General features: G+C 45.2%; 53 protein-coding genes, 1 tRNA gene and 1 other RNA gene (1 of these 55 running past the window's edge). 14 read left to right on the top strand and 41 right to left on the bottom strand.

The genetic code is table 11. The annotated features are described in order from the left end of the window. From B2U56_RS00275 to B2U56_RS00225, 11 genes are all read right to left on the bottom strand, one after another. Positions 1-858, bottom strand: the 5' portion of a protein-coding gene (locus B2U56_RS00275) for a type I restriction-modification system subunit M (protein WP_286677220.1). It extends 624 nt beyond the left edge of the window; the window shows 858 of its 1,482 coding nt (coding positions 1-858); it begins with the start codon at positions 856-858; the stop codon falls past the left edge of the window. Between the two features lie 13 nt (positions 859-871). Next, positions 872-2,461: a restriction endonuclease subunit S gene (locus B2U56_RS00270; RefSeq protein WP_286951437.1), complete on the bottom strand. Its 1,590-nt coding sequence runs from the start codon at positions 2,459-2,461 to the stop codon at positions 872-874. 225 nt (positions 2,462-2,686) lie between these two features. Beyond that, positions 2,687-2,773: transfer RNA gene (locus B2U56_RS00265), tRNA-Leu, on the bottom strand. A gap of 175 nt (positions 2,774-2,948) precedes the next feature. Next, complete coding sequence (citF, locus tag B2U56_RS00260) at positions 2,949-4,514, bottom strand: citrate lyase subunit alpha (RefSeq protein WP_286951435.1); 1,566 nt, start codon at positions 4,512-4,514, stop codon at positions 2,949-2,951. Then, positions 4,511-5,398 carry an HpcH/HpaI aldolase/citrate lyase family protein gene (locus tag B2U56_RS00255; RefSeq protein ID WP_286951433.1) on the bottom strand — a complete coding sequence of 296 codons (888 nt, stop codon included), beginning with the start codon at positions 5,396-5,398 and terminating at the stop codon, positions 4,511-4,513. The genes citF and B2U56_RS00255 overlap by 4 nt, the downstream gene beginning before the upstream one ends. A 7-nt stretch (positions 5,399-5,405) precedes the next feature. Continuing rightward, on the bottom strand, positions 5,406-5,672 hold the full coding sequence (locus tag B2U56_RS00250; protein WP_273015585.1) for a citrate lyase ACP: 267 nt from the start codon (positions 5,670-5,672) through the stop codon (positions 5,406-5,408). Between the two features lie 65 nt (positions 5,673-5,737). After that, positions 5,738-7,666 (bottom strand): TRAP transporter permease, encoded by a 1,929-nt coding sequence (locus tag B2U56_RS00245; RefSeq protein ID WP_286951430.1) that lies wholly within the window; start codon positions 7,664-7,666, stop codon positions 5,738-5,740. Between the two features lie 83 nt (positions 7,667-7,749). After that, positions 7,750-8,700 (bottom strand): TAXI family TRAP transporter solute-binding subunit, encoded by a 951-nt coding sequence (locus tag B2U56_RS00240; RefSeq protein ID WP_286951427.1) that lies wholly within the window; start codon positions 8,698-8,700, stop codon positions 7,750-7,752. A 63-nt stretch (positions 8,701-8,763) separates the two neighbouring features. Then, positions 8,764-9,660 (bottom strand): NAD(P)-dependent oxidoreductase, encoded by an 897-nt coding sequence (locus B2U56_RS00235; RefSeq protein ID WP_286951424.1) that lies wholly within the window; start codon positions 9,658-9,660, stop codon positions 8,764-8,766. Between the two features lie 15 nt (positions 9,661-9,675). Next, positions 9,676-10,374, bottom strand: a complete 699-nt coding sequence (locus B2U56_RS00230; protein WP_286951422.1) for an RraA family protein — start codon at positions 10,372-10,374, stop codon at positions 9,676-9,678. 15 nt (positions 10,375-10,389) lie between these two features. After that, positions 10,390-11,277, bottom strand: a complete 888-nt coding sequence (locus B2U56_RS00225; RefSeq protein WP_013047847.1) for an isocitrate lyase/PEP mutase family protein — start codon at positions 11,275-11,277, stop codon at positions 10,390-10,392. A gap of 319 nt (positions 11,278-11,596) precedes the next feature. Between B2U56_RS00225 and B2U56_RS00220 the strand changes: the two genes are divergently transcribed. The 3 genes from B2U56_RS00220 (at position 11,597) to B2U56_RS00210 (ending at position 13,776) form a co-directional block, all read left to right on the top strand. Further along, on the top strand, positions 11,597-12,400 hold the full coding sequence (locus B2U56_RS00220) for an IclR family transcriptional regulator (RefSeq protein WP_286951420.1): 804 nt from the start codon (positions 11,597-11,599) through the stop codon (positions 12,398-12,400). 57 nt (positions 12,401-12,457) lie between these two features. Continuing rightward, complete coding sequence (locus tag B2U56_RS00215; RefSeq protein WP_286951419.1) at positions 12,458-12,991, top strand: cob(I)yrinic acid a,c-diamide adenosyltransferase; 534 nt, start codon at positions 12,458-12,460, stop codon at positions 12,989-12,991. Positions 12,992-13,083: 92 nt separating this feature from the next. Then, on the top strand, positions 13,084-13,776 hold the full coding sequence (locus B2U56_RS00210; RefSeq protein WP_286951417.1) for a GntR family transcriptional regulator: 693 nt from the start codon (positions 13,084-13,086) through the stop codon (positions 13,774-13,776). Between the two features lie 42 nt (positions 13,777-13,818). On the opposite strand, the gene B2U56_RS00205 is transcribed toward B2U56_RS00210, so the two are convergent. The 6 genes from B2U56_RS00205 to B2U56_RS00180 all read right to left on the bottom strand — a co-directional run bounded on the left by B2U56_RS00205 (position 13,819) and on the right by B2U56_RS00180 (position 18,732). Beyond that, positions 13,819-15,093 (bottom strand): replication-associated recombination protein A, encoded by a 1,275-nt coding sequence (locus B2U56_RS00205; protein ID WP_286951415.1) that lies wholly within the window; start codon positions 15,091-15,093, stop codon positions 13,819-13,821. Continuing rightward, positions 15,090-16,067 (bottom strand): HAD family hydrolase, encoded by a 978-nt coding sequence (locus B2U56_RS00200; RefSeq protein ID WP_286951413.1) that lies wholly within the window; start codon positions 16,065-16,067, stop codon positions 15,090-15,092. The genes B2U56_RS00205 and B2U56_RS00200 overlap by 4 nt, the downstream gene beginning before the upstream one ends. Positions 16,068-16,136: 69 nt before the next feature. Further along, positions 16,137-16,313: non-coding RNA, 6S RNA (ssrS, locus tag B2U56_RS00195), on the bottom strand. A 74-nt stretch (positions 16,314-16,387) separates the two neighbouring features. Further along, a complete protein-coding gene (locus tag B2U56_RS00190; protein WP_286951412.1) occupies positions 16,388-17,203 on the bottom strand; it encodes a formate/nitrite transporter family protein in 816 nt (271 codons plus the stop codon). Between the two features lie 27 nt (positions 17,204-17,230). After that, positions 17,231-17,788, bottom strand: a complete 558-nt coding sequence (locus B2U56_RS00185; protein WP_286951410.1) for an ATP-binding protein — start codon at positions 17,786-17,788, stop codon at positions 17,231-17,233. A 20-nt stretch (positions 17,789-17,808) separates the two neighbouring features. Beyond that, positions 17,809-18,732 carry a hypothetical protein gene (locus tag B2U56_RS00180; protein ID WP_286951408.1) on the bottom strand — a complete coding sequence of 308 codons (924 nt, stop codon included), beginning with the start codon at positions 18,730-18,732 and terminating at the stop codon, positions 17,809-17,811. A 140-nt stretch (positions 18,733-18,872) separates the two neighbouring features. On the opposite strand from B2U56_RS00180, the gene B2U56_RS00175 reads away from it, so the two are divergent. Further along, positions 18,873-19,589, top strand: a complete 717-nt coding sequence (locus B2U56_RS00175; RefSeq protein WP_286951407.1) for a lipid-binding SYLF domain-containing protein — start codon at positions 18,873-18,875, stop codon at positions 19,587-19,589. A gap of 61 nt (positions 19,590-19,650) precedes the next feature. Here B2U56_RS00175 and B2U56_RS00170 read toward each other — a convergent pair whose 3' ends face one another. Together B2U56_RS00170 and ychF are read right to left on the bottom strand one after the other, a co-directional pair. After that, a complete protein-coding gene (locus B2U56_RS00170) occupies positions 19,651-20,091 on the bottom strand; it encodes a hypothetical protein (RefSeq protein ID WP_286951405.1) in 441 nt (146 codons plus the stop codon). Between the two features lie 71 nt (positions 20,092-20,162). Continuing rightward, positions 20,163-21,254, bottom strand: a complete 1,092-nt coding sequence (gene ychF / locus B2U56_RS00165) for a redox-regulated ATPase YchF (RefSeq protein WP_286951403.1) — start codon at positions 21,252-21,254, stop codon at positions 20,163-20,165. A 112-nt stretch (positions 21,255-21,366) separates the two neighbouring features. On the opposite strand from ychF, the gene B2U56_RS00160 reads away from it, so the two are divergent. Both B2U56_RS00160 and B2U56_RS00155 read left to right on the top strand, forming a co-directional pair. After that, the gene (locus B2U56_RS00160) at positions 21,367-22,869 is read left to right on the top strand and encodes a mucoidy inhibitor MuiA family protein (protein ID WP_286951402.1); all 1,503 of its coding nucleotides are present in this window, start codon (positions 21,367-21,369) and stop codon (positions 22,867-22,869) included. A 26-nt stretch (positions 22,870-22,895) separates the two neighbouring features. Beyond that, complete coding sequence (locus tag B2U56_RS00155) at positions 22,896-23,708, top strand: MBL fold metallo-hydrolase (RefSeq protein WP_286951400.1); 813 nt, start codon at positions 22,896-22,898, stop codon at positions 23,706-23,708. A 56-nt stretch (positions 23,709-23,764) separates the two neighbouring features. Here B2U56_RS00155 and B2U56_RS00150 read toward each other — a convergent pair whose 3' ends face one another. From B2U56_RS00150 to B2U56_RS00140, 3 genes are all read right to left on the bottom strand, one after another. Continuing rightward, complete coding sequence (locus tag B2U56_RS00150) at positions 23,765-24,601, bottom strand: Mrp/NBP35 family ATP-binding protein (protein WP_286951398.1); 837 nt, start codon at positions 24,599-24,601, stop codon at positions 23,765-23,767. Between the two features lie 266 nt (positions 24,602-24,867). Next, entirely contained in the window at positions 24,868-25,701 is an 834-nt protein-coding gene (locus B2U56_RS00145; protein WP_286951396.1) for a LacI family DNA-binding transcriptional regulator, read from the bottom strand. A gap of 36 nt (positions 25,702-25,737) precedes the next feature. After that, positions 25,738-27,381, bottom strand: coding sequence for an AAA family ATPase (locus tag B2U56_RS00140; RefSeq protein WP_286951395.1), 1,644 nt, complete (start codon positions 27,379-27,381; stop codon positions 25,738-25,740). Positions 27,382-27,502: 121 nt separating this feature from the next. On the opposite strand from B2U56_RS00140, the gene B2U56_RS00135 reads away from it, so the two are divergent. Continuing rightward, positions 27,503-28,243 (top strand): FadR/GntR family transcriptional regulator, encoded by a 741-nt coding sequence (locus tag B2U56_RS00135; protein WP_286951394.1) that lies wholly within the window; start codon positions 27,503-27,505, stop codon positions 28,241-28,243. Then, positions 28,221-29,417, top strand: coding sequence for a YibE/F family protein (locus B2U56_RS00130; protein ID WP_286951391.1), 1,197 nt, complete (start codon positions 28,221-28,223; stop codon positions 29,415-29,417). Before B2U56_RS00135 ends, B2U56_RS00130 begins: the two co-directional genes overlap by 23 nt. A 9-nt stretch (positions 29,418-29,426) precedes the next feature. On the opposite strand, the gene B2U56_RS00125 is transcribed toward B2U56_RS00130, so the two are convergent. Then, the gene (locus B2U56_RS00125; protein WP_286951390.1) at positions 29,427-30,356 is read right to left on the bottom strand and encodes an AEC family transporter; all 930 of its coding nucleotides are present in this window, start codon (positions 30,354-30,356) and stop codon (positions 29,427-29,429) included. 112 nt (positions 30,357-30,468) lie between these two features. On the opposite strand from B2U56_RS00125, the gene B2U56_RS00120 reads away from it, so the two are divergent. Beyond that, positions 30,469-31,854: a phosphomannomutase/phosphoglucomutase gene (locus B2U56_RS00120; protein WP_286951388.1), complete on the top strand. Its 1,386-nt coding sequence runs from the start codon at positions 30,469-30,471 to the stop codon at positions 31,852-31,854. Between the two features lie 34 nt (positions 31,855-31,888). Here B2U56_RS00120 and B2U56_RS00115 read toward each other — a convergent pair whose 3' ends face one another. Next, a complete protein-coding gene (locus B2U56_RS00115) occupies positions 31,889-32,776 on the bottom strand; it encodes an MBL fold metallo-hydrolase (protein ID WP_286951387.1) in 888 nt (295 codons plus the stop codon). A 472-nt stretch (positions 32,777-33,248) separates the two neighbouring features. On the opposite strand from B2U56_RS00115, the gene B2U56_RS00110 reads away from it, so the two are divergent. Then, positions 33,249-34,025: an amino acid ABC transporter ATP-binding protein gene (locus B2U56_RS00110; RefSeq protein ID WP_286951699.1), complete on the top strand. Its 777-nt coding sequence runs from the start codon at positions 33,249-33,251 to the stop codon at positions 34,023-34,025. Between the two features lies 1 nt (position 34,026). Next, complete coding sequence (locus B2U56_RS00105; RefSeq protein WP_286951386.1) at positions 34,027-34,680, top strand: amino acid ABC transporter permease; 654 nt, start codon at positions 34,027-34,029, stop codon at positions 34,678-34,680. A gap of 43 nt (positions 34,681-34,723) precedes the next feature. Here the strand turns inward: B2U56_RS00105 and B2U56_RS00100 are convergent, their stop codons facing one another. From B2U56_RS00100 to B2U56_RS00060, 9 genes are all read right to left on the bottom strand, one after another. After that, on the bottom strand, positions 34,724-35,644 hold the full coding sequence (locus B2U56_RS00100) for a hypothetical protein (RefSeq protein WP_286951385.1): 921 nt from the start codon (positions 35,642-35,644) through the stop codon (positions 34,724-34,726). Positions 35,645-35,693: 49 nt separating this feature from the next. Continuing rightward, complete coding sequence (locus B2U56_RS00095; RefSeq protein WP_286951384.1) at positions 35,694-36,488, bottom strand: lysophospholipid acyltransferase family protein; 795 nt, start codon at positions 36,486-36,488, stop codon at positions 35,694-35,696. A 209-nt stretch (positions 36,489-36,697) separates the two neighbouring features. Further along, positions 36,698-37,981 (bottom strand): tyrosine--tRNA ligase, encoded by a 1,284-nt coding sequence (gene tyrS / locus B2U56_RS00090; protein WP_286951383.1) that lies wholly within the window; start codon positions 37,979-37,981, stop codon positions 36,698-36,700. Between the two features lie 38 nt (positions 37,982-38,019). After that, a complete protein-coding gene (locus B2U56_RS00085) occupies positions 38,020-39,501 on the bottom strand; it encodes a hypothetical protein (RefSeq protein WP_286951382.1) in 1,482 nt (493 codons plus the stop codon). A gap of 83 nt (positions 39,502-39,584) precedes the next feature. Further along, positions 39,585-41,195, bottom strand: a complete 1,611-nt coding sequence (locus B2U56_RS00080) for an MBL fold metallo-hydrolase RNA specificity domain-containing protein (protein WP_286951381.1) — start codon at positions 41,193-41,195, stop codon at positions 39,585-39,587. Further along, the gene (locus B2U56_RS00075; protein WP_286951380.1) at positions 41,192-42,604 is read right to left on the bottom strand and encodes a sensor histidine kinase; all 1,413 of its coding nucleotides are present in this window, start codon (positions 42,602-42,604) and stop codon (positions 41,192-41,194) included. The genes B2U56_RS00080 and B2U56_RS00075 overlap by 4 nt, the downstream gene beginning before the upstream one ends. Then, on the bottom strand, positions 42,601-43,236 hold the full coding sequence (locus B2U56_RS00070) for a response regulator transcription factor (RefSeq protein ID WP_286951379.1): 636 nt from the start codon (positions 43,234-43,236) through the stop codon (positions 42,601-42,603). The genes B2U56_RS00075 and B2U56_RS00070 overlap by 4 nt, the downstream gene beginning before the upstream one ends. 91 nt (positions 43,237-43,327) lie before the next feature. Continuing rightward, positions 43,328-43,903 (bottom strand): HDIG domain-containing metalloprotein, encoded by a 576-nt coding sequence (locus B2U56_RS00065; RefSeq protein ID WP_286951378.1) that lies wholly within the window; start codon positions 43,901-43,903, stop codon positions 43,328-43,330. 22 nt (positions 43,904-43,925) lie between these two features. Continuing rightward, positions 43,926-44,432: a deoxycytidylate deaminase gene (locus B2U56_RS00060; RefSeq protein WP_286951377.1), complete on the bottom strand. Its 507-nt coding sequence runs from the start codon at positions 44,430-44,432 to the stop codon at positions 43,926-43,928. 128 nt (positions 44,433-44,560) lie between these two features. Here B2U56_RS00060 and B2U56_RS00055 point away from each other — a divergent pair, with 128 nt between their 5' ends. Next, entirely contained in the window at positions 44,561-45,847 is a 1,287-nt protein-coding gene (locus tag B2U56_RS00055; RefSeq protein WP_286951376.1) for an MFS transporter, read from the top strand. Between the two features lie 24 nt (positions 45,848-45,871). Continuing rightward, entirely contained in the window at positions 45,872-46,894 is a 1,023-nt protein-coding gene (locus B2U56_RS00050) for an asparaginase (RefSeq protein WP_286951375.1), read from the top strand. Here the strand turns inward: B2U56_RS00050 and B2U56_RS00045 are convergent. The 8 genes from B2U56_RS00045 to B2U56_RS00010 form a co-directional block, all read right to left on the bottom strand. Beyond that, a complete protein-coding gene (locus B2U56_RS00045) occupies positions 46,875-47,744 on the bottom strand; it encodes a TIGR02757 family protein (RefSeq protein WP_286951374.1) in 870 nt (289 codons plus the stop codon). The two genes, B2U56_RS00050 and B2U56_RS00045, sit on opposite strands and share 20 nt — an antisense overlap. Beyond that, a complete protein-coding gene (locus B2U56_RS00040; RefSeq protein ID WP_286951373.1) occupies positions 47,725-48,933 on the bottom strand; it encodes an FprA family A-type flavoprotein in 1,209 nt (402 codons plus the stop codon). Before B2U56_RS00040 ends, B2U56_RS00045 begins: the two co-directional genes overlap by 20 nt. Positions 48,934-48,974: 41 nt before the next feature. Then, positions 48,975-49,499, bottom strand: coding sequence for a flavin reductase family protein (locus tag B2U56_RS00035; RefSeq protein ID WP_013047810.1), 525 nt, complete (start codon positions 49,497-49,499; stop codon positions 48,975-48,977). Positions 49,500-49,596: 97 nt separating this feature from the next. Further along, positions 49,597-50,115, bottom strand: coding sequence for a ferritin (locus tag B2U56_RS00030; RefSeq protein WP_013047809.1), 519 nt, complete (start codon positions 50,113-50,115; stop codon positions 49,597-49,599). 3 nt (positions 50,116-50,118) lie between these two features. After that, positions 50,119-50,484, bottom strand: a complete 366-nt coding sequence (locus tag B2U56_RS00025) for a desulfoferrodoxin (RefSeq protein ID WP_013047808.1) — start codon at positions 50,482-50,484, stop codon at positions 50,119-50,121. Between the two features lie 183 nt (positions 50,485-50,667). Continuing rightward, entirely contained in the window at positions 50,668-53,712 is a 3,045-nt protein-coding gene (locus tag B2U56_RS00020) for an efflux RND transporter permease subunit (RefSeq protein ID WP_286951372.1), read from the bottom strand. A gap of 9 nt (positions 53,713-53,721) precedes the next feature. Beyond that, positions 53,722-54,903, bottom strand: coding sequence for an efflux RND transporter periplasmic adaptor subunit (locus B2U56_RS00015; protein ID WP_286951371.1), 1,182 nt, complete (start codon positions 54,901-54,903; stop codon positions 53,722-53,724). A 429-nt stretch (positions 54,904-55,332) separates the two neighbouring features. Next, positions 55,333-56,703: a uracil-xanthine permease family protein gene (locus tag B2U56_RS00010; protein ID WP_286951370.1), complete on the bottom strand. Its 1,371-nt coding sequence runs from the start codon at positions 56,701-56,703 to the stop codon at positions 55,333-55,335. Positions 56,704-56,822: 119 nt separating this feature from the next. On the opposite strand from B2U56_RS00010, the gene B2U56_RS00005 reads away from it, so the two are divergent. Continuing rightward, positions 56,823-57,611 (top strand): SIR2 family NAD-dependent protein deacylase, encoded by a 789-nt coding sequence (locus B2U56_RS00005; protein WP_286951368.1) that lies wholly within the window; start codon positions 56,823-56,825, stop codon positions 57,609-57,611. Positions 57,612-57,671: the final 60 nt, after the last annotated feature.

Genomic DNA, 57,671 nt, shown 5'->3' with positions numbered 1-57,671 from the left:
TTTCCAACGGGCATCATCTGGAATTAAGGTGTAATCGCTAACATTAAAAGGAGGATTAGCCAAGATATAATCGGCTCTTATATTTTTATGCAGATCATTTCCAAATGTATCTGCGTCTCGCGCTCCAAGATTTCCATCAATTCCCCTGATAGCCAGATTCATTTTGCAAAGTCTCCAGGTCGTAGCCGTATATTCTTGACCGAAGATGTGGATATCATCTTTTCGCCCCTGGTGCTCTTCAACAAAACGGGATGACTGCACAAACATGCCGCCAGAACCGCAACAAGGGTCATAAACTCTTCCTTTATACGGTTCAATCATGCCAACTAGAAGTTTTACGATGCTAGGCGGCGTATAAAATTCACCTTCGCTGGAACCGAATTTCCCTAAGAAATACTCATATACCCTGCCTAGAATATCTTGAGCTTTGGCTTCTTTGTTTCCGAGGTTGAAGGAAAACAAATCAATGAGCTCTCCTAATTTTGCTTTATCAAGCTCAGGCCTCGCGTAATTTTTGGGAAGGACTCCTTTTAGGTTTCTATTTTCTCGTTCAATAGTTATCATGGCATCATCTATAATTTGTCCAATGGTGCTCTGTTTCGCATTCTTTTTAATAAAATCCCACCTGGCGCTGGGTGGAACATAAAAAATGTTTTCTGCTACGTAGGCATCTCTGTCTTCTTCGAAACCTTCTTCTTCTGCTACCAGTTCGTTGTATTTTTCTTCAAAACTATCAGAGATATATTTCAAAAAGATAAGACCAAGAACAACATCCTTATAATCTGAAGGCTGAATATTGCCTCGCAGTTTATCTGCCATTTCCCATAATTTATCTTCAAATTCCAAGTTCACAGACATGGCTCTGATCCTCCTATAGCAAGTTGTTGTAAATGTTCATTTTTATATTCGACCAACGGGATTCCGCAAGGTTCATAGCTTCTTTATATGTTTTAAACTCTTGACAATACGTCTCAATCATTTTTTGTTGCTCGTATATCGGAAGAAACGGAATTTCCATCTCCATAATATCAGCATAATTAATATTCATGAGGATTGTTCCTCGCTGGAAACTTTGAATCATGGCCTGACCAACTGGGCTTTCTAAAAAGATTTTTATAAACTCGCCCTTTACTTTTTCCTTGGGACGAATTACGACCAAGTTTGCAGAAGCAATAATTGTTTTATCTTGAGCTTCAAACACAGCAGATTTAATAGATGTTCCTCGACAAGAAAGAACAACGTCACCAGAACTAAGTTCATAACGTTTTATCTTGTGTTCTTCCTCATCGATAGTATCTAAATCGTGATAATCTATCTCACCATCTTTAATATTAGAAATGTTAAGCACAGCTACGTTGCCAGGACCTAGGTCTTTTTTTAATATAGACTTTCCTCTGAAGACTTCAGCTACATTTTTGAGTTTTACTTTTGGGAGATCAGAATCTCTAAAGCATCGGATGTTTTCATTGTCGTTTGCTAAAAGAAGCTCTATTCGCCAATCTTTATGAGATAAAAAATCTTTGATTGATATCGTCTGTTTATCTCTGATATTAACTTTCTCTTCTTGAAGTTCGAAAGTTCCAATATTGACTTGTTCTTTAGGTAAGGAAGTTACAGAGAATAGATATGTTTTTATAGCTGTCGCCGGGCGAAATGTTCCTTCTGGAAGAAGATACATGTTTTCCACATAAAAATTCTCTGTTATATACGACCGTAGCTTTTCATAACCAAGACTGGCAAAAGTTATTTTTGCAGGAACAATAATATCTAAAGTGCTATTCTCATCAAGATGATTCAACATGTTCTCGAAAGCAATACCGTCACTATCTCTTGTCAAGAAGGTTTGGCTCGTTCCTTCTGGCCTATTGCTAAAAATTGGCAATGAATAGACATAATCGTATTTTTCATTTTCTAGGCATGGCATATAAATAGACTCGAATCGGATTTTTACATGTTCGTATTCTCCGAAGGCCAACTGTAAAAGAATGTGCATTGGCTTAAGATGCGTTGTTAATGTGATTTTTATGTTTGGAAAGCGTTTTATCAAATCCCCTAGCCCTGACAGATGCTTTTCAGCTTCTGTAATAAGCACTTTTTGGGGGCAGAGCCGCTGTATTCTTTCACTTATATATTCAGTAAGATATTGGGGGGAAATAACGGTGCCGATGCGATCATTTTTGTATATTTCAATAGTGAAATCGATAAGGTCTATGTCTTTTAAGGCTTCAAAAATTTCTAAAAAATCATCTCTATCAGTAGGGAAGAACCCCAAGTGATCTTCTGTCGTTTTTTTCATAAGCTGAAATAAGACTTCTCTGTCTCTTTGTATGTTAGCTGTTTTATCAAAATTCTCTTTGAGTTTCTTTTGGGTCATTTTTACCCGAAGCATTTCATTAAGCAACTGCTCTCTTGAAGATAGCTGCCTCTGGAATAAGACGTTTAAGGCATTATCTATTCTCATCTCTAGGAAGGAGCTCCTTTCTGCTCTATTTTAATAATGAAATTATAGCCCCAATAACATGGTATGTAAATACTAAAATATTAATATTGGAAATGTTAAATTTTATATTGCACTTTATTTTATAAATGCAAATAAAGTAATGTGGGATTTGTGAAACTTCAAAATAAAAAATCCCCTTTCGTTCTGCTTTTGCAGAATCGAAAGGGGAAAATGTCTTTTCTATTATGGTGCCGGAGGGGAGACTCGAACTCCCACAGACCCGAGGCCCGGCGGATTTTGAGTCCGCTGCGTCTACCATTCCGCCACTCCGGCAACGCCAATATTTCTATCATATATGAAGGGTGATGTCCAGTAGGATATTTCAATTCCGTCTTTTTAAATGGATGGCAAAAGTAGTTAAAAATACCCTTGGTCCAGTACGTTAAAGAAGGATAACTGCAGAGTAGTTCTTTTGTAGAGCCAAGCTCTGCCGTTATCCTTTCTCTTTTTAACGCTTCATTCCATATACAACGTCAAGAATCGATCCGTCGCGATATTCTACTACCGCAGCGACTCGAGATTCGTCAAACTCAACAGGATCCATCACCCCGGTAAGAGCTTCTGTATCCTGGCGGAGTTTCTCAATATCCACCACATTCAAGCCACTATCCAAAGCCTGTTTTAGAAGATCTTCCCTGCGGGGGTTTATACAAATGCCACGCTCGGTGACAATTGCGTCCACACTGGCTCCTGGAGTACAGATAGTCTGTACACTCTTCTTTATGGATGGCAATCCTCGACGGAAGCTCGGCAACACGACTACCGTCAGCTTTGCACCCCCTGCTGCATCTGGGTGGCCACCCATTCCGCTGCGAAGATATCCATCATGGCCTGTGAGAAGATTGACATTAAAGTCAACGTCCACATCAAGAGCTCCCAGCACGGCCACATCAAGCTGATGGGTCATGCACCCGGCATTTAATGGGTTTGCATACCAGGAAGCGTCGATTTCGTAGTGTGTGGGGTTCCTCAACATGGATGCGCCCATGGCTGGATCGAAGCTCTGAACGTCAAAAAGGGCCTGGAATCTACCCTCTTCCAGAAGGTAAACCATATCAGCAGTGATACCGCCGAGAGCAAAGCTTCCAGTAATATCTTTTCGCTGCATATACTCACGTACATACTGGGTCACTGCCATGGAGATTCCGCCACCACCTGCCTGGTAAGAGAATCCAGGACAGATAGCGCCAGACGCAGCCATGAGCTCATAAGCGTGATATGCCAGTGCCAACTGCGTTGGGCTTTTGGTAATACGTACCGAACCTGTAGCCAGTTTCTGGGGATCGCCAATGGAATCCAGTACCACCACTTGATGAACAAGATACTGAGGGATGGAGATCCGCGGCCTCAGTGGGTATTCAACAAGGTTGTCTGTAACGGCGATAACATGTCGAGAGAAACGAGCGTCCTGCATACCGTAGCCAAGGGAGCCGAAAGCCGATGGGCCGCTCATGCCGGTCATATTGCCGGACATATCGCAGGCCGAAGCTCCTATGAAAGCTACATCAACAGCAATGGATCCTTCTTCTACGGCTCTTGCCCGCCCTCCATGGGTGCGGATAATAACTGGCGGAAGCTTTTCGTTCTCAGTCTGGAAATAGTCGCCTACGGCACCACGAATTGGAGCATAGATCTGGCGAATAAGGCCAGAACGGATGTAATCCACTACGAAATTATGGCATTCCAACAGGGCAGAACTCATCAATACGAGGTTTTTAAAGCCCATGCAGTTAAGCTCTTCAAGAACCTGAGCAACCACTCTGTCACCATTGCGGAGGTGATGATGGAAGCTGATGGTCATGCCATCGCAGAGGCCAGAACGCTCAATAGCCGTGCGCAGGTCTGGGGCAATTTTATTTGTGCCCATTGGAACCACATCGCGCTTGACCTCCATAATGGTGTTAAAAGCTGGAGATGGGGCAACACCTGTTACTCCTTCGAAGGGACGAACTGAACCAATACCTGGAAGCTCATCGGGAACAAGGCGCCCTGCCGCATTTTTCACCATGGTCATGGTAACACCTCCTCAGAGTTACAAGGAATGCCTGCCTGGGCCAGAACATTCATGGCCTGCCGAATCACTGGGCCGTCAACCATCTTCCCGTTGACGCTAAAAGCTCCTCTGCCCTCTGTTCTGGCAATTTTCGCCGCAGCGATGACGTCCTGAGCATGAGATAGAATGTCTTCGGGAGGGCAGAATCCCTGATTGATGATCCGGACCTGTGAAGGATGGATCGCTGACTTGCCTGAGAAGCCCATAGTTGCGGCTTTGCGGGTATTGGCCAACAATCCTTCTCCATCGTTTATATCTGTATAAACTGAGTCAAAACAGTCAATCTTCGCTGCTTTGGCAGCCAGGATCATATGACCGTTTGCATAAGCCAGTTCATCTCCTGAGGATGTTTTGCGAATTCCCATGTCTGCTGTCAAGTCCTGCCCACCAAGGCCGACACCTTTTACCCGTTTACAACTTCTTACCAGCTTCGCTACATTTTCTACAGCCTGGGCCGATTCTAGTAGAATATGAAGCTCTATTCCGCCTTCTGGAAGTCCGTTTGCCTTCTCTAATTCTGTGATACGGTTATCCACCATACGAATATTCTCCACTGACTCTGCTTTTGGCAAACGAATCACGTCTGGCCCTGCCGGAACAATTTCTTCTAAATCCAGCTCCCACCAAGGAGTGGACACATCATTGATCCTGACCACCTTTTCAACACCATCGAAAGGAAGACAGCGCAACGCATAGGCCACCAAGCGTCTAGCCTCATCCTTATGTACTGGAGCAACCGCATCCTCCAGGTCAAGGATCACACAATCGGCACCGAGAGATGGGCAGCTTTGCAGCATTGCAGGATTATTTCCTGGTATATAAAGCAATGAACGGCGAAGTTTCACTATTTTTTCACGCCCTTTCCTTCAAGGCCCGCTCAAGGGCCACCTCAACCCGCGCACGGATCACAAAGGGCAAGGCTCCAAAATCCCCTACTATCAAACGGACTTTGGGCGAACCATAACGATCCAGAGTCTCTTGAATCATCGAGTCTGTACGAGTGGCAAAAAGCTGGCTATTTCTACCTTGATACTTCCATTCCATTGTTTCAGCTGGCTCAACTGTGACAAAGCAGTCGCTCTTTCCATCGGAACCAGCCTGTGCAGTATGCACAATCATTTTTTAACCCCCTTATATTGTATAAAGGTCTCCTCTACAAGAGGGAAGCCCGAACATTACCATCATTAAGCGAGATCTGGCACCTCTTTCGCTCGCTTTTTCGTGACCAAATAAAGAACAGCAAGTACTGCCAGGCCACAGAGGTCGGTGACCGTACCAGGATAAAGCAATCCCAAGGCTCCTGCAAAAGCGAGGAGCCGCTCATACCAACGAAAGCGCGCCATCATATAGTTCTCTGTGGCTGAAGCCAGCAGAAATACGCCAACGACAGCAGAGAGCATGGCCTGTATCGTCACGTACCAGCTTGTAACGTTAGTCAGCAGGATCTCAGGAGCCATAACAAAGATAAAGGGAACGATAAACCCGGACAAGGCCAGCTTAACAGCAGCGAAAGCTGTCTTGTTAGGATCAGATCCTGCTATGCCGGCAGCGGTATAAGCCCCTACGCAGACTGGTGGAGTCACCGACGAGAGCACTGCGTAGAAGAATACGAACATATGTGCGTCCAAAGGCCTCACTCCGAGCAAGACCATAGCGGGAGCGGCCACTGCACTGGCCATGACGTAACTAGCAGTTGTAGGCATCCCCATGCCAAGAAGCATGGCAATGATCATGGTCACCACAAGGGTTATTATCAGGTGTCCCTGAGTCATGGCCAGGATTGCGTCACCGACGCGCAGAGCCACACCTGTGGCACCCATCATACCTATGACTACTCCAACGATAATACAAGCCATGGCTACAGAAAGGGCTCCTCTGGAGCCGCTATCAAGAGTTTCTACCAGGGTCCTCACGTTCAGCCGATCGGATTTCTTTACGAAACTAAGGAGAACGCAGCTGAAAATGCCCCAGCACCCTGAATAGAGGGGATTATAGCCTTTAACAAGGAAGTAGACTATAACAAAGAGGGGAATTGCCTTGTAGCCGCTGGTCAGAAGAACTTTGCCAACCTTAGGCAGCCTATCTTTCGGGAGACCTTCAAGACCTAATTTGGAAGCCTCGAAGCTAAGAGAACACCAAATTCCCCAGAAGTAAAGAAGTGCCGGTACGATCGCTGCTGTCAATACTGTAGTGTAGGGTATGCAAAGGGTATCGGCAATAATGAACGCCGCAGCTCCCATAACAGGGGGCATTATCTGGCCGCCTGTGGAAGCGGCGGCTTCCACAGCTGCTGCAAAGTGAGGCTTATATCCGATCTCTTTCATTAGAGGAATCGTAAAAGCACCTGTTGTAGCCACATTAGCAGATGTACTGCCGCTAATGGTTCCCATAAGAGCACTGGACACTACAGCGATCTTAGCTGGGCCGCCTTTGAGATGTCCTGTCAGAGCCATGGAGACGTCATTGAAGAATTCCGATGCCTTAGTTGACGTCAAAAAGGCCCCGAACAAGACGAACAGGTATATGTAAGTAGCAGATACCCCTGTCACAAGGCCGAATAATCCATCTGTAGTGAGATAGAGCTCTTCAATGATACGCGGAACGGAGAGCCCAAAGTGCTGTATAGGGCCAGGCATTGAGCGTCCAAAATAGGCAAAAAGGAGGAAAAGGAAACAGAAGCCAGGAAGAGCATTACCTAAAACGCGCCGGCCTGCCTCAAAAACGAGTACAGTAAAAATTCCACCGAGTACTAGTTCGTAATCATAAATCATTCCTGCACGAATAGCGATATTTTCGTATGCAAAAAAGACGTAGAGAGCACAGCCAGCAGCGGCCAGTGCTAATATCCAGTCCACAAGAGGCACTCGATCTCGTGGTGAATCTTTAGTACCAGGATAGAGCAGAAAGATCATAGTCATTACAAAAGCCACGTGAAAACTGCGCTGTTTCATCGTAGGCAACAATCCAAAAAAGGCCGTATAAAGCTGAAAAATAGCTAGAGTTACTGCCAAAATCATAACAAGCTTGCCCGAAAATCCTGTCAGGGATCGTCGCTTACCAACTTTCTCTGGAGCGGAACCATTCGAGGAAACTGAGGAGACTGGAGAACCCACAACAACACCCCCAATTTGAGATCGTTTAGTAATGTGAAAAGAAGGGGGCAATTTCGCCCCCTAATACTTTATAAAAACTTAGACTACTTAACCAAACCGGCTTCTTTGTAGTATTTCATGGCTCCGGGGTGAACTTCCATAGAGCAGCCATTGAGAGCATTTTCAAGGCTGAAGTTTGCAAAGTAGTTAGGAAGCCGATCTTTTAAGAACTGAGAGTTCTCGTACATCATCTTAACGGTCTTATAGATAACTTCGTCACTCATGTCAGCGTAGGTTACCAGGGCTCCCACAGCAGCAATTGTAGGCAGATCCTTATCAAATCCCTTATAGGTGCCTGCTGGAATTACAGAAGAGGCAAAGAATGGGCACTGTTTCAGAATTGCTTGACGCTGTTCTTCATCGATAGAAAGAAGTCGTACATTCTTGGTGAGCATTTCTGTAATCTGAGCATTTGGATAGGTAGTAAGCCAGATGTGACCATTAACAGTACCTGTCTGAAGGGCCTCTACAACCTCGGAACGGCCGTAGCGATCGATGGTGATGTCCTCATCCTTTATGCCATAAGCACCGAGGACAATACGGCAGTTTGTATCAATACCGTTGCCAATTGGGCCGTAGTCTATCTTCTTCCCTTTGAGATCTGCAATATTCTCTATCCCATTGCCGCTTACTAGGATATGGGCGGGCATGGGATAGATCGCCGTCACAAAACGAAGCTGCTTCAGGGGACGCCCCTCAAAGCCACCTGTTCCGTTCCAGGCTTCATCAACTGTTGCAGACTGGGCAAGGCCAAATTCCATGTCTTTTTTGGCAAGAGCCATCAAGTTCTTCGCAGAACCACCAGTAACAGCTGTGTAGTTGATGCCATTCTTCTCCTGGTTTCCCAGTTGAGCAATCGTGTTGCCTATGAGATAGAATCCACCGCCAACACTGCTGGTCCCGATTCTGGCAAATTCCGCGGCGCAGGAAACACCTGCAACTGCAAATACTAGAGTTGCTGCGATTAAAGCACTGATCATACCTTTGCGAAACATGTCCATACCTCCTCGTTATTCTTTATATATAGAAACAGTACAGATTTCCAGAGATAAGCCTGACTAGCGGTAATTTTTTCTATCCCACACAGAGCAAGCTTCTTCTATTGTTTTCGGTGCTACCCCTGCAAGTTCGTCCTTCAGTCCCATTGCTGCAGAGAGCTCCAGTCTTTCTTTCGTTGCTGCAGCCATAACAGGTTTCAATCCGACGGTTTCCATTAATGCAATGGATTCCGCCACTTCGTGGACCCTGCGTTCTGCATGAATCATATCGGCACCAAGCATTCGAGAAATTGTTTTTTCGAAAGGAAGCTGATCCACCGTAGCGGATATTGATTTAAGAACAACATCTTCCAGATCGCTCCTATGGGCCAGGAGAAAAGTTTCAACTAGAAGTGCGCCCAGTCCTTTCATGAAAACGCTGCGGACCAGCTTTATCCGTGTTCCATCTCCTGCTGGCCCCTTTACTACATCGATCTTCATTCCCAGCGGAACCATCTTCTCCTGCCACAGACTCGCACCACAGCCTGAGGCTATCATAGGCACCTTATGCCTGTTGATTGTAAGAGGACCCATCATAGCCGAATCTGCAAAGTAAATGCTCCTGGCCTGAAATTCCTTTTCCCAGTGCTCTTTTTCAGCCGGCGCAGCTGTGGTCACGTCAACATACAGAGATCCCGCCGACATATGGGAAAGGGCAGACTTGGCAGCATGGCCTGCATATGGAGCCTGAACAGCACTGACGATCACATTACACGACCTGAACAACTCTTCTGGCGTATCACAAAGAATAACATTGGCTTCATTGGCCCGTTTACGAAGGTTTTCCTCGTAGGGTGTCCCGCTTCCCAGCACAACATCGTAGGCACATATACCTGACAGTCCTTCGTCCCGGAGTCCTGAAGAGATGCAAAAGGAAACTTCTCCAAATCCTACAAAACCCAAAGATAATTCAGCCACAGTCCTTACCTCCACTTAGGGAAGCCATATACCGTCTATGGTCTCGCAGCCTTTTTGGTCGAGAGTTTTTTCAACCCAGCTACGATCACCTGTGCCATCAGCCAGTCGGGGACCCTTAACCTCTTCGTTTGAAAGCAGGCGACGGCCTCCTTCAAGACATTGTCGGGCCAGGCCCTTGGGAACAACTATGACCCCATCGGCATCGCCAACGATGATATCCCCGGGGCAGACAAAGATGCCGCCACAGGAAATTCCCACATTAACTTCTCCCGGGCCATCCTTATAAGGACCGCCGGGCGTAGAGCCTGTAGCATAGACCGGTACCCCCAGGCTATACAGAGCTTCAACATCACGAACCGGGCCTTCCATAACTATTCCAGCCACCTTTTTATGGCGGGCATAAAGAGCCATCATCTCCCCCATGAGAGCATGGCTTCGATCCCCTTCATTCGAGAGGACAATTACATCTCCCTCTTCTGCCATGTTCAAAGCCTTATGGAACATAAGGTTGTCCCCGCCACGAGCACGCACTGTCAGAGCCACACCCACCATATTGCATTCCGTTGGTGCGGTCATGATACGAATATAGGAAGCCATGGCAGCGGAACGATTCATTCCGTCTGCAATGTTCGCTGCAGGAATATGTTTAAACTTCTCCACCAGGTCTTTCGGGGGAAGGTCTCGCTGGGTAAAGACTCGAAAACCGATACTCATATCAGGATTTTTCAACTAATCAACAAATTTAGGAAGATATTCTTTTTCCTGTTCGCGGAATCCGGGAACTCCTACGATATTCTTAAATTCGTCAAAGGAGAAGAGTACTTCCTTTCGATCAGGAGCAATATCGTCTTTAATAGCTTCAAGGTAGTTCTGAACTCCCTTCGCCGCAGCAAAAACCGATCCTACCGGCACGCTGATACGAGCCACTCCGAGCTCTTTCATCTGATTTACGGGAAGAAGGGGAGTTTTACCACCTTCGATGCTATCGAAGAAGTTAATGCTCACCAGGGCGTCGATTTCTTTAACGGCACGCTCAATTTCTTCGATAGTGCGAGGAGCCTCTACAAAAATCATGTCTGCGCCGGCCTCAGCGTAAGCATTGCCGCGGCGAATGGCTTCGTCAATGCCAGAAACAGCAATAGAGTCTGTACGGGCATTGATCACGAAGTCGGGATCAAGTTCATCTCGAACTTTGGCGCAGGCTTTGATTTTTAAAACCATTTCATCACAAGGTACAATAGTCTTTCCTTCAATATGGCCACATCGTTTGGGAAACATCTGATCTTCTATGTTCATACTGGCACAACCAGCTTTGATGAGCTTTTCGGTAACATACATGGCATTGATCGCATTACCAAAGCCAGTGTCTGCATCAGCCATTACAGGAATATTCACTGCGTCAACTATATTGCGGGTGAAATTTCGCATTTCCTCAAAAGAAAGAAAAGCCATATCAGGCAAACCAAGAAGCGTGGCCGCCAAACCAAAACCACTTACCTGCAACGCCTTAAAACCAACCTTTTCAATGAGCTTTGCGGAAAGGACATCATGAGCGCCCGGAACTACAAGGGCCTCTCTCTTCTCAAGCAATTGACGCAAAATAGTAGATTTTTTCACGAAGGCTCCTCCTTAGATTATTTTATATTGTGGAAGTGGCTTCCATATTATAAAACAAATTAAAATAAAGCAAGTGCAAACAAGTAAGAAATATCATGTTTAATACATGGTTAAACAAAGTGTAGAAATTCATCCCTTCTTCACCGCTTGCGATAGGGAGCGAAAAACTCTACTTTCTGATAGAGTATGAAGAAAGGATAAAATTGCAGATAATTGCTGAAAATATATTTCTTATGACTCTACTCTAATGCTATCTACCAGAGAGAAGAGAGCAACACCCGATCGTATAAAGGGATTTAACACAGAAGGGAGAATGGCAATGAGACCCCAAAAAACAAAAGGAGCCTCATCAATTCGTAAGTGTCTCGCCGTCTTAGACTCTTTTACCTGGGACAATCCCCATCGGACACTGACTGAAATAGCGGAAGAGATCAACGCACCACTGCCGACGGCTTCCCGTATCACTGCAGTGCTTTGTGAGGAGGGTTTTCTAGATAAATGTGAGGGAAACCTATACCAGCTTGGCTGGAAATGTTATCGTATGGGTGCAATTTTCAAGGCCAGCGATCCTACAAAAAATATAGCTCTTCCACATATGCGGAAATTGAGGGATACATTCAACGAGACGGTTAGTTTATACCAGCGCAAAGGCATATGGCGCATATGCTGTGAACAGATATCAAGTACCTATCCTCTCAAACGCTTTGCAAATCCCGGCGACCGTTTCCCCCTCTGGGCGGGAGCGGCAGGACGCTGTTTTCTGGCTTACATGGCTCTTGAGGAGGTGGATGCTGTATTTGATGCCGCACCAGAAGAAGTGCGCCTCAAGCGGCCAATTCTTTTAGATAGAGCATCTAAGGTGAAAGAAGATGGATATGCAACCAGTATTGCGGAAAGGGAACCCGGCGTCTCTTCAGTTTCTTGCCCCATATTCAATTTCACGGGACTTCCCATAGCCTGTCTAACCATTTCAGGACCCAGCATCCGATTTACAGACGAAGTTGTTCCTCGTATCATCCTTGCCCTCCTTCATGAAAGCCGTGAACTATCTATCGTCCTTGGAGCCCCTGAAGAACTAACCGTAGAAAGAAAGCCAACGAAATTTCCTCATTTACAGGACTAACGGAATAGCGTGCACATTTTCAAGACCTGGCACGAATTAAGAAGGGAGTGGCAGACAGTGGCTGAAACCTGGATCACAACCAAGGGTGGAGATTTTGGTGAGACAAGTCTCGGGAATGGTGATCGGGTTCCTAAAGATCACCTCAGGGTAGAAGTTTTTGGAACCATTGATGAGTGCCAGGCCCATGTAGGGATGGCAAGGGCTCTCTGCGAATACGAAGAAATTTGTGAAAATCTCTGTTGGCTTGAACAGCAATTGGGGCTGTTAATGGGTTACTTAGCTCTTTTCCCCGGCCTACCCTGCCCAGAAATTGAAGCTCTTGAAGCAATTATAGATAGAGTGGGAAATATAACAGAAAGGAATTTTCGTTTTGTCCGGCCCGGCGATTCGAAAGCTGGAGCCGCATTACACGTAGCAAGAACTGTCGCTCGAAGGGCAGAACGTTTAGCGGTGAAACTTTTTCGCTCAAAAGAATTAATGGAAGAAGGATATTCCTATATTAACCGGCTTTCTGATGTCATTTATGCTCTCTCTCTCTGGTACGATCATCTGGCGCGAATGCAGGAAGAAAAAAGCGAATGTCGCCAGTAACATGATTCGACGAGAAAGAGAAAAAGAGCACAAAGCTTTTCAATTAGTGTATAATGAGTGCAAAGTGCTTGGTTTAGAGGAGGATTGTGACTATGGACCAAAATACACTAACCCCAGCCACAAACCAGGGGTTAAGACAGATTGTTTATGAAAAGTTGAAAGACGCGATCGTAAATGGCGTTTTGAAACCAGGCTCTAAGCTTTCTGAGATAGAGCTTGCTGAACAGTTGGCTGTTTCCAGGACTCCGGTTCGAGAAGCTATTCGGCAATTGAGCCAAACTGGGCTTATCACCCTGACTCCTCGGAGAGGAGCTTTTGTCACTTTACCCTCTCTTAAGGATGCCTCTGATCTGTACGAACTGAGACAGGCACTAGAGATTATCGCCATAGAAAACGTATGCGAGAACCCTCGAATCAAGGATCTGAAGCTTTTTCGCGAAATTTTTTCTGCAATGTCCGGTCAAACATCCCACGAAGAATATCTGACTGAAGACCGCCGCTTTCACTGCTTCCTTTATGAGTGCAGCGGCAATAAGTATCTTCATAAAACACTCAACAACATTGTTGATCTGATCAATCTGTGCCGCCCCTACTCTATGCAATCCGACCCAACGATTATGGGTGTGTTCCTTAAAGGGCACCTCGCTATCATAGATGCCGTACTGCATGGCGACTGCAAGAAGGCTATAGCTGAAATGGGCAGCCATATCGAGGATACGAAACGAAGTCTTTTGGCTTTCCTGAGGCAACACCCTGGAGATTATACAAGCGTAGAAGAAGAATAAAGAATTGAAGGGGTCGTGGCTGGAATGCCCTCCGGCCTCTTCTTAGTTTTCGTGCTCTCTGGAAAAACGGCGCCAAAATCTCTTCAGGCGCTCATGAAAAGCTCTTTCCCTCCCCAAATTCCCTGGAAAATAAAAACGCTGGGGTGACGTGACATATTTTTGAGGAACCCAGTGTCGTGGGTCGTCATGAGGATAGATATACCCCGTTCCTCCAGGCTTAAGATGATTAGGAACTTCCTGCAGATTCCCCTTCTTAATTGATTGTGTTGCGTTGTCTATAGCCAGGTATGCGCTGTTGCTCTTTGGCGATGCCGCTAAATAAATGACAGCTTCAGAAAGAATGATCCTGGCTTCCGGAAGCCCTGTCATATCGGCAGCATATGATGCGGCAGCGGCAATCTGCAAAGCCTGGGGATCAGCAAGACCTACATCTTCCGCAGCAAATATCATGAGGCGGCGGCAAATGAAGCGAATGTCTTCGCCCCCCTCAATAAGACGGGCAAGCCAGTAGAGAGCCGCATCAGGATCAGAACCCCGCATACTTTTGATAAGTGCTGAAATAATGGCATAATGATCGTCTGCCTTAGGATCAAAACGAATGGAAGCGGATGGAATAAGCCTGTCTACATGGGCCATGGTAAGTTCTGAGGCCCCTGAAGCGGCCGCCGATGACGCTAAGAGTTCGAGGCGTGTTAAAGCCTGTCTGGCATCCCCGCCTGCCATCTTCGCCAAGACTGTGATAACATCTTCTGATACAGCAAGTTTGAGAGCCCCCAACCCTTTTTCTTCGTCTTTAAGTGCTTTATAGAGAATCTGTACTAGGTCTTCCTCCGCTAGAGACTTAAGCTGAAAGACAACGAGACGGGAAAGAAGGGTTTTATTAATTTCGAACCAGGGGTTTTCTGTGGTAGTTCCAACGAGAATGATATCCCCCTTCTCTACTGAAGGAAGGAGGGCGTTTTGCTGGCTTTTATTGAAGTGGTAAATTTCATCTACAAAGGCGATTGCTGCCGATCCGCTTAGAATCTTGAGATTTTTAGCTTCTTCTACAAGGTCTCGTAACTCTGAAACCTTGGCTGAAACTGCGTTGATTTCGAGCAGACTCCGTTCAGTTACCATGGCCATAAGCCGAACGAGAGTAGTTTTTCCAACCCCCGGCGGGCCATAGAGCACGCAACTTGGGACCTTGCCGCTTTGGAGAATTTGCCTCAAGGGAGTTCCCGGAGCAAGAAGATGATCCTGTCCTACGAAATCATCGAGAGATGAAGGTCTCATCCGATCCGCTAGAGGTCTTTCCCACTGGGTTTGGGATATCATTTAATCTTTTCCTCCAATTCCCGTTCTATGGAAGCCATACTCTCCGAAAGACGAATGCCTTCGCTTCCTTCCTTTACAGTTACGAGAGGGTAGCGCTGTTTAAGGGTTTTTTGGATTACCGAAACCTGGTCTATATCAAGAAAGGATGGCGCCAACCCAGGCCAGATCCTCCATTGCTGAACGGAGAGCTTCACACTGGGAGTGCAAAGAAGGGTTCCCACCCCAAGACGAGCCACTTCTTCGCAGTAGTTACAAATATCAGGCATATCATCGGGAATCTGAACCGAGAGTTTCCACGCTTTCTCCAACCATCCCTTCCCCTTTTGCTTTTCGAGGGAAGAGTACTCCCAGGGAACGAGGGGAGCTGGGGAATTCAGGCTCTTTAAAAAATCATTCATGGTGGGATATATTGCATCAGCCCAATGCTGCCATTCCACTCGGGGACGTTCAACGAGCACAGCCCGCATTCCGGCCCGCCGCGCACCGATAAGGTCATAAACAAAGTCTCCCACCATAACACATTGTTCTGCAGGAACTCCTATCTCTTGAGCAGCAAGCCAGAGCGCCTCCGGATCAGGTTTCACAGGTCCATTGTCACGGCTAAAAACTTTCGGCGGAAGTGGGAAATCTATTCTCTCCGCAGCGCGACGAATTGAATCCATGCAGTTCCTCGAAACTACCGCCCAGGGGATATTATGGTCGTTAAGCCACTCTACGAACTCTATGGATTTTTCAACAGGAACAGCCTGTTCAGCACCATTCATTTCAAGGGTATAGATGTCTTGCCAAAGTTCCTTTTTTCTTTCTTCCGAGAGGGCTGCCATTCCTTCAATCAGGGGTGCTGGCTCGCCATTGAAGTATTTTGTGCGGATTCCTGAAAAATCAAGATTGGTGTCGGCGAGAACTCCATCCCAGTCGAGAATAAACCCCGCGCTCTCTATAGGATGCCAAAAAGGAGTGTAGATTGTTTTCATAGTGAAGCCTCCTGATGTACATGATGACATCTAAAAAAAGGGGCGCAAGACAATTCCTGCGCCCCTCTATGTCTCCCCGCAATGCCGTGTCATGGTCGTCTTGACCCGGTCCTAATTATTGAGGGTTTGTCGTGCCTTAGTTTCGGTGATGGTTACCCATCTCCTTTGCCGGCTCGAACTTCAACCCTCTTGAGATCGAGTGTTGGCTCAAGACTAAGTGCATGATCACGAACATCGCAGGGTTATTAACAACTTAGTCTTTCTATATTTATTATAGCATATTTAAAGAGGCGTGCATGAGTGTCAACCTGTTGTAAACACTAATCTGACGCCAGAAGTTTCTCCTTAAAGATGAAGAAATAGAATACGGCTATGAATAGAACTCCACCCACAACATTCCCTAAAGTTACAGGGATGAGGTTCTTTACAAGCCCTCCTAAATTCATCACCTGCAGCTGTGCATCAGAAAGCTGGGCTGCTTGCAAAAGGGACGGCACTCTTTTAAGAAGAAGCCCCATCGGTAAAAAGTACATGTTCGCAACGCAGTGTTCAAAGCCAGAAGCCACAAAAGCCATTATGGGAAAGAAAATAGCCCATATCTTCCCTGTCACGTCAGTAGAAGCCATGCTCAACCATACGGCAATAGTTACCAGCCAGTTGCAGAGGATTCCTCTGAAAAAGGCCTGACCAAAGGGCAGGCTCATTTTAGCTGCTGCAATATGAAGAGTCTTTACACCTATAGGTCCTTCCCATAATCCCGTGTTGTAAAGAAGAAAAACAACGATAAGTCCCCCCAAAAAATTAGCAAAATAGACCCAGGTCCAGGCTATGAAAATCTTTTTCATAGGGGTACACCCCACCAGAGCCCCAAGGGGCATCATGCAATTGCCCGTAAAAAGCTCAGCACCCCCAATGACTACAAGCATAAGGCCTACGGAAAAAACCGCTCCTGCCATAAACTTTGCTATACCACCTGGCAGATCATAGGTCACACAGGTCATAAGCCATCCGCCTAAAGAAATGTAGGCTCCCCCAAGAATACCAAGTAAAAGTATTTGTCTATGATTCCACGATGTCTTCGTCTGTGAGGCCGCACAGGCCATTTTCGCCATCTCCAAGGGCGACTTGTAATTCATATCCGATCACTCCCCCTAACGTGTACATCACTCGCAATGGTGCTTTAAAGTTTCAATGTTCTCCTCAAAGTAATCTTGAAGCCAGCAAGCTATTGCTGGATTTTGAACTTCTTTAATGTTCCCAAGAACTCTATTTAATTCAAAACTGTCGAAAGTGAATTTCTTCTCATTAAAGGAATGGCAGTAAACAAGCTGAACATCAGGATGAGCAATAAGAAGGGAAATGAGCGATGCTGGTATATTCCCAAGCGGTGGACGGTCTATATGGTCATAGCGGAAACTTGCCCGCACCCGAGTGCCCTTGCCAGGCTCAGACTCTATTTCAAACTCTCCATCGCATAACTCGGCAAGTTGTTTTAAAAAAGGTATTCCCAATCCTACTCTCCTCGTAGTTCGACTCGTATAAAAAGGGTCTGTTACAGCGTGTAATGTGTCCCCATCCATTCCTTTCCCATTATCCTTTATCTCGAAATACAGCCACCCCCCTGTGCAGTCTTCTGTTATTCGTATATCCACCCATGTTGCTCCCGCATTAATGCTATTTTCTGCTATATCTAATACGTGTTGAGAAAAGTCTTCTAACACGATGTCCCTCCTCGATGTTTTTATTTAAGGGGAAGATAGATATTTGCCCTCAGCATTTCAAGAATGTTTGCATCAAAGGCTTCAGCGTCAAGACTGCTTAGGCTGTCCTTCGTTTCCTCAATGGCTTTTTCGTAGAAAGATCTAATTCCAAGAGAATCCATAAGAACAGCAAAATTTTCTTCATCTTCTTCGAGGAACCGCCCTGTGAGCATCCCAAAAAGAATGGTAGCGGAGGCAAGCCAATTAGCAAGTTCCTGAGAAAGACTCCATGCATCTTCGAAAAGAATAGAGAAATTGTAATCTTCTTCTTGCTGTTCATCAAGTGTTTCAAAATCAGGTTCCGGAATATAGCCTAAAATATAGAAAGGGATTTCAGGACCAACTTTGAAAGCATCCCATAAAGCTCGATAAGCCCCCTTATCCGGACCGGAAAGCATATATGCGGCAATAGCCATGGCATGCTGACGGGCCGCAGATATTTCTTCATCTCTTATGGCTCTCTCGAGAACCTCAGAAAACCGCTGAAGCTCAATAAGACAACGATACATAAGGGTTTTACCAAGAGTTACCCCTTCTTCATCGTATGAAATTATTTCTTCTGCAATCTCCAGTGCTTCTTCGGGCCGAGCTTCTGATAGCAGTGCAAACCCAAGTCGCTGCAATAAACCTATATAAATAATGCCCTCCTCTTCATCCATCAGTTCTTTGCGATTCACAAGACCGGCCTCTTCCACCATGTTGCGCATGGGTTCAAGGGCCTGCTTCAAAAGATCCAGCTTTTCATCAGAATACTCAGTAGTATCTGCAAGAAGGATAAGAGCCTCTGGATGCCCAGGATCTATTTCAAGAATCTGTCGGGCCAATTTGGAAATTGTTTCTATATCATCGCTTTGGTATGCTTGTTCAAGTAACTTTTCTATCCGTTCCATTTCGGAATAAGACATATTGTTTCCTCCTAGCCTTATTAGTTATCTTGACAGTGTAAAGGAAAAAGTGGAGCCCCGTCAATTCTTTGGTTCTTGCGTGAATGAAAACAACACTCTAAGATAATAACGAGATGGTTTTGGGCGAAAGGAGAGATTCTATGATGACGCGACTAAGAAGAGGCCGTTGCCGCTTTTTTATTTTGGCAACACTGATAACCCTTATAAGCTTGGGATGTGGCCTTACCCAGGCTGCCTGGGCCAAAACCCCGGAAGAACGGATTGCTGGATCTGTAAAGCTACTTCGAGAAATGCAAGAACAGTCCGATATAGGGACAATGGCAGATTTGCTGGAAAGAGCAAAAGGGGTGGCAATATTCCCCTCAGTCATTAAGGCGGGATTTGTCTTTGGCGGGAAATATGGTGAAGGTCTTGTACTAAAAAGAGATTCGGTGACGGGGAAATGGTATGGGCCAAGCTTTGTTACCATTGCAGGAGCTTCATGGGGATTGCAAATAGGAGCCGAGTCTATTGGATTGGTTCTTGTGATCACCAACGAAAGAGGTCTTGAAGGTTTTATGGGAAATAATGTGAAACTCAGCGGAGACCTCGGGGTAGCAGCCGGGCCTCTGGGGCGTCGTGGAGAGCTTGGAACCGACATAAAGCTCAAAGCATCAATCTATAGCTACTCCATTACGAAGGGGCTTTTTGCTGGCATGTCTCTTGAAGGGGCAGCCATCAATGTGGACGATAATGCCAATACGGTCTATTGGGGAAAACCTACAACAGCTTCCCAGGCTCTTAAAAAAGGAGCGACGAGCAATAAGATCAAAACTCTTATCAATGAGCTGCAGAAAGTGATCAAAGAAGCGAAATAGCGCAAAAGAAATGCATAAAAACGGGAAGGGGTTAACCCCTTCCCGTTTTTATGACATCCTGTTAGATAATGAGCTTCCGCCCACCGCCTGGGCGCTCTTTTCCGCTTAATTGGTCAAGTTGCTGCAACACTTGAGGTGAAGCCACATCAATTTTAGGCTTTCTGGCTTCTTCCATAGCAGCTTCCTGCATCTTCTGTTCATACTCCTTTATCTGCTCTTTAAGTTTTTCTGCGTCTCCCTTGATCCAGAGCAAAATGCTCTCTGCTATGGCGTTCACAACCTCATCATCCGGTTCCTCTCTCGTAAGCCCCAGTTCTTTCAGCAAACGGTGCTCGTCACGAATGGATTCGACAACATCTTCATCAGTAATGAGCCCCTTTTTATATAGAACTCTGAAGATGATATTTAGACGGCTCTTAAGATTTTCTTCGTTCATGGCCATCCCATCCACACGAGCAAGCAAGGCGCTCAAAAGCTCATCAAGACTAATCTGCATCGGCATGTGTCGATCCTCCTCTCTTCTCGTAAAATTCAATTTTATATTCTAGCACATTTCAATATCTGGCTTGTAGGTTAAACATTGAAACGAATTTCTATCATGTCGCCATCCTGCACGAGGTATTCCTTTCCTTCAAGGCGCAGCACGCCCTTATCGCGGCAGGCGGGCATGGAATCTCCACAGGCTACAAAATCAGGGTAGTGTACAACCTGGGCTCGAATAAATCCTCTTGCCAAATCAGAGTGAATTGCCCCCGCAGCCTCTACGGCTGTAGCATCTTTTTTCAGCGTCCATGCCTTCACTTCATCTTTTCCCGTAGTAAAAAAGGAGATGAGTCCAAGCAGGCTATAGGCTTCCTGAATGAGACGTTCTCTGCCAGCCTCTTTGATGCCCAGGTCTGCCATGAATTCCCTCTGCTCATCCTCCGAGAGATCTGCCATCTCCATTTCCATCCGGCCAAAAACCTGTACAAGGCCTAGGCCTCGTTCTTTTGCAATAGACATTATTGCGTCAAGGCCTGGCACGTGCCCTTCAGTCTGGGTTTCGTCAAGATTGAGCACGATCATTTCAGGCTTCAGGGTCAGAAAAGCAAAACCGCTCAATTTTCGCTGTTCATCTTCTGATAAACCAAGCTCTCTAAGAGGTTTTTCCTCCATAAGGAAGGCCTGGCAACGTTCAAGGAGCTTTTTTTCTTCCTCCTCTTCAGGAAGAAGACGTTTCTTTGCTGCTAAACGGGACAGCCTATTATCGATAACTCCGAGGTCTCGATAAATAAGTTCCATTTCCACTATATTCCAGTCCCGTGCTGGCTCGATATTATCTTCCGGATGGGGAACTTCCGGGTTATCAAAAGTTCTGACCACATGGACAAGGGCATCTGACTCAGCCACAAAAGAAAGAAAAGCATTTCCCAGGCCAGCTCCTTTGCTGGCATCCCGGGAAAGTCCCGCCAAGTCAACAAACTCCACAGTAGCCGGCGTCTGTTTTTTCGGCTCAAAGATCGTAACGAGATGCTCAAATCTTGGGTCAGGAACTGAAACCATTGCTCGGTTGGGATCGGTTTTACCACTGGCATAGGGTTTTACTTCTGCTCCAGCTCTAGTTATAACATTGAAGACAGTGCTTTTGCCACAAAGGGGCAGACCCACTATACCGCATTTCAGCATGAGGGCATTCCTCCTGTTCATTCATTTATCCATTTATACATGGCGAACATGCATTATAATTGTATTATACGCTTCTGCCAATTAGAAAAAAGAAAAGGAGGTCTTTTCTTCTATGAAAAAGCTCTTGTCTCTATGCTTCGCCACCCTTGTCATCATGTTGACAAGCATATCACTCTTTGCTGCCGAAATGGCTATAGAGCATGTATATGTCTACCCGAGGGGAGCACAAATACGATTGAAGGCAAATGTAACCGGTGAAGGGAAAATTTTGCTTCCCAACACTTTCGATCTCGAAAGCATCAGTGTCATTCCTGAAGATGGCCTTTTATTAGAGAAGGTACAACTTGTGGTTTTGAATGATGCTCAGTGGCTCCCTCCCTCCCTTGTCCCCCTCCAGCTTCGCCTGGAAGACAAAAAAAGAGAGCTCTCGTCCCTAAAATCCCAAGCTGTCGCATTAAAACAATGGTCCGCACTAATAGAAAGCTCCACGCCCGCCGACCTCTCTGTTCATAATCTGGAATCCTATTTGCAGGCAGCAGAAGAATCCCGACAAAAGAAAGAGCAGGAAAGAGCCGCCGTAGAAAGCGACATCGAAAGAGTTGAACAGGAGATTACCGATATAAAGGGAGAAATTGAAGAGAAAAAACCCCAAACTCAGGGGAAGGTTATAGCTATAGAATATAAGACTCTGACAAGTGGCAGTCTTTTCATAGAAGGGTGGACACCCCATGCCCGCTGGGTTCCTGAATATAGTCTTTCTCTTTCCACCAATGAAGGAAGAGTGGAGGGGCAACTATTGGCTAAAGTGTGGCAGCATACCGGACTTATCTGGAATGGGATTATACAGCTCCATACGGCCCAGCCCGTCTCTTCTGTTGAAACCCCTGACATTCCTCCTTTGGTCGCAACCTTTACAGAGCCTCTCTACGGCTCTGGCGCTCAGCAAAATGGGCGAATGCTTAAAACTATGGCAGTAAAAGAAACAGCGGTACCTTCTGCTGTAGAAGAAACAATTACAGACCGTTTCTTCACTACTAAGGGAAAGATATCGGGGGATAATATGCCTGTTACACTGCTGCTGCGTGATTTCACAATGCCTGCAACAGTTTCCATAGAGTGTATCCCTCTTCTTTCATCCCAGGCCTGGATAATGGCTTCTTCAGAAGCCATCGAAGATCCACTCCTGCCTGGAAAGGCCGACCTATTCATCGACGGAATGGGATCAGGGAGAACTAGATTGCCAGCCTTGGCGCGAGGAGAGAAGCTTACTCTGGCCTTCGGCCAGACACCCTCTGTTACCGCTACACGGAAAGAAATTATCCCTAAAGAAGGAAGCAACTGGTTTGGCAAAGGAAAACTGGCTCAGGGTTATACCCTTAATATTACAAACGGGCTGCCCTTTGAAGCTGAGCTTATGATCAAAGACAGAATTCCTGTATCTGCCCATGAAAAAATAACAGTAGAAGTAGAGACCCTGGATCCCCAGCCTGCGGAAAAAGATGAGAAAAAGGGAGTTCTTACGTGGAAAAAGAAATTTAAAGCAGGGGAACAATGGCAAATTTCAGTAGTCTATCGGCTTTCTTTCCCCTCTGATAAAGAGATCTGGCTGAAATAAGTTTGAAAAGGGAGAGTGAATGACATATGAATGTTACTGTGGTCGTAGATGATTATTGCGGCACATCTAAACTGCTAGGAGAACATGGTCTCAGTATGTATATAGAAACTCCTAGGGGCTCTTTGCTTTTTGATACGGGGAGGGGGGTCGCCCTTTACCCAAACACATCGGCCCTTGAGGTTCCCCTTGGCAACCTCAATGGAATCGTTCTTAGCCACGGTCATTTTGACCACACGTGGGGATTGCCTGAAATCTTGAGGCGTGAAGGAAATTTGCCCGTATGGGCTTCTCCATTTTTCGACCGCCAGCGATTCGCGCGGAAAGGAGAAGAACTGGAGATTGCCGGAAGCCTTTTTAGCAAAGACGACCTGAACTTTCGCCCTGTAAATGACAGAGCTGAAATTATAGATGCCATATGGGCCATAACAATACCACTCTCAGAAAGAAATCCTGATTTTGTTCCAGTGGATCCCGATCTCGTAATAAAAGAGAACGGTGAGCTCAAAGCTGACCTTATGGAAGATGATCTTTCTCTTGTAGTTCGAGGTATTAATGGATATAGCGTCATTCTCGGATGTGCCCACGCTGGAACCGTGAATATCCTTGAACGGGCTGCCCTTCTTTTTAACACCCGTGAATTTTACAGTGTTACTGGGGGCATGCATTTTCGAAGTCAGGGAAGAGGATTCCTTCTTCGTTCAGCGAAGGAGCTTAAAGACAAATTTTCTGTACAGCATTGGAGACCTTGTCACTGTACCGGCTTCAGCGCTGCTTTTATCCTTGGAGAGCAGCTATCAAATGTTGAATGGGCCCATTCGGGCTCTTCTTTTGAAATATAGAAATCTACAATGTGAAAGGGCGACTTTTATAGCAAAGGCCGCCCTTCATATTTTTCTTATACTTCTACCCCAACACCCAGCTGTTCAAGTACTCCGTCAGCCAAGGCGTTCAGTAATTCTTCATTTTTATATTCCTCCAGGCGGCCCTGATCTCCCAGATGGGACAGTTCAAGATCGAGGGGGAATTTGCCAAGCACTGGGAGAGAGAATTTCTCTTCGATCTCCTTCACATGACTGGGACCGAAGACTTCTATAGCCTTGCCGCAATCAGGACAGGTCACATAGCTCATATTTTCGACAGCACCAAGAAGAGGAACCTCCATCATTTTAGTCATGTTAAGAGCCTTTTCCACCACCATTACAGAGAGTTCCTGAGGTGACGTCACTACAAGAAATCCGTCCAAATCAATAGTTTGCATGACGGTAAGAGGAGCATCGGCCGTTCCCGGGGGCAGGTCTACGATGATAAAATCGGTTTTATCCCACGCCACATCTTCCCAGAACTGCTTAATCACGCTAGCAATAATAGGCCCCCGCCAAACTACAGGCTTCGTTGGATCATCAAGAAGAAGATTGACAGACATGACTTTTATATCGAAAATCGATGATGCCGGAGGGATAATTCCCTGAGGAGATCCATACGGCGAATCGGTGACACCCATAAGTTTAGGAACGGAAGGACCAGTTATATCGGCATCAAGAATTCCTACAGAAAACCCCTTTTTAGCTAGAGCCACCGCCAATAGGCAGGATATGGAGCTCTTACCCACTCCACCTTTGCCACTGCCCACAGCAATAACTTTTCCAACGTCCTTTTTCTTTTTAGAGCATCCGCTGCAACCTTCGCAGGAAGACTTTCCACAAGACATTTCGTTACATCCTTGCTCAGACATATATCGTTCCTCCCTGTCAACATCTCCAGATAAAGAGATTTTTCACCTGTTCTTTTATACGCCTAGCGATAGATAGCGTCAAGTAATATACACTTTTGTCGACTTTTCTGAATAGGTTTATAGTAAATAATTCATCAGGAGGCGATCTTTTAGGCATTAGCGCTGGGTGTCTGTTTAGGAGGTAATGGCAGTTTTCTTGATGCAGCAGCTAACCTTGTAGTAGGATTTTATGCGGTGTTTACCTCGTCATTCGATATCGAACACTTCTATAAGGAAACGATATCCCCTTCTGGACTATAAAGAGGAGGAACGACCATCACCTTTTCAGGGCGCACCCCTTTCTCCTGTATGGCATTCAAGGACAGGCGCCCCGCAATGGCCCCCAGCTCGAAGGCCGGCCAGTCAAGGCAATAACTTTTCAGAAGTCTAGCCACATTAGGGTACCCGCACAGGACCACATTCTCTCCCCCCCCTGACATAGGGATATCATGGGATGAATCGACCACATACAGCGGGGGGAAGGTATTGAGAGAAGGCCCTTTTAGAAAGGAGGCAATATCCCTGAAGAAAGGTGCCGTCCCACTTTTAACCTCACAGACTCTCCCCTTCGCTATTTTTTGAAGTTTCTGAGCCCCCCGTTCCACATCGATCAACACAGAAAAACCACGTGGGTTCTCCGAACCCACCGCTACCAATGGCCCGTCAAAGGAAAGGTCTGGAACGGCGCCAGCTATCCAGATAATGCCATCCACATTACGAGAGAGGAGATCCCTGGCCACAACATTTTTCTGAGAAGGGCCCTGTCCCGAACATTTGACAAGTAAACTATAGCTCTGCTTCGACACGACACGGTCAAGGCCCGACAAAAAGCTTCCTACCCATGGCAGTGAGAGGTCTACAAAAACTACCCCCAAAAGACCTGTCCTGTTGCTGGACAATCCTCTGGCCACAGCATCAGGCTGATACCCAAGAGTTTTGGCTGCTTTCCAAACTCTTTCTCTCGTAGATGCTGATATCCTTGAGTCTCCCTTAAGCGCCCGACTGACTGTCGCTTTATTAACATTAGCCAGTTTAGCTACATCTTCCATCTTAACTTTCACTGCTGGCACCTCGTTTTGTTGAATCTGTCCATTCAATCAGTGTTCGTAACATCCACCGCCAATAAACTCTCTCAATATGGAATTGGACGGGACATTTTCAGAAGATAGAGGGGGCACAAACTTTAACATGGAAAGAAGCCGCCTTGCCTCCCCATGCATAGATGAAGATTCTGGAACAGTCTGTAAGAGGGGCTGCGCATACCCCTTCAAGACCGCTAATTCATAGGGCAAAGAGGAATTAAACATGGCAACAGCGCTGCTCTGGTAGGGGAAAATATATTCTCTTGCCCCCTTAATGACCGATGGCCAAAGATCCAGGGTCCGCTCAGCCGAATGTCCTCTTGTTCTATAATCCCTGATCATCCGCCGCAACAGCCTATTGTCCGTAGTACTTGTCCTATTGTGTTCGTCAAGATTGATACCCGTCAAAGGGGACACGAAAATACCAAATTTCATCTCTTCTGGAACAACTGCCGTCACCTTTTCATTTAAACCATGGATACCTTCAATAATAAGGACATCGTGTTTGTTGAGGCGAAGAGTTGCTCCAGGAAATTTTTTGCCTTTAATAAAATCAAACTCTGGGACTCTAACCTCTTCCCCCTTAAGAAGCTTGGCAAGCTGGCTTTCCAAAAGGTCGAGGTCTATTGCCTCTAAAACTTCAAAATCATAATTTCCCTGTTCGTCAAGAGGCGTCCTCTCTCTATCCACGAAATAGTTATCAAGAGAGATCACTGTGGGATTTAAACCACAGACCTGGAGCTGGATCTTTAGCCGTTTTGCTGTAGTTGTCTTCCCTGATCCGGAAGGACCTGCAATAACTATGACTTTTGTTTTTTCCCGCAGTGCTATGTCTTCCGCAATACGGCTGAGACGTTGAGAATGAAAGGCTTCTGAAATAAGAACCAGTTCAAGACCTTTTCCCTGGGCTATTTTTGCGTGAAAACTATCCATGGTCTTAAGGCCTAAAATTTCCAGCCATTTAGCGTAGTCAAGAAAGACCCCAGAAAGTTTTTTCGAAGCCCTGAAGGGCGGAAGCCGGTCTGGGTAGGAAACAGTAGGAAACTGCAGAACCATTCCAGGGGGGAAATACTTCAGTTCAAAAACACGAAGATATCCTGTTGAAGGAGCCAGAGGAGCGTAATAAAAACCATAGTTGTCTTCGCAACGATAAAGCTCTACAGGATCCTCAGCCGCCCACATAAAGAGTCTGGCGCTTTCAGGATTGCCCTGACGCTCAAAAATACGCCGGGCCTTATCAAGAGGAACGACCTCGCGGGTAATGGGAACATCTCGGTTGACCAGATCCCTAAGAGCCTTGTTTATACGAAGAACTTCTTCCTCTGTTAAATCCCTATCTGGGAGCTCCCAATAATATCCATCACTAATGGAATGTTTAATGGTCACATTTTTCCCCAATGCACGCTGGGCTGCCAATACAAGCGAAAAACTCAGGGAACGACGATACACTTCCATCCCCTCAAAGGAAGAGGTGTCTACAAATTCCACTTCTGCTTCATCATCTACAACCCAGCCCAAAGGGCGAAGATAGCTATTGACACGCCAGGCAACTATATGGGATCCGCCATCAATATCAGCTTTAGAGAGAACATCTTTCCCATTCATGGCACTAGAACACTCGCACGTATGGTAGTTACGAATATGGATCTGGAAAGACATTTTTCTCCTCCTTTCGGGCAATTTCGTTATTGCTCTATAATCTTTACTTTTCTATCTGGTATGATTTACTTTACTACAAGAAGGCAAATCCGTCTTGAATTGTTTGTGGAGGGCGATTGACATGACCGGGAAAAAAACCACGAAGAACAGGTCCGTTAAAATATATGAACAAGTTGCCGAAGAGATAAAAGAGCTTATTGCCCGGGGGGAAATCTCCCAGGGAGATCCTCTTCCCCCTGAAAGACAACTGATAGAAGACCTTAACGTGAGTCGAAGTTCTCTGAGGGAAGCTTTTCGCATCCTGGAGCTAATAGGGCTTGTAGAAAGCATCCCGGGGAAAGGACGTTTTGTCCGGAAGTCCCGTTTTGATGCCCAGAATATGAGAATGCCACTGCAGGACGAAGCCATTCTAGAACTGGTAGAAGCCCGCATGATCCTGGAACCTGCTATTGTGTCAGAAGCCGTTAAACATGCCACCCCCACAGATCTGACCCGCATACGAAAGATACTGACCCTTACAAGCAAAGATGTAGATTCCCTTGAACATCGCGCTCAGTGCGATTATGACTTTCATCTGCTTCTCGCCGAAGCAACTCATAATTTCGTTTTCGTCAACATTGTAAAAATGACCTTTAATCTAATTATGGAAACCCATGAAAGGATCTATTCTCTTCTTGATGATAAGGAGATCTTTCTTAAAGAACATAAAGAGATCTATCAATGCATATTGGCAAGGGACATAAAAAAAGCTCAGCGTTTCATGACCAACCATGTAGCCAGAGTATATAAAACACTCCTTGATGGCATTGCCCTGGGGGAGGAAGGGAGACTTCTTCCTAATGAAGAAACCTCAAAGCGTTAAGAATTACATTCTGGCTTCTCTCGCTGTAGTTATAATTGCTCTTATCGCTGCTCTGTCTTTTCATAAAATGGTACTGAAATCGTGGAATACAGAGGATTCGGTTATTGTCAATATAGACCGTGTGGGAAAGGTTCGAGGTACTGAAACGCCTCTGCCCTTTAACAATTCCACGGCTGAACGCGAAAAAGCTTCGCCGGAAACAGAGGAATCCCCATGGGAAACAGAATACATTGATATTACTGTGACCTTTCTCAATGGGGAGAAAAAAGGGAGATCAGAAGATATCCTCATTACGCAACTATCAACATCATCATTGGAGTTGATCAAGGGCCGCAGATATCTTCTTGTCTGCGACCGCTTCGAAGATGGAACCCTTCAGTACTCAATAAGCGATCGGTATAGGATCCCCTGGGTCATCGCTTTTCTGATCTTAGCGTCAGGGGGGCTCATCGCTTCTGCCGGGAAGGCCGGCTTCAGGGCCCTGGCCGGGCTTCTTCTTTCCCTGGCTGTACTGTTGGGATGGTATGTACCAGCTCTGGCCAGGGGGATAGCGCCAATACCCTTTGCCATCCTTACAATAGGCGCCGTTTCTATTATTACCGTCCTTCTTGTGGTTAGACGCCCGGCGTTCTGGATCGTCGCCTTTTTAGGAGCTCTTGGCGGAGCCATTGCTGCATCCACAGTGGGATGGATTATGGTTAAGATATGGCAACTGACTGGATTGGCAAGCGACAGCGCCAGCCTTCTAGCTTCCACTATTCCCAACCTTTCTATGGAAGGCTTGCTTCTTGCGGCTGTCATGATCGGTGCTATCGGAGCCGTACTCGATGTGGCTGTTTCAGTTACATCAACTCTAGCTGAACTTTTTTCATATGACTCCCGCATAGAAAGCCATCGCCTCTGGCAAGCTGGCATTGGAGTTGGGCGGGAAGTTTTAGGAAGCATGATCAACACTCTGATCCTGGCCTATCTAGGAAGCTCTCTTCCTTTCACTATTCTTATTTCTTACGCAGGGATCGATGCCATGGCCCTTCTTAACGATCCTTATATTGCGCAGGAACTGGTAAGAAGCGTCGCGGGGACCATCGGACTTCTCCTTACGATTCCTATCACTACCGGAGTTTGTGTCTGGTGGCTAGATTTCAGGTTGCGCTCTAAAAAGAGCACCGGATAAAAATACTGATCAGGAGAGCCCCAGCACTGTTGCCCACAAAGGAATTGTAACAATCGAACATAAAGTTGACGCGGCAATGGATTCTGCCGTATATGTCGGATCCATCCCCATGCCTTTAGCTACAATATAAGAGTTTACGGCAATAGGCATGGAAGACACGAGCACTGTTGTCTGGGAAAGAATGGGATCCACTGGCCAGAGAAGCAAAAAAAGCCACACTATTGAAGGAAAAATAACAAGCTTGAACAGAAGAGTTTCCCACGTTTCTTTAAGAGATGCCCCCACTCTCGCAAGGTTAAGGGAGGCCCCAAGAGCGAGGAGAGCAAGGCCGTTGCCCACATTCCCTAAGGCCTTCAGAGCTTCATCCATCCATCTGGGCATGGGGCCCGTCCCAGCGAGGGCAAAGATGATTCCTACGATACAGGCCATTATAAGGGGATTGGTAAAGATTTTTTTAAACGCATCTTTTAATGCACTGATGCGGAAGCTTCCAGAGAGGACGATCTGTCCCCATGCTATGGAAATGAGCTGGTAGCCAGCCATCACCACGGCAAGGTAGAGGGAGAGGGCCTGAAGACCGGCTTCTCCCAAAGCGACAGAAATAGCGGGGACGCCCATAAAGATATTGTTGGAACGAATAGACACCATAGTCAGAACAGCTAGACGCTCTTTTTTCAGCCCCACACATCGGCCGAAGATCAAAGCCACCGGAGGTGTAATCATAAGGGAAACATAAACGGCCTTAAAAAAATTTCCTCCAGAGAGAATTCCTACGTCTGCGTTGTAAGTTACTCTAAAAAGGAGGGCCGGGAGAGCTATCCAGTACAAAATAAAATTCATTCCGGCAAAAGCTTCTTCCCCTACAAGGCCTTTATTTCTAATGAACCATCCAATGCTGACGATAATGACAATAGGAAGAACAATGAAAAAGCTTCCCACGAAAAACCACACTCCCCTCAGTCCAAGTGGTATTATACAATCTACATAGGCAAAAAGGTCATTGAAATATAATGTTAAGCAAAAAAATAATCAGGGAAGGTGATGAGACCTGATGCAAGTACCAAAACATATTTTTAGAGAATATGACATTCGCGGAATAGCCGATACCGAACTCACTGAAAAAACAGTTACAGCTATTGGCAAAGCATACGGGACATTTCTTTACAGAGAGGGAATTACGTCGATTACTGTAGGAGGGGACGTGAGGCTCTCTACAGACCGAATCAAAAAAAATGTCATCGATGGCGTAACGTGGTCGGGAATTCATGTCACGGATATTGGCGTTGCCACCTCACCCCTTCTTTATTGGAGTCAGTTCCGCTTCAATTTTGATGGGGGTATTATGGTAACGGGCAGCCATAACCCCAAAGATATGAACGGCTTAAAATTGGCTTATGGCAAGAGCACCATGTACGGAGAGCAAATACAAGTAATCCTCTCAATGATAGAGAAGGATGACTTCGAAAAAGGCCCTGCTCTGGGGACAGTAAAAAAAGCAGATATCTGGGAAGAATATATTGCCATGCTTCTCTCAAAGATAAAACTGGGGCCACGAAAACTAAAAGTGGCAGCAGACGCTGGCAATGGAACGGCGGGCCTTTATATTCAATCCTTCCTTGAAAAACTAGGATGTGAAGTCGTTCCCCTTTTCTGTGAACCTGACGGGACATTTCCAAACCATCATCCAGATCCCCTTAAGAGAGAAAATCTCTCCTTTCTAATAGAAAAAGTGAGGCAGGAAAAAGCAGATCTTGGGATCGCTTTTGATGGAGACGCTGATCGTATTGGCGTAGTAGATGAAAAAGGAACCGTCATATGGGGAGACACCCTCATGGGACTTTATTGGCGTGAGATTCTCCCTAAATATCCTGGAGCCGTGGCAATTATCGAAGTCAAGTGCTCACAGGCCCTTGAAGATGAGATTTTGAGACTTGGTGGGAAACCGCTTTATTACAAAGCAGGACACTCTCTTATTAAAGCAAAGATGAAAGAGGTGGATGCCCTCTTTGCAGGAGAACTTTCTGGTCATATGTTCTTTGCTGATGAGTTTTACGGCTTTGATGATTCTTTCTATGCTGCGGGACGACTTCTCAGAATTCTCTCTAACGACGCGCGGTCTCTTTCAGAAATGCTCGTTGACTATCCTGTCTACTACAGCACTGCTGAAATACGGGTAGACTGCCCCGATGAAAAGAAATTTCAGGTTATCGAAAAAATAAAGGAAGAAGCCCTCAAGGATCACGATGCCATTACCATTGATGGAGTGAGGATTCTCTATGACCGGCGTGGATGGGGGCTTGTGAGGGCGTCAAACACTCAGCCGGTGCTTGTTACTCGATGCGAGGGGAAAACTCAAGAGGATCTGGACCATATTACAAGAGATATGAAACAGCGAATGTTAGACGTTGGGATTCCCGATTTTGAGTGGACATACTGATACATGCCAAGGAGCCCTGTTGCGGGGCTCCTTTTCAATGCTTTTTCTGCCATAGAAGGTTGCCTTTTTCTATAAAAGGTACAATCAGTCCCTTTTTCTCCAGAAAGGTTAGATAGGCTGAAAGGGAACTGGAGTTAAGGACATACTGTATGGGATTCATTTCCAGATCCCATTTTTGCACCAGCAAGGCGAGGATTTCTTCACGGCTACGGGGAACAGAACACAAGTCGTGAATAGCGTGACTTAAAGCCTCGATTCCCTTCCTATTTTCATTTACGAGAGGACGAATATCTTCAACTGGCTCCGCATGACAGGGAACAAACCATGCAGCTTCAAGTTTTTCCAACATATCTAATGTAGCGAGAGTTGCCTCCACATCAAAAGCAACCATAAAACGATATTTTTCTATGACTTCTTTTGCGAAGAGGCTGTCCGCAATATAACAAACCCCATCTGCCGAAAGAAAACCAATCATATTGATAAAGTGGCCAGGAAGGGCTAATGCCGTTAAGTCCGTATCAGGCACTCTTTCACCAGGAGATAATATTTGCGTTACAAGAGAAGGGGCTGCCTGAAGAAACTTTCCGGTCAGGGCACGAAAAGGAGCGGCTCCCCACAAGAGCATCGGCTCCAGAAATGGATTTTGAATTACAGTATCTTCTATTGAACTTGCCCAAATGGGACATGCCGTTTTTTTCTGCAAATAGGCGTTTCCTCCAACGTGATCAGCGTTGGAGTGAGTATTGAGAATCCCTCTGAGTTTCAGATTATTTTCCTGTATCAGTCTGAAAAGCCGTCGCCCTGACGTTTCATCACCTCCACTATCGATAAGAAAACAACCATCTTTCCCATCTTTCCAGAGGCCGACATTGACTCGTCCAGGAATATAGCAGCTTTGTCCTTTCAATATTTTTATTTCCATGGCATTTATCCCCTTTGCAAAAAACTTCTTGAACTTTGCATTTCCTTTTTTCCATGCTAAAATGACTTTGTTTGGTCCGTACCAATAAGGGTCAGTAGTCAAATGGTTCGGATTTAATGCTTTTCAGGAGGTGGAACAGCAGTGGAGATGAAAAAAGCAAAAGAGAGCTCTAAGAGTATTCGCGCGAAGCACCTAAACGACCAGAGTGACTCCTTCTCTAACGAGATGTCTGACCTGAATCAGGAATTATACCGTTGCCGTTACGATTCATAGAATAAGGATACAATAGAGTCTTAAGGTAAATCATGGGGCCGCTGGCCCCTTTTTTTATGGCTTATTTCCCCTTTTTAGAAGGGTAATTTTACTGCGGCTAGATTATATAATCTTATTTTTTAATTATTTTTCAAAAAAATGTTTGCCAGTAACCTAAAGTTGAGTTATAATTCCCGCGACTAATAGGAGGTGACGATTGTTGCAAAGTGCAATCGAAGTTAAGAATTTACATAAATCCTTTGGAAGTCTTCACGTTTTACAGGGCGTATCCATGACCGTGGGCGAAGGTGAAGTTGTTTCAGTCATTGGCCCTAGCGGATCAGGAAAAAGCACTTTAGCACGGTGCATATGCCGTCTCGAGGACATTAACGATGGAGAAATCTATCTCTACGGCCAACGAATCGATAATGGGAAACATTCAAATAAAGAAGTCGCGAACCTCGTAGGAATGATTTTCCAACAATTTAATCTTTTCCCTCATCTTTCAGTTCTTGATAATATCACACTCTGCCCTATCCAGGCCAAGGGGATGAAAAAAAAGGAAGCGGAAGATCTAGCTATTCGGCTTCTCGAACGAGTAGGCCTTGGGGACAAGGTATACGCTAAGCCAAGCCAGCTTTCTGGTGGACAGCAGCAACGGGTAGCAATTGCGCGAGCTCTTGCCATGCAGCCTAAGATCATGCTTTTCGATGAGCCTACAAGCGCCCTTGACCCCGAACTCGTGGGAGAAGTGCTCGAAGTTATTGCCCAGCTTGCTGAAACAGGCATGACCATGGTGATTATTACTCACGAAATGCTTTTTGCAAAAGATGTTTCTGACAGAATTATCTTTATGGCCGATGGGAATATTGTAGAACAGGGCTCTCCCCAAGACATTATGGTCAAACCTGCTCATCCTCGTACTCAGGCCTTTTTACAACGAATGCTTGTTCATTTTGGTGAAGACCTCACAAAGGAAGAAGGAGGTGCGTGCTGAAATGATGCTTGACTTCTCCTCTATAGTTCCCTATTGGCATATGTTCGTGACGGGAGCTGTTTTCACAGTTAAAGCTTCCATTCTTGCCGTTACCCTTGGTTCAATCATGGGAATTTTAATTGGAGCCCTTCGGGTAGTTCCGGTTAAGCCAATTAAGGGGCTTGCAGCGGCATATATTTACGTTATACGAGGCACCCCACTGCTCATACAGCTCTTTTTGATTTATTTTGGATTGCCTTCCCTCGGCATCAACCTGCCCGCTTTTACAGCAGGGATCATTGGTCTCTCTATTAATTCGGCAGGGTATGTGGGGGAAATTGTTCGCGGGGGTATAGAGGCTGTTCCCAAAGGGCAGTGGGAAGCCGCAAAGGTTCTTGGCCTTTCCTACCTGGGGACCATGCGTCATATTATTCTCCCGCAGGCCATACGGAACATGTTGCCGGCTTTGGGGAATGAATTTGTAACCCTTATCAAAGAATCATCGCTGCTATCGACGCTGGCCATTGCGGAATTGACCATGGTGGGACAGCAGGTTCGAAGCGTTACATACGCCTCTTTTGAAACCTTCATTATGGTAGGACTGATCTATTTATGTCTTACCAGCTTTACAAGCATTGCCCTTCAGCTTATAGAAAAACAGTGGCAAGTCCATTAAAAAATAAAAAGGAAGGCCGGGGATTATTTCCTCCCCCGGCCTTTTAATTCGGCGATGTTGCAGTTTGTGTTTTCTTTCCGTAATATTCCATTTCCCTCATGGCGTCCCTTGCGTCTATATAACCCCATGAAGCTGACACGATTTCACGTATAGAGAGTTTTCTTTTTTCTCTGAGCTCGTTCCACAAATGAAGAGGAAGGAAGAGCCATATTCGAAATATGGTTTCTGATTTCTCCAGGGATTGCTCAGAAAGAACCAAGTACCCTGTCCGGCTGAAAAGAACAACAGGCCTGGATCTCTGGGAGTTCATGCGTTGAAGATCATCGAGAGTAAAAGACAGGCCTTCTAGCTCTGCCATTTCCTTTCCCCCTGGAAGATCTGTGAGAGAAAACCACATTTGCATAGCCTGACCCACTTCATCAAAAAGATTCCCAACACTTTTAATCCACGTCTTTATGCGGGCAACCGACGCATAATCATTACGTGCCAGAGCAAAACGGATGCCCCAATATGCCTGCTTCACAGATAAATCTCGCTCAATAAGATCTAAAACAAACTGTTCATCTTTTAGGGTTTCCCCTGACATAATATCAGCCACATCATTCCGAAGGAGCCTCTTAAGGATCAGTAGTGTTGACATGTGATCCCCTGGAAGCTCAAGCTGTGATAATAAACTCTTACGGAGTTCTGATACCACTTCATCATTCAAAAAAATGGAATGAAAGCCTTCCACGGCCAATGTCAGTGATTGGTTCTGATATAAGAAGACTTCTGCCCGTCTCTCTTCTCCAATTTTGCCCCATTCCCATTTTTCGCCATTCAAATACGATGACGTCCCTATTAAAATCCTATTGTACGGGAGGAGGACGACGACTATGGGTGCTTTTGTTTTCGGTAGGCCAGGCACTGCCATAGCGTCGGGAAGTCTGACAATGTTGCCGCTTGACATGAGCTCATAGATCACCGATATCCCCTCCTTTCTCTAAAAAGGATACCACGTGAGAAAAACGTTATCAAGGAAAACGAGATCGCCAACGGCGATGAAGCCAAAGCCACTGTTCCGGGTGACGGATCACCATTTTTTCTAAAGTCGCATCTACATTCCGTGTCATACTCTCTAACTGCTCCTTCTTCTTTCCAACTCCAGAAAAGGTCAAAGGAGAAGATATTATAATCTGATGCCTAAAAGGCGCGATACGGTAAGAAATTACTGGAACGATAGGAACATGAGCCATGAGAGAAATAGCGGCTGGGCCATTGACTGTAGAGCACTCTTTTCCAAGGAAAAGCGACGGCAGCCCTGTAGGACCGCCATCCTGATCTGAAAGCAGTCCTAAAAAAGCTCCATTTTGAGCCAGCCGGACAGATTCTTTCATAATAGATTTTTTCTTTAGGGTGCGAAGGCCCACGCGACATCTGTAAGATTCTATAAGTTCCGCCACATCTTTGTCGTCAGGATCCCGTACAACAGCATGAAGGGGATACCCCTTTTGACAGAGCCATGCTGCCAGCAATTCCCAATTCCCAAGATGCCCCGTAAGTATGATTGCTCCCTTTTTTTCTTGCACCAGCTGTTCCAGTATGTGTTCCCCTTCTACTTCCACAACCCAGTCGAGAACCGAGGAAGGATCCTTCACAAGTACCAGATATTCTGCCAACATCCAGGCAATATGCCGATATACACCAGCAAGGGTCTTTTGACGCCACTCCTCACTATCCGGGAAAACAGTGTTTTTCATGTTTTCAAGGGCAACTTTTTTTCTGGGGCCTATGAGATAAAGGAGGTTGTCAAAAATAGCAGCACTCAAAGATGCCCTCCAGCCAGGAGCCACAAATTTTTGAAAAATTTGTAATAAAAAAGAACCAGCGCTCACTTAATACACCGTCCTCATAAAAAACAGGGAGCAGAAAAAACGAAAAGGAGCTCCATAACGAAGCCCCTCAAAAAGATCCAAGGTTGCCTCGTGAGAACTGACCGGCAACAGATCACTAAATTACCAATCAGGGGAAAATGATATTATTCCTTTATCTCGATAAGATTAAATCTCTTTTTCCCAAGGCGCACAAAGAGATGACGGCCACCGATAAGGAGTGTTTTTTCAATAGTTGCGTTCTCATCTTCTATCCTGTCGCCATTTACATAGATTCCACCGCCGCGGATGAGACGCCTTGCTTCTCCTTTGCTTTTACATGCTTCAACAGATACAAGAACATCTACAAGAGAAAGAGGCAGAGCTGTGCTGATGGTTCCATAGGGCACTTCCTCTGCCAGCATTTCCATCATCTCTTCAGACATATCTTCGTGGGTTATTTCTCCTCCAAAAAGAATTTCACTAGCCCGCGCCACTGTATCTGCAGCATGAGGACTGTGCACTAATGAAGTAACCTCCCAGGCCAACCGTTTTTGAGCTTCACGCTTTTCTGGAGCCGCAAGATGCTTGCTCATAATTTCTTCAATTTCTTCCAGCGGAAGGAATGTGAAAAAATTTAAAAGCTTTTCTACCATTTCATCTTCTGTGTTGATCCAGAACTGGTAAAAACGGTAGGGTGATGTCCGTTTAGGATCAAGCCAAACTGCACCTCCCTCTGTTTTTCCAAACTTCGTTCCTGATGAAGTGAGGAGAAGGGGGTTTGTCCATCCATAGGCCTGGTCTCCCTTTCGTTTGCGAATGAGATCTATGCCAGACACAATATTCCCCTGTTGGTCATTACCGCCCATCTGTATTTTACATCCATACTTTTCCAACAAGTGCATGAAGTCATAGGCCTGCAGGAGAGTATAAGAAAATTCAGTATAAGAGATGCTCTTTTCCGGATCGTTAAGGCGAGATTTAACATGTTCTTTATTGACCATGTAATTGATAGTAAAAAATTTTCCCACCTCTCTTAGAAAATCAAGAAAGGAGATGTCTTTTAACCAATCATAGTTATTGACAATGAGGGCCGAGTTTTTCCCGCAATTAAAATTCATAAAATGTTCGAGTTGATTTCTAACACCTCTGATGTTTTCCTGCACCGCTTCTGGGGAAAGGAGGTTTCTCTCTTTACTCTTGCCGGAGGGGTCACCAATCATGCCTGTTCCTCCGCCAGCAAGACAAATTGGCCTGTGCCCCATACGTTGCAGCCAGCTCAGAGTCATTATGGGGATAAGGTGCCCCACATGAAGGCTGTCAGCCGTAGGATCGAAACCAATGTACGCTGTAATCATTTCTTCTTTTTCAAAAAACTCATCCAGTTCTTCCGGATGACTGCACCATTCCACAAGACCTCGCTCTTGAAGAGCGCGGAACGCATTAACCATCGATACTTTTCCTCCCATAATAAATAATCAAGTAGTTTTTATAATTCCGGTGCTGTCCATCTAATGTATCCTTCATTGATGGAGGGCATTACTAAAGATATCTCACCGATGTTGCGTATTTTTTCTGCGCCTCTGGCCAGTTCCTCCACATTTACGCCAATATCACTTCCAAGCTTGCCTGCCATGGCACTCGCCCGGGCCACCACGTCGAAAGCATCTGCAAGACGAGCTCCATGAGCGTAAAGCCACGCAAAGGCTTCGGAGTTATTTTTCAAGGCTGGCACAGTACTACTTATTTTTTTCTCAACTTTTATCTCGTCTTTCTGCATAACTCCAAAAATAGCCAAATCCTCTCTGGCTGCGCCTACTACGGTAAGGGGGACATCTGAAGTTCCTCCCGCATGAAATCCTTCAAGACCTTGAATGGATGGCACAAGCACTCGCCACTCTTGTGACCAGAACTCATTTACAAGCTTTACGCCAGCGACTCCCCTATCTGGCAACTGAAGAAGGATACCGGGCAAGGAAAAGAAAATAAACTTACTGCTCCCACCAACGGTGACACACAGCGGACCTTTTAACAACTCTAAAATTTCTTCAGAAGAAAAGGGAAATCCCTCTGGAATCTCTTCTGTCAAATCCTGTTCTATATCCATATGGGCCACATCAGGAACATTAAGACCGCCTGCCAGCATTAGAGGTTCTGGCACAACTATTCGATTGTCCCACCGAATGGGAGAAAGCCTTTCCAGTATAGGTGCCGGTATGACTCCCTCTGTGCCAGTTGTTTTCCATCGAAGTTCGCCTTTTTCCTCATTTTCATTCCATGCCGCGTCAAATGTAAAGGGGACAAGAGATACTTCCACACCATCAAGGGATAGGAGCTGAGAAAATATGCCCCCGTCATAGAAACGAAAATGGCTAGTCCAGTCAGCAGAAACCTTCCAACTCATGTCAAGTTTATCTTTCGTATTGTTCAGCACTTCTTTCATCAGATTCAACCCTTCTCTAGAAGTAGATAAAAGGGTGAGCCCGCCATCTATGTGGACATAAAGAGGAGGCATTCCGCTGCTCCCCATCAAAACAACGGAACCATCCTCCTTTTTAGTTATTGAAACCTGCTCCTCAATCTCTTTCCATTCTTGGGGGAATTCCCCCTTTTCCAAACTCTGCGTTGTAGCCAAGCTAAAAAGCGCCGACCCGTAAAGATGGGGCTGGTTGCTTTCCCACGTTATTAGACTCGCGCCTTGCTGGGAATAGGAAAGGACTGGAGAAAATCCCTGAACAGCAAGTAAAAAAGGCCTTGCCTGGCCTGTTTCTTTAACCAGCTCTTCCGGGAGGTCAAAGTCAAAAACATCGCCTTTCCCTTCGAGGTAGACATATGGAGCTGATGGTTCAGGAATTGGAATAGGCTCGGTAATAGCTCGCTGTTCCGGCTGTTTGCCCATAAAGAATATGGCGAGGCCGATGATTGCAAAGCATAGTATAAAGCCTCCCCAGAAAAATAGCCCTTTCCGCATCGTATTCCCTCCCTGCGATAAAAATAAAACTACTGATGTATCATAAGCTCAAAAGCCCCTAAAATCCAGACGAACAAATAGTATCATTCTTTTTCTTCGACAACTCCGGCCTTCTGACTCGCCGTTTCCAATAGGATAATGGTTGACTCCAGAAGAGGAACGAGAAGATCCGGATTCTCTACACTATCAGTTTTGGTACGAATAGAGGCTGCCAGGCCTGAAATATTAGAGAGCAGGGTATTCAGTTCTTCGTAGCCTCTCTTCTCCAGATAGACAGGAGCAATGACCGATGTTGTAATATCTTTTTGTGGAGTCAGTTCAAACTCTTCCCCCACAATAGGTACAACGGCCCTATGGTTTTTCTCCTGCAAAGCAAGGGCCAGGGCTTGAGATGACTTAGATTCGCCATGGGTGACAAAAAAGACAGGATCTGTTTCAAAGTTGTCCGCCCAGGTTAAAAGGTCATCTCTGTCACCGTGGGCAGAAAACCCATTAATAGTATGAAGCTGGGCATTGACTGTAACTTCTTCCCCCGCGATTCGAAGGGTTTTCTCGCCATCCACCATACGGCGTCCCAATGTTCCTTTAGCCTGATATCCTACAAAGATGATTCTGTTGCTCGGATTCCACACTCCATGCTTCAGGTGGTGCACAATACGGCCTCCGTTGCACATGCCGCTTCCCGCCATAACGATAGCGTGCTTAATATCATTGATACGGCGGGAATCAGCAACACTTTCTACATAGTGAAGCTGCTCAGGCGTAAAGGGATCGTACCCTTCTTTAACATGCTGCTGTATTTCCCTGGAGAACAGACTGAGATGCTTGTTATAAATTTCTGTCGCTTTAACACCCATAGGAGAGTCAAAGAAAATGGGAATGTTGTTTCTCAATATCCCGTCCTTCTGTAAAAGCATCAGTTCATACAGTAGACGTTGTGCCCTGTCAACGACAAACGTGGGGATCATAACTTTAGCCCTGGATTTCAGAGCATGGGCTATTACTTGTCTGAATTCTTCCCGAGTTTCCTTATTTGACTTATGAAGACGGTCTCCATAGGTAGACTCGATCACCACGTAGTCAGCCCTGGAAATAATAGCGGGATTGCGCTCCATGACAGTTTCCTGAGGACCTAGATCTCCACTGAAAACGATCTTGACCTCTTTTCCGTCTTCCTGGGCCCAAATTTCTATAATAGCACTTCCCAAAATATGCCCTGCATCTCGAAAACGCACGGAAATACCTGGCGCCACCTCTATTTTATCGTCATAGGTTGCCGCGGTAAGAAGCTGGGCTGCTTTTTGAGCATCTTCTTCCCTATAGAGGGGTTCCACCGGAGGCAAGCCTTTTCTTTCATTCTTTCTTGTCTTCCATTCCGCTTCTTCTTTCATTAATCGGACAGAGTCCTGCCATAGAACACTAACCAATTCTACTGTGGGAAGGGTTGCCCAGACCTTACCTTTAAATCCCTGTTGCACTAGGAGAGGAACTCGTCCCGAATGATCCATGTGAGCATGGGTAAGTACCACAGCATTAAGGCTCGATGGAACAAAGTCAAATTGCGCCCTGTTCTTTTCGTCGTCCCCCTTCCCCTGATATATGCCACAATCAACCAGGATGCGGCTTGTACCGCATTCGATCAGATAATTGGAACCCGTTACTTCTCCTGCTGCTCCGAGTACTTTTAATCTCATTTAGTGCGCCCTGAACGGGGCTGCCTCCCTTCCTGGTTTTCCTCATTATCTTTTGGTATGGGGACAAGACATCGTAGTACTGCACCTTTTCCTGGGGCGGATTTTACTTGAAACTCCCCGTGAAGGGTGGTGAGACGTTCCATAATGTTGGCAAGCCCCCTATGACCCTGTATACGAAGTTCCTCGTAGCTCTTGTAAGGCTCGAATCCTTTTCCATTATCTCGTATTTCAAACAACACCGTAGAAGAATCTATAAGAGATACACCCCCATGGACTTCTGTGGCTTTGCCATGACGGACCGCATTGGAAACTGCCTCCTGAAAGATCCTGAAAAAAGCTAACACCACTTCTGAAGGCATAAAAAGCTGCTCTTCCACTTCTACTGTTATTTCTATACCATTATGCCTTGCCAGTCTATCAGCTAACTCGGTAAGTGCATGTTCAAGGCCAAGATCAAGCCATGGAGGAGAAAGCTCATCGCATAGTTCTCGTAGATCTCTCACTGCTATCTGAGCCGCTTCTTCTGCCAATTTTAAATGCCTGCTCTCTTTAGGTGGGCAATGATGATTCATATTGAAAAGACGCATCTGCTGAATCATGGCGGTAATATCCTGCAGCGGCCCATCGTGGATGTCTCGAGCAATCCGTTTTTTCTCTTCTTCCTGCACACTCACCACATCGTGGACATAACGGTTTCGAAGATCGTCACGCTCGATAGCGGTTTTTGCCAACCGGTAAAGGGCCCTGCGAAGCCGGCCAAGTTCAAAAACTGCCTGGGGATCATCGGCCTCGGGCAATTCCTTGCCCCAGGCCAGGATATCAACCTCCGTCACCATTTTTTTAAGAGGAAGAATGAGCCAACGCCACATTGCCCATACGGCGATAAGGCTCGTAAGAGTCATCAGCACTATCAGAACAGGCCAAATATAGCCAAATCTGAGCATGGGGCCAATGAGCTGGCGCCATGCCACCGCGGCAATAACAAGATGATTGCCTCCATCCAGGGGGTAGACAGCTATGGTGTACCTATCCCCCTTGCGATCTCTGACTTCCACAGCCTTCCCTATTGTGATGCGAGGATCCCAGATAGCCGCAAGGTTGCTTACACCTGGAGAAGCCATAAGGATCTTTCCATCAGCAGTCACAACTGCCACCCATCCAGGTAATGACGGCCCCCACGAAAAGACCCTTAATTTTTTTATTAGAGAGGCAAAAGAGTCGCCCCCCCACATAGGCGTATCCAGGTTAAGCCATGATGCTACATTTTCCGCCAGATCCTCCACATATGATCGCGTCACAGCTTCCATCGCCCACTCCTGATGGATCATGGCAAAACTTGAAACGATAAGGACTGCCATGGTGGGGAGTGTTACAGCTAAAACAAGAACTAATAGCAGGTGTCGCCTCATTCCAGTAATTCCTCAAGAGTGACCACACCATACTTCAACGCTAGAAGTAAGGCTTCCGTTTTATTTCTTGCTCCCAGTTTATCGTAAATAGAAGCAAGGTGGGTTTGCACCGTTCTTTCGCTGATAAAAAGTTCCCCTGCCACCTCTTTGCTCGAAAGTCCTTTTGACGCCAGTACAAGGACCTCCCTTTCCCGTGCAGAAAGAGATTCCGGCACAAGTTCTCGATCTCCTACAACTGTTGCCACTTCCGAATCAAGGTAGAGACCACCTTGCACTACGGTCTGGATAGCTCTAATCAGATCCTGGGGAGTAGACGTTTTCAGTATGAAGCCTCTGGCCCCCGCGCGAAGAGACGCTACTACATACTGGTGAGCATCATAGGATGTAAGCATCACCGGAATTACAGGAAGTTTTTCTTCTTTTATGCGCCGGGCGATAGAAACGCCGTCTTCTCCAGGCATCCGAATGTCAAGCAGGGCTACATCAGGTTTGAGATCAACAATAAGCTCCCATGCCTTTTCTCCGTCTTCTGCCTCACCAACAAGCTCTATAGAATTTTCTTGCTGAAGATAGGCTGAGAGACCAGCTCTGGTAAGGGGATGATCATCTGCCAATACTACACGTATCGTCATGCTTTTCCCTCCAAGGTCTTAATTGTATCGCTCCTATCATAGCGAACCGACCTTATTTGACAATCCGCGAAGTGACTGAACTCTCACTACGCTATTCTATACCGAGACCCAATTCCTCCTCTATTGGGCGAAGGGCCTCAAGAACCCCATCGATCATTTCATCAAGACTCATATCGAGCATATCAACACCTTTTTGAATAACATCGCGATCCACCCCTCTTGCAAAGGCTTTATCCTTCCACTTCTTCTTCACTGATTTTACCTGCAAATCCTGAAGGGATTTTGATGGACGTACTAGGGCTGCCGCTATAATAAGCCCCGTCAATTCATCTACAGCAAAAAGTGTTTTTTCCATAAGAGTGTGGGGCTCCACATCAGACGTCAACCCCCAACCGTGAGCCTGTACGGCACGGATAATATCATCAGCATACCCCTTTTCCTTAAGCCACAAGGCGGCAAGATGGGTGTGCTTCTCAGGGGTCTGTTCTGTGTGTTCCCAGTCAATATCGTGAAGAAGACCAACAATGCCCCATTTCTCTTCGGCTTCTTGAGATTGTCTTGCAAAATACTTCATGGCAGCCTCTACAGCCAAAGCATGTTTAATATGGGCTTCATCTTTGTTGTATTCTCTCAAATGTGCCAATGCCTGTTCCCGAGTAAACTTCATATTTCCTTCCCTCCTCAGCGTTTTAGCCTCTTTGTTGTAAGAAGGCTTTGAGAGCCAGATCCATTTCCTGAAACATTTTTTCTGAAAGCTGACATACTTCTAAAGATGCCTGAGAGCGCATTTCTGAAGCCAGAGCATCAGGATAGGGATAAACAAATACTATCCGCCGTATGCCAGCATTAATAATAGCTTTTGTACAGAAGGAACACGGTTCATGGGTACAATAGAGCACCGCCCCTTCTGTGCGGGTTCCTACAGCCGCGGCCTGGGCGATTGCGTTTATTTCCGCATGGGACCCACGACAGATTTCATGTCGTTCACCTGAGGGGATGCCTAGCTTATCCCGTAGACACCCAACTTCAGAACAATGGGGCAGGCCCTTGGGCGCTCCATTATATCCCGTACTTATAATCTGTAAGTCTCTTACTATGACTGCACCTACTTTTCGTCGCAAACATGTTCCCCTCGTAGCCGCTACTGCAGCTATCATCATAAAGTATGAATCCCAATCGGGACGAATGAATGTCATTATGGCCTCCATAATGTTTTAAGTTTTCAATTAATCGACATTATATCATTCAATAGATCTCACCACTGCCACCTTACCCTATGGTACTATCAATTATATTGTTATATTGCGATCAGAGGTGGAACATTGTGGAAAAATTCAGGCTGATGATCCCAAGAGATCGAAAAGTAGCCTCATGGTGCCTGTACGATGTTGGCAATTCAGCTTTTGCAACAACTATTATGGCAGCAGTGCTCCCCGTCTATTTCAGAGAAATAGCCGCTCCTTTTCTGAAAGGGAGTCTTCCCACTGCCTTTTGGGGCTACACTTCCGCATCTGCTCTTCTCTGCTGCGCTGTAGCTGCTCCTTTTCTTGGCGCCATAGGCGACATGGTCAGAAAGAAAAAAATGATGCTTACCATCTTCACTCTCTTGGGTGTCCTGGCTTCTGCCGGTCTTTTTTTTGTGGATTACGGCCATTGGCAATCTGCCCTCGTATTAATGGCCCTTGGAACTATAGGATTCTCTGCCTCTATGATCTTTTACGATTCTCTTCTGCCCCACATTGTACCTTTTGATCAGGTGGACATGGTCTCTTCACAAGGGTATGCATTTGGATATCTGGGTGGAGGGGTGCTCCTTGCCATCAACCTGGCGATGATCTGGTTACTCCCAGGAACCCTCGGCCCAAGACTGTCTTTTCTATCTGTAGCTCTCTGGTGGGGAGCGTTCTCTCTTCCCATCCTCATCTTTATACCTGAGCCTCCTGCAAAGACCCTTCTTGTCAGACGGCGTAAAAGTATTGCTGGAGAGGCTATTTTACGACTACGGGAAACCTTCTCTGAAATACGTCACTACCAAGATTTATTCAGGTTCCTCGTTGCCTTCTGGTTCTACAATGACGGGGTTGGAACCATGATAAGAATGGCCGCTATATACGGGGCAAATGTTGGCATATCAATGGCTCATCTAGTAGGAGCCCTTCTTTTAACCCAATTTGTTGGCGTTCCATTCTCCCTTTTCTTTGGACGGCTTGCGGCCAGAATCGGAAGTAAAAAAACAATTCTAATGGGACTTGCCGGTTATACTGCCATCTCTTTTGGAGCTTTCTTCTTATCCCAGGCCTGGCATTTCTGGATTCTAGCCTTTGCCGTAGGAACGGTACAAGGGGGAACGCAAGCAATGAGCAGAAGCCTGTACGCAAGCTTGCTTCCTCCATCTCGAAGCGCGGAGTTTTTCGGTTTCTATGACATCTCAAGCAAGTTCGCTGGGGTTATGGGACCAGCTATTTTTGGCCTTATCACACACATCACAGGATCAAGCCGTATGGGTGTAGCTGTCGTCGCAACTACTTTTATTGTCGGAGGGCTATTTCTTATAAAAGTTGACGTCCACCGAGGGATCAAAAATGTATCACAGCAGAACTCCCCACAATAAATTCAGAGAAAGGTGGTGCTGGTTTTGAACCGTTTTCTTGTAATTTCAACTGGTGGTACCATCGCTTCAGAGCAGGGCGAAGAAGGACTTGCGCCTGTTTTGACCGGAAATCAGCTGTTAAGGTACATACCTGCTCTACAAGAATTTGGGAAGGTAGACGTTCACGACCTCCTTTCAAAGGACAGCTCGAATATGTCCCCTCTCGATTGGAAACGCATCGCTATGTTCCTTCTCGAACAGGAAAAGCAGTATGAAGGATTTATTATTCTTCACGGCACCGATACTATGGCCTATACATCTTCTGCCCTTTCATTTATGCTTCCAAGTTTTACAAAACCGGTGATCCTTACAGGTTCAATGCAGCCAATAACAGTACCTGGAACTGATGCCGCAGATAACATCTATACATCGTTTCTTTTTGCACGCGCCTTGTCTGAGGAAAAGAAAAAAGGCGTTGCCATTTCTTTTGGAAACCAGCTGATCCACGGCCCCCGCTCTCAAAAAATATTGAGCCGCGACTATACGGCATTTTCAAGTATTAATTACCCCCATCTCGGATATATCGAACAGGGAAGGGTTTTTTTAACCCATACACCCAAGCCAGGCTCGTCCCCTCCCTTTTTGAGAGATACCAGCCAAGGCTTTGAGTTTGAAACATCTGTATTTCTATTAACACTATTTCCCGGCTTCCATGCCCGATATCTGGAGTATATTGTGAACATGGAGCCAAGGGCCATTGTTATAGAGGCCCTTGGCTTAGGAGGAGTCCCCTACCTTGGGGAAAGTTTGTTGCCGCCTCTCAAGCTATCTCAGAATAAGGGCATACCTGTGGTCATCGCAACACAGTGTGTATATGGCGGTGTGGATCTTAATGTATACGAAGTAGGAAGAAAAACCCTCAAAATGGGAGTGATTTCTGGAAAAGATATGACCCGTGAAGCCATTATTACAAAACTTATGGTGTTACTCCCCCACCTAAAACCCTATGAGATCCAGGAATGGCTCCATACCAATATCTGTGATGAGATCACCCTTGGTGGTGAATAGAAACACCGTCTGAACATCGTTTGATGAGGTCGGAAATCTCTAGCTCTGCGCGGATTCCAAAACGAGTCAAGGCAAAATCGTACCGAGCCGGATCAAGGGGTGATATGATCTGAAAGGCACGGGTTATTTCCATTACAGTTTTTAGGTCAGCCTGCTTCCGCATGGTGAAATTGAGAGATCTGCCTATTTTATGCATATGGGTATCTACCGGAACGCAGATGTCTTTGGGTAAAAGGACTGTCCAGCCTCCGGGATCAACGCTATCATGACGTACCATCCATTTAAGAAACAGGAAAAAACGTTTACAGGCACTTCCGTCAGCTGGGGAAGCAAGGAGAGAACTTGCCCCTCCAGCCGCTTCTTTTAGGTTTTCGGCGAAGGCTGTTATCCCCTTAAAAACATTCCTCTCATTCTGTGCAGCAATACAGTGGGCAAGACACTCTTCGAGAGAACCAAAACGTATAAGGAGTCTTTTCACGCCCTTGAGAAAAGAAATGAGCTCTCTTCCAGAAGTAAAACGGTGTCTGAAATCATAATAAAGCTCTTCTAGCGCATCTTGCGAAGCTGAAAGAAGAAAGGAACCAGGGGCATGCTCCATTGGGGATAAAACGCGCTCGACACTGCGATGAATCTGCTGCACCCGTCCATAGGCAAGGGAAGAAGCAATGAGAGCCGCTATCTCCCTGTCTACCTTGTCAGAATAGCGGCGAGGAAATTCCACAGGATCAGGGTGAATCAGATCTGGACGGGTATAGGTTATATAAATTTCTTCCAAAACCTGTCTGTAGCATTCGGGGGAAAAAGGTCCCCCGAATGCAGGCGCTACCGTTTTATATTTTGTTTGTTTCATAGATTTTTTCTGCTATAGCTTCTCCCATAGCGTAACATTCTTTGAGATCCTCTTTTCGAGGTACATATTTTACTTTTATCCCCGGATGGGCGATCTTGATCTTCATTGCTTCCAGCTCCTGATTTAACAGCCTAACCGATTCACCAGCCCAACCATAGGACCCGAAGGCTGCCCCTACTTTATTTATAGGGCGCAACCCCTTCGCATAACAGATGAGATCAGCCATGCGAGGCAAAAACCCTGTGTTCAGGGTGGGGGATCCGAGCACCAGGCCTCTCCCTTCCAGTATTTCAGTCATCACATCACTGTGATGTACTACCCGTAAATCCATCACTACTGTTTCAATTCCTTTATTCATAAGTCCCTCAGCAACATATCGGGCCATTGTCTCTGTGCTATGCCACATGGTATCATACGCCACCACTGCCTTATCCTTACAAAGTCCTTCTGCCCATCTCCTATAGGCAGAAAGAACTTCAGGGACGCGACTCCTCCATATAATGCCGTGATCTGGGGCAATCATGTCTATTTCTATGTTCATGCCTGCTATTTCATCAAGTTTTTTAAGCATAAGAGAAGAATAGGGGAGTAAAATGTTTGCATAGTACTTGGCGGTTTGATCCATAAGCTCTCCCCACTCTGCTTCATCATCAAAACGCGCACTCGTAGAATAATGCTGTCCAAATCCATCGTTGGAAATAAGCAGGCGGTCTTCCTTTATATATGAAAACATGCTATCTGGCCAATGAAGCATCCTAGCTTCTATAAAAGAAACTGTCTTACCCCCAAGGGAAACCTCATCCCCTGTAGCAACTACATGTAACGGCCAGCTTTTTACAATGTCTCCAAAATGTTCTATGAGAGCATCTTTACAGGGTTTTGAAAGAAATATCTTCTCAGGCCTGACTCTATCCACAACCATAGGAAGACTACCAGAATGATCCATCTCTGCATGGCTTACAATAATATAATCTATTTCCTCCAGATTCGTTACTTCCTCGATTCTTTCGATAAATTCTTCGTAATGAGTAGTCTTAACTGTATCGAAAAGAGCTACTTTATCACAACCTTTCACAATATAAGCATTGTAAGTGGAACCTTTTTCTGTAGAGTACCCATGAAAATCTCTCAACGTCCAATCCAAAACCCCTGTCCAGAATACACCAGGTTTGATCTCAAGCGGTATCATTCCTATTTCAACCTCCCGTTCTATGCCTCATGCAAAGAGCTTTATTTTAGCACATTAAAAATTGATGAAGGAGCTTTCTCCGGCGATTTCCCTTTTTTAATAGAGTGATAATCTGCATAGAGCAAAGGTTTTCCTTCCTTCAAGGCTTTAGCGGCCTCAACTTGAGCAATAAAAAGTTTGTGGGTATATACATCTATGACTGAAAGGACTTTGGCTTCTACAGAAGCAAGAGTAAAGTCAGTAACCACCGGAAGTCCTGTGGAACCTGTGATATAAGAGCAGGCATTAAACTTATCAAAATCACGGCCGCAATGAAAACCAAATATGCCTATAAATTTCAGGGGCACACTCTCTTCTAATACAGAAACTGAAAAGCGACGGCTTTTCTCAACCAATTCTGTAGTGTAATTATCTTTGTGGAGACATGCCGCTATGCAAATTGGATCACTTGTCACCTGTATCAAAGCATTTATAATCTGTCCGTTTTTCTTACCCTCAAATTCCGTACTTAATATATATACTCCGTAACTTAAAGAGAAAAGAGCTCTGGGATCAATACTATTCATTGTATTTCCCCTTCCCTTTTTATAATAAAGGGGCATGAGCATCTTCTGCCCCTGCCCCTTCGCTTCGATATCTCTTATCTATAAGGTTAACGATAAATTAGTCTTCTGATTCAGTAGAGAACGGTGTCTGCCCCCGAGCTCCCAACTCTTTATCAAGCATATAGAGGCCATGTTTCGAATCAGAGACAAACTCCAGCTTATGAATGATCTCTTCGGCATGAGCTTCCTCTTCAACCTGTTCCGTAACATACCACTGAAGAAAAATCTGGCTGGCGTGGTCTCTCTCTTCAATAGCCAAGTCAACAAGGTCATTAATACGTCTTGTTACATAACGCTCGTGATCCAATGCTCCCTTAAAAACATCCATGGGGGATTTCCACTCAAAAGGAGGTTCTGCAATAGCCTGAAGCTTAACTCTTCCCCCACGCTCAACAACATAGTGGTAGAATTTCATGGCATGGGTCTGCTCTTCAAAGGCCTGCACATGCATCCAATTGGCCATCCCCATGAGGTTCTGCTCCTCAAAATAAGCTGCCATTGCTAAATATAAATAACCTGAATAGAGCTCCGCATTGATCTGATCGTTAATAGCGTCCTGCATTTTCTTTGATATCATAGTCTACTTCCCTGCCTTCCATAGTCCGTGTATATTGCAATATTCTCTGCTTAATTCTGGCGTAATTTCATGAAATTCAGCTTCAGGAGCATCTCCTGGATTCAAGAATTGACGGTAAATTTTATCCCCTGAAATAACTTCTATCCATTCAATGTAATGCTCAGGTTTCATAGGATGGGGAACACTTCCTACCTTAACTTTTGATCCTTCAATAACTGGCACATGTTTCTCCGTCGAAGCATCGGCCGTCTGTTCCTCTAAAAGTTTCATAGGCTGATTGCAGCAAACAAGTTGTCCTGCTCCGGCATGAAGCACTTCCACAACATTGCCACATAAATCACACTTATATACTTCTAACCTCTTCGTCATCGTCATTCCTCCTCTTGTATGATTTTTGTGTTTGAGATAGTAAAAACTGTATACCTTTTCAGTAGAATTCTTTTTGATTATAACATTATTATCACAGCTATATCCTACCGAGTCGCTAAACTTAATGTATTCATTAATAATATACGGAATATGGGTATATTTGTCAAATTCAGAAAGACAGATCTACCTAACATTTTCGTCTTTAAAAACAGGAATTTTAAAAAAAACAGAGTAAAGAACTGGTACGATAATTAACGTCAAAACCGTGGCAAAAGCCAAGCCAAACATAATAGTAACTGCCAGAGCAGAAAAGAGAATATCAAAATAAAGAGGGATCATACCTAAAACCGTGGTCATAGCTGCCATAAGAACAGGACGAGCACGACTCATAGCCGAATCCACTATAGCTGAAAAGCCCTCTTTTCCTTCCCGTATTTCGAGATCGATCTGATCAATAAGCACAATGGCATTTTTTATGAGCATGCCAGCAAGGCTCAAGAATCCCAGGAGAGCCATAAAGTCAAAAGATTTATGAAAAAGAAGTAATCCCGCCGTTACACCAATAATGGACAAGGGGAGACAAAGAAGAATCATAATGGGTTGTTTAAACCCGTTAAAAAGAACAACTAATATAGCGACCATGGCTAAAAAAGCAATAGGAATCATCCCCACAAGTCCACCTTGAGCTTTTTGAGAACTTTCATACTCGCCTCCCCAACTGAGGCTATATCCTAAAGGAAGAGAAATATTTTCCAGTTCGGGCTTTATACAAGCAAATAAAAGACCTGTTTTCCCAGAACGGGAATCACACTCTACAGAAAAAGTCCTCATACGATTTCGCCTATAAATAACGGGGTCTTCAGCTATGGTATCAATGCTTTTTGTAATCTGAGTTAAGGCTATATATTTTCTCATAAGGGGGCTCCACACTTCTACTTCTGGAAGTGCCCCCAGTCTCGCCCTATCCGCTTTAGGCAATCTAGCTATAATAGGGAGGAGTTTATCCCTCTCTCTGTATAAGCCTGCTTGTATACCCGAAAAGGACATCTCAAGGGCCGATGCTACATCTTGCCGTGTTAAACCAGCTTGTCGGGTTCGCACCTCATCAAGTACGGGACGAATAACCTTGACCCTTTCTCCCCAGTCGCTCCGGATGTTCATCGAATCGGGGGCGTTCCTCATCATATAAAAAGCTTCTTCTCCTAGACGTCGTAAAACACGAGGATCGTCCCCCGTAAACCTCGCCTGTATTTTTGCACCTCCCCCTGTTCCTTTACTAAAGGAACGAACCCTGGGGTCGATATCCGGCATTTCTATATTCATGAAATTTCCCAGTTTACGACGTAAAGACTCTGCTGATTTCAAATCCTTAGCTTCCACTATCAAGTGTCCATAACTATCAGAAGAATCACTTGGCGTATAGGTGAGAATAAAACGAAGGGCTCCCTGTCCCACGTAGCTTGTTACAGAAACTGTCTCTGGCTGTTTCAAAATAAAAGCTTCAACTTTTTCTACCTCTCTCTGGGTCTCTTCTATATAAGCACCCCGAGGACGCCAAAATTCCACTGTAAAAAGGGGGCTTGAGGAGCTTGGGAAAAAAGATTGATCCACAAACGTAAAGCCTATGAGAGCAGAACCAAGCAAACAAACCATAACCAATATTGTTACCTTTCTCTTACGAATACACGCCTTGAGAAATCTTCTATACACCCTATAAAGTTTTGTATCGTAGGGAATTTCTGCTTTTGCTGAAGTTTTTAAAAAACGCACACCGGCTACAGGAGTAACGGTAACGGCAAGCACCCAACTTATAATCAAGGAAATCCCCACTACCTGAAAAAGGCTTTGGCAAAACTCCCCTGTGCTATCTGGGGACAGGCCAATAGGAGCAAAAGCTATAACAGCAATAAAAGTAGCTCCCAACAAAGGCCATTGAGTTTGAGTCACAACACCCACGGCAGAAGATATTCTATCCTCACCACTTTGTATCCGCACAAGAAGGCCATCAGCAACAACGATGGCGTTGTCCACTAGCATTCCCAAAGCTACAATCAATGCTCCAAGAGAAATACTATGAAGATCTATCCTCACAAGTTTCATTGCGATAAAAGTGGCAAAAATTGTAAGCAACAATACCCCGCCAATAAGCATCCCACTGCGGAAACCCATAAATATAAGTAATATGGCAATAACTATACTCAGAGCTTCCAGAAGATTTAATAAAAAGTTATTAATTGCCTTTTGAACTGTATCCGACTGGTAGTAAATAAGCCCTAAATTCATGCCGATAGGAGTCTGCGGCTCTAGTTCCTTGAGCCGCTTCTTTATGGCTTCTCCCATAGCAATAACGTTGCCACCTTCTACGTTGGAGATACCGATTCCAACAGCAGGACTTCCGTTATAACGCATAATTGCCCGTGTCGGCTCTATATAATTACGAGTAACTGTAGCTATGTCATCTAAACGGATCAGCACCCTCGAGGAAGATGCAAGAAGTAACGCCCCTACTTGTTCGACAGAAGAAAACTCCCCAGTTGGAGTTATGCGAATATACTCTGCCCCCGCTCTCACTTTCCCCGATGGAACCACGAAATTCTGAGCTTTGAGAACTTGAAAAAGTTCTCCCATAGAGATACCGAGCTGACTAAGTTTCGTTCTGGAAATTTCTACATAAATAGCCTCTTTTTGTATGCCTGTCACTTCAACACTTGCAACCCCAGGAACAAGGAGCAACTCCCTACGCAGATAATCGGCAAAATCTTCAAGTTCTCTGTAAGAATATCCTTCGCCAGTAAGGGCAAAATAAACTCCATATACATCTCCGTAGTCATCGTTAACTAAAGAACGACTTGTTCCTGGTGGCAAATGCTCTTGAACATCATTTATTTTCCGTCGTAACTCGTCCCATATTTGAGGCAAATCTTTTGCTGTATACGTATCTTTAATATCTACATACACAAGAGAAACGCCTTCCTGAGAAAGAGACCGGACCTTATCCACTTGTCCCATCTGTTGAGCAGCCCGTTCTATAACTTCCGTTACCTCTTCCTCCACTTCTTTTGGCGTAGCTCCTGGGTAAGCAGTGGTAACTACTGCTGTCTTAATAGTAAAGGCAGGATCTTCCAGTTTTCCTAATCCTTTATAGGCAAAAACTCCACCTATAATCAAAAAAACTGTAAAAAACCACGTCACGTATCTCTTTTGAATTGAATATTCTGCAATATTCATAATAGGCCTCTACTCGTTAGGAGAAAGGAACGTTACTGGATCCCCTTCGGCTAAATAATTCACTCCAGCCGTAACGACACGATTTCCAACTGTAATATTCCCACCAACAATGACCATATCGCCTTGATACGAATGAATATATACTTCCACCTTATGAACCGTCATGGTTTCTTCATTGATAATCCAAAGGAAATGCGTTGTTCCCTCTCCTGGAACAACGGCTATAGAAGGGACTGCAAATCCTTTAACCTCATGGGCCCCGTTTTGCCCAGTAAATTCAACATTCGCAGTCATACCTGGCAAAACAACTATGTCCTTCGGGTAAGGCATCGTGAATGTAACTGCATACGTCTGTGTTTGTGGGTCGGCTTCTGTAGATATCTCCTTAAAGACAAGAGAGTATTGAGTGTTGGGTGCTGCCTCAAAAAACGAAGATACTCCTAAAGAAGTATTTAAACGAAATTTCATAATATCCTGTTCTGGAATAGAGACCACTATTTCAACCTCTTCCAGATTTTGTAAACTTACAATCGGTTGGTCCCTTTGCACGCTTTGAAAATTGTCCACATATCGATCAGCAATAATACCTTTAAAAGGAGCTTTGAGTTCTGTATCATCCAAGGCACTTTGAGCAGCTTGAACTTGAGATTCTAACCCCTGTATAGTAGCTTCCATCGCCGCAATGTCTTCAGCCCTAGCACCACTTTTTGCCTTCTGAAGTTCCTGACTAGCAGCATTCACTTCCCCTTTCGCCACCTCATAGGTTGTTTTTGACCGCTCTAAATCTACTTGAGTAACAACTCCTTCCTTAAATAAGCGTTCCATCCTTTTATAATCTGCTTCTGCCTCTGCCAATTTGGCTTTCGCCGAAGCAACTTGAGAAGATAAAGCCGAAATTTCTTCTCTTCTTGCTCCAGCTCTCATAGCAGACAGCTGTGCTTTAGCATTATTCAGGGCGCTCTGAGCATTCATCAATTGAACTTTGAAATCTCGAGGATCTATTTGGGCAACAAGATCGCCCTTATTTATAGGTTCACCTTTCTTCACTGGTAACTCAATAAGAGGACCTGACACTCTAAAAGAGAGATCTGCTGTCTTTGAGGCAAGGACTTTACCTGGAAATACACGTCGTAAAACAACGTCTGGGGCAGAAAGGGTTATATATTTTACAGGACGAGCGATTTTTTCCACAACCTTCTCTTTTTGTTCCTCTTTTCTATTCGATAAAAGGAAAAAACCTCCAACAACAATAAGGATGGCAGCCACGCCCCATAGTCTTTTAAATCTCATTATCTCTCACCTCTATCTTCTCATCGTATTAATTTATAACAGGGTCAACCACCAGTAACGCAACCTCGTATATTCGTTTTGTAATTCCATTCTGTTAATTTTAAAAAACAAGAAATTTATACTCTTTTATTTTAAAATAAATCTTCAAAAAATAGGGTATACAAAAACAAAAAATCACCCAATCTTCTTCCTTCTCGATACGATCCTATTCTTTTGTGATTAAAATTATTTTTTGCTTTCTTTATAACGCAAAAGCCCAACCTGAAAAAAAAGGTTGGGCTTTTTTAACATGTAAACGATTTTTTGTAAGAGCAGCGTTTCAAAAGATTGCTACTGCGCTGAAAGTCCCCGCTCTTTTAGTGTTCCTGGGATAACATTATCCCAAAATGCCGCACAAATACCTGCGACAGCCATGGGCGTTTTCATAATGGCCCAGAGAACCTGACCTATAATACCAATAGAAAAGAATGCATCTTTTTGAGCTTCCACCCACCCAGGGAGACCTAGAGCCATAAGGAAGGCAAAACCTACAATGAGAACGTTCCGTTGGCTAGTCATGTCCGCCCGAAGAAGAATCTGGATACCAAGAGCTCCGATAATGCCAAAAAGGGCAATATAAGCACCGCCAATAACAGGACTTGGAATCGTTGCGATGAGGGCACCAATCTTTCCTACAAAGCTCATAAGGATTAGGAGAATGGCACCTGTGCGAACAACCCATCGAGAAGCCACACCTGTAAGTCCTATAAGTCCAATATTCTCTGTATAGGATGTGGTGGCTACAGCTCCAAGTGCCCCAGCGATAGCACAGTTGAGCCCTTCCGCTCCAATCCCTCTATTAATGGTGGCTGGAGCAGGATCTGGCAACCCCGCCACATAGGAGCAGGAGTGATAATCTCCAATGGATTCAATCATTACGGCAAAGAACCCAGCAATTATGGCCCCAAAGGAAAGGATATCAAACTTCGGCAAACCCCAGGGCATAACACCAGTGAAACGGAACCAAGGAGCATCCGCCACACTGGCTAGATTTATAAAAGCAGGATGTTCGCTTGGGAAAAAGCCTAGAAGAGAACCTGCAAGAGCTGCTAGATAAGCAATGCTTATAGAGGCAAGGATGGCAAATATGTTAAAAAATTTATTTTTACTCATAAGACTGAAAAAGAATACACACACAACAACAATCAATGAAATGGGCCAATAATTGGCCGCATTACCCTGAACGGCAACAGGAGCCAAAGAAAACCCGATCGCCATGATCGTGGGGCCTATAACTATAGGGGTAATGACTTTCCTAATAACCCCTACTATTCTGCTATAACCGATGATCGAAAGAAGAATCCCTCCTGCGATAAGGGCACCTCCTACATGCTGCATTACTGCAGCAGGGCCAGCAGCGCCATAAGCTGCAATAATAGTCATTATTGGAGGGATAAAACTGAAACTGGAACCTTGAACAATAGGAAGACCTGATCCCAACCTGGGGTGGGTCTGAATAAGGGTGGCAATACCCATAGCTAAATAAACGCAAGAAATAAAAAAGCCAATCTCTGCCGTCGTCATCCCCATGGCTGGGCCAAAAATAAGAGGAACAAGAGTAGTAGCGCCAAATAACGTTAAAACGTGTTGAAATCCTGCTAACACCATAATCGGGAATGGAGGTTTGTCGTCCACCCCGTAAATCAGGTTTTTGCTAGCCATCCTAACACCTCCATTTTTATACTGGCGATATTGTATCAAAAAGGGCAATCGGTTGCATAAAATTTTAATTAACTTGCAAGTTTTTTTAAGATATAATAAAAATATATGGAGGTGGTCTTATGGATAAAGATTTTACGTTTGATGTTAAACGTTGTGCAGAGGTTTTACTCTCTTCTCGAAAAGCGGTCCTTTTAAGCGGAGCGGGTATGTCAACAAATGCGGGCATTCCTGACTTTAGAGGCCCAAATGGCATTTATAGAAAAAAAATGAAAACTGATCCTGAACTTATTTTCGATATTGATTATTTCTATCAAAATCCGTCATTCTTTTATGAATTCCACCGAGAGTTTCTAAAGACTATTAATGAGATACAACCCACATTTTCCCATTATTTTTTTTCTAACATGGAAAAGGGTGGGCTGCTTAAGGGAATTATTACACAAAACATCGATGCTCTGCATCAAAAAGCAGGTTCGGAAAAAGTATTTGAAATTCATGGCAACATGTGGCAAAGCTTCTGCACCCGATGCGGTCAAGAATATGATTATAAAATTTCTTTCCACAAGGTTCTTAAAGAAAAGGTCCCCCTTTGTGATATCTGTAAAGGTGTTATTAAGCCTGATGTCGTTTTCTTTGGTGAAAATGTAAAGTATCTCAATGAATGTCAGACCCTCATAAAAAATGCAGACATCCTTTTTGTCGTGGGGTCGTCCCTGACGGTAACTCCAGCAGCTTATCTCCCATCTATGTGTTCAGGAAAGATAGTTGTGATCAACAAAGGAGAGATATCTCACGATTATCTGAGCCCTGGAAGGATTTTTATCCATGGGAAATACGATATCGATGAATTTTTTAACGCTCTAGAAGTGGAATTGTCAAATATAGAAGGCAATCCTAGGAAAAAATGAGTTATCATTAATGTTAAGTCATACTCCCGTTTTAGTGTTCCGCTATCCCCTTGGTTTTCG

The sequence above is a fragment of the Aminobacterium sp. UBA4987 genome, from assembly GCF_002396985.1.
Lineage (GTDB): Bacteria > Synergistota > Synergistia > Synergistales > Aminobacteriaceae > Aminobacterium > Aminobacterium colombiense.
This window is presented reverse-complemented; position numbering and strand designations above follow the sequence as displayed.

Bases quoted from the DNA above. Each gene is read 5' to 3' on its own strand.
- B2U56_RS00045 (WP_286951374.1), bottom strand. From the start codon at position 47,744: ATGAAACAAACAAAATATAAAACGGTAGCGCCTGCATTCGGGGGACCT.
- B2U56_RS00080 (WP_286951381.1), bottom strand. From the start codon at position 41,195: ATGAGATTAAAAGTACTCGGAGCAGCAGGAGAAGTAACGGGTTCCAAT.
- B2U56_RS00210 (WP_286951417.1), top strand. From the start codon at position 13,084: ATGGACCAAAATACACTAACCCCAGCCACAAACCAGGGGTTAAGACAG.
- B2U56_RS00070 (WP_286951379.1), bottom strand. From the start codon at position 43,236: ATGACGATACGTGTAGTATTGGCAGATGATCATCCCCTTACCAGAGCT.
- B2U56_RS00135 (WP_286951394.1), top strand. From the start codon at position 27,503: ATGACCGGGAAAAAAACCACGAAGAACAGGTCCGTTAAAATATATGAA.
- B2U56_RS00120 (WP_286951388.1), top strand. From the start codon at position 30,469: ATGCAAGTACCAAAACATATTTTTAGAGAATATGACATTCGCGGAATA.
- B2U56_RS00010 (WP_286951370.1), bottom strand. From the start codon at position 56,703: ATGGCTAGCAAAAACCTGATTTACGGGGTGGACGACAAACCTCCATTC.
- B2U56_RS00025 (WP_013047808.1), bottom strand. From the start codon at position 50,484: ATGACGAAGAGGTTAGAAGTATATAAGTGTGATTTATGTGGCAATGTT.
- B2U56_RS00270 (WP_286951437.1), bottom strand. From the start codon at position 2,461: ATGAGAATAGATAATGCCTTAAACGTCTTATTCCAGAGGCAGCTATCT.
- B2U56_RS00115 (WP_286951387.1), bottom strand. From the start codon at position 32,776: ATGGAAATAAAAATATTGAAAGGACAAAGCTGCTATATTCCTGGACGA.
- B2U56_RS00020 (WP_286951372.1), bottom strand. From the start codon at position 53,712: ATGAATATTGCAGAATATTCAATTCAAAAGAGATACGTGACGTGGTTT.
- B2U56_RS00155 (WP_286951400.1), top strand. From the start codon at position 22,896: ATGAATGTTACTGTGGTCGTAGATGATTATTGCGGCACATCTAAACTG.
- B2U56_RS00205 (WP_286951415.1), bottom strand. From the start codon at position 15,093: ATGATATCCCAAACCCAGTGGGAAAGACCTCTAGCGGATCGGATGAGA.
- B2U56_RS00175 (WP_286951407.1), top strand. From the start codon at position 18,873: ATGATGACGCGACTAAGAAGAGGCCGTTGCCGCTTTTTTATTTTGGCA.
- B2U56_RS00160 (WP_286951402.1), top strand. From the start codon at position 21,367: ATGAAAAAGCTCTTGTCTCTATGCTTCGCCACCCTTGTCATCATGTTG.
- B2U56_RS00030 (WP_013047809.1), bottom strand. From the start codon at position 50,115: ATGATATCAAAGAAAATGCAGGACGCTATTAACGATCAGATCAATGCG.
- B2U56_RS00150 (WP_286951398.1), bottom strand. From the start codon at position 24,601: ATGTCTGAGCAAGGATGTAACGAAATGTCTTGTGGAAAGTCTTCCTGC.
- B2U56_RS00240 (WP_286951427.1), bottom strand. From the start codon at position 8,700: ATGTTTCGCAAAGGTATGATCAGTGCTTTAATCGCAGCAACTCTAGTA.
- ychF (WP_286951403.1), bottom strand. From the start codon at position 21,254: ATGCTGAAATGCGGTATAGTGGGTCTGCCCCTTTGTGGCAAAAGCACT.
- B2U56_RS00040 (WP_286951373.1), bottom strand. From the start codon at position 48,933: ATGATACCGCTTGAGATCAAACCTGGTGTATTCTGGACAGGGGTTTTG.
- B2U56_RS00170 (WP_286951405.1), bottom strand. From the start codon at position 20,091: ATGCCGATGCAGATTAGTCTTGATGAGCTTTTGAGCGCCTTGCTTGCT.
- citF (WP_286951435.1), bottom strand. From the start codon at position 4,514: ATGACCATGGTGAAAAATGCGGCAGGGCGCCTTGTTCCCGATGAGCTT.
- B2U56_RS00130 (WP_286951391.1), top strand. From the start codon at position 28,221: ATGAAGAAACCTCAAAGCGTTAAGAATTACATTCTGGCTTCTCTCGCT.
- B2U56_RS00220 (WP_286951420.1), top strand. From the start codon at position 11,597: ATGAGACCCCAAAAAACAAAAGGAGCCTCATCAATTCGTAAGTGTCTC.
- tyrS (WP_286951383.1), bottom strand. From the start codon at position 37,981: ATGGTTAATGCGTTCCGCGCTCTTCAAGAGCGAGGTCTTGTGGAATGG.
- B2U56_RS00230 (WP_286951422.1), bottom strand. From the start codon at position 10,374: ATGAGTATCGGTTTTCGAGTCTTTACCCAGCGAGACCTTCCCCCGAAA.
- B2U56_RS00180 (WP_286951408.1), bottom strand. From the start codon at position 18,732: ATGTCTTATTCCGAAATGGAACGGATAGAAAAGTTACTTGAACAAGCA.
- B2U56_RS00065 (WP_286951378.1), bottom strand. From the start codon at position 43,903: ATGAAGTTTACTCGGGAACAGGCATTGGCACATTTGAGAGAATACAAC.
- B2U56_RS00140 (WP_286951395.1), bottom strand. From the start codon at position 27,381: ATGTCTTTCCAGATCCATATTCGTAACTACCATACGTGCGAGTGTTCT.
- B2U56_RS00200 (WP_286951413.1), bottom strand. From the start codon at position 16,067: ATGAAAACAATCTACACTCCTTTTTGGCATCCTATAGAGAGCGCGGGG.
- B2U56_RS00005 (WP_286951368.1), top strand. From the start codon at position 56,823: ATGGATAAAGATTTTACGTTTGATGTTAAACGTTGTGCAGAGGTTTTA.
- B2U56_RS00085 (WP_286951382.1), bottom strand. From the start codon at position 39,501: ATGCGGAAAGGGCTATTTTTCTGGGGAGGCTTTATACTATGCTTTGCA.
- B2U56_RS00075 (WP_286951380.1), bottom strand. From the start codon at position 42,604: ATGAGGCGACACCTGCTATTAGTTCTTGTTTTAGCTGTAACACTCCCC.
- B2U56_RS00035 (WP_013047810.1), bottom strand. From the start codon at position 49,499: ATGAATAGTATTGATCCCAGAGCTCTTTTCTCTTTAAGTTACGGAGTA.
- B2U56_RS00190 (WP_286951412.1), bottom strand. From the start codon at position 17,203: ATGAATTACAAGTCGCCCTTGGAGATGGCGAAAATGGCCTGTGCGGCC.
- B2U56_RS00105 (WP_286951386.1), top strand. From the start codon at position 34,027: ATGATGCTTGACTTCTCCTCTATAGTTCCCTATTGGCATATGTTCGTG.
- B2U56_RS00060 (WP_286951377.1), bottom strand. From the start codon at position 44,432: ATGACATTCATTCGTCCCGATTGGGATTCATACTTTATGATGATAGCT.
- B2U56_RS00250 (WP_273015585.1), bottom strand. From the start codon at position 5,672: ATGATTGTGCATACTGCACAGGCTGGTTCCGATGGAAAGAGCGACTGC.